This is a genomic window from Paenibacillus polysaccharolyticus (genome assembly GCF_023714295.1).
Taxonomy (GTDB): domain Bacteria; phylum Bacillota; class Bacilli; order Paenibacillales; family Paenibacillaceae; genus Paenibacillus; species Paenibacillus polysaccharolyticus_A.
This window is the reverse complement of the sequence record NZ_JAMAUN010000005.1, coordinates 230685-288355: the sequence shown is the minus strand read 5'-3', so window position 1 is coordinate 288355 and position 57671 is coordinate 230685. Positions and strand designations below refer to the sequence as shown.

General features: G+C 47.2%; 50 protein-coding genes and 1 tRNA gene (2 of these 51 cut by a window edge). 16 read left to right on the top strand and 35 right to left on the bottom strand.

Annotation, left to right across the window (positions count from 1 at the left end):
• From M3629_RS15470 to M3629_RS15460, 3 genes are all read left to right on the top strand, one after another.
• A protein-coding gene (locus tag M3629_RS15470; RefSeq protein ID WP_251508000.1) for a sugar phosphate isomerase/epimerase family protein crosses the window boundary here: on the top strand, positions 1 to 52 show its 3' end. The gene continues 836 nt to the left of window position 1, outside the view; 52 of the gene's 888 nt are visible here — the last part of the coding sequence; its start codon lies off the left edge, out of view; it ends in the stop codon at positions 50 to 52.
• 151 nt (positions 53 to 203) lie between these two features.
• The gene (locus M3629_RS15465) at positions 204 to 1271 is read left to right on the top strand and encodes a Gfo/Idh/MocA family protein (RefSeq protein ID WP_251507998.1); all 1068 of its coding nucleotides are present in this window, start codon (positions 204 to 206) and stop codon (positions 1269 to 1271) included.
• Between the two features lie 71 nt (positions 1272 to 1342).
• A complete protein-coding gene (locus M3629_RS15460; RefSeq protein ID WP_251507996.1) occupies positions 1343 to 1888 on the top strand; it encodes a GNAT family N-acetyltransferase in 546 nt (181 codons plus the stop codon).
• Between the two features lie 63 nt (positions 1889 to 1951).
• On the opposite strand, the gene M3629_RS15455 is transcribed toward M3629_RS15460, so the two are convergent.
• Positions 1952 to 3271, bottom strand: a complete 1320-nt coding sequence (locus M3629_RS15455) for a glycoside hydrolase family 125 protein (RefSeq protein ID WP_251507994.1) — start codon at positions 3269 to 3271, stop codon at positions 1952 to 1954.
• A gap of 278 nt (positions 3272 to 3549) precedes the next feature.
• Here M3629_RS15455 and M3629_RS15450 point away from each other — a divergent pair, with 278 nt between their 5' ends.
• Positions 3550 to 4611 (top strand): LacI family DNA-binding transcriptional regulator, encoded by a 1062-nt coding sequence (locus M3629_RS15450; RefSeq protein ID WP_251507991.1) that lies wholly within the window; start codon positions 3550 to 3552, stop codon positions 4609 to 4611.
• Between the two features lie 80 nt (positions 4612 to 4691).
• Here the strand turns inward: M3629_RS15450 and M3629_RS15445 are convergent, their stop codons facing one another.
• The 3 genes from M3629_RS15445 to M3629_RS15435 form a co-directional block, all read right to left on the bottom strand.
• Positions 4692 to 6329, bottom strand: a complete 1638-nt coding sequence (locus M3629_RS15445; RefSeq protein ID WP_251507990.1) for a hypothetical protein — start codon at positions 6327 to 6329, stop codon at positions 4692 to 4694.
• Positions 6310 to 6879 carry an RNA polymerase sigma factor gene (locus tag M3629_RS15440; RefSeq protein WP_251507988.1) on the bottom strand — a complete coding sequence of 190 codons (570 nt, stop codon included), beginning with the start codon at positions 6877 to 6879 and terminating at the stop codon, positions 6310 to 6312. The genes M3629_RS15445 and M3629_RS15440 overlap by 20 nt, the downstream gene beginning before the upstream one ends.
• 172 nt (positions 6880 to 7051) lie before the next feature.
• Complete coding sequence (locus M3629_RS15435) at positions 7052 to 7567, bottom strand: mismatch-specific DNA-glycosylase (RefSeq protein ID WP_251507986.1); 516 nt, start codon at positions 7565 to 7567, stop codon at positions 7052 to 7054.
• A gap of 120 nt (positions 7568 to 7687) precedes the next feature.
• On the opposite strand from M3629_RS15435, the gene M3629_RS15430 reads away from it, so the two are divergent.
• Positions 7688 to 8608, top strand: coding sequence for an AEC family transporter (locus tag M3629_RS15430; protein WP_090917808.1), 921 nt, complete (start codon positions 7688 to 7690; stop codon positions 8606 to 8608).
• Between the two features lie 168 nt (positions 8609 to 8776).
• Here M3629_RS15430 and M3629_RS15425 read toward each other — a convergent pair whose 3' ends face one another.
• The 8 genes from M3629_RS15425 to M3629_RS15390 all read right to left on the bottom strand — a co-directional run bounded on the left by M3629_RS15425 (position 8777) and on the right by M3629_RS15390 (position 17828).
• Positions 8777 to 9028 carry a hypothetical protein gene (locus tag M3629_RS15425; protein WP_090917806.1) on the bottom strand — a complete coding sequence of 84 codons (252 nt, stop codon included), beginning with the start codon at positions 9026 to 9028 and terminating at the stop codon, positions 8777 to 8779.
• Positions 9029 to 9203: 175 nt separating this feature from the next.
• Complete coding sequence (locus tag M3629_RS15420) at positions 9204 to 9959, bottom strand: pentapeptide repeat-containing protein (protein ID WP_251507957.1); 756 nt, start codon at positions 9957 to 9959, stop codon at positions 9204 to 9206.
• A gap of 230 nt (positions 9960 to 10189) precedes the next feature.
• Entirely contained in the window at positions 10190 to 10744 is a 555-nt protein-coding gene (locus M3629_RS15415) for a GNAT family N-acetyltransferase (protein WP_251507918.1), read from the bottom strand.
• 230 nt (positions 10745 to 10974) lie between these two features.
• The gene (locus M3629_RS15410; RefSeq protein ID WP_251508140.1) at positions 10975 to 13608 is read right to left on the bottom strand and encodes a polynucleotide kinase-phosphatase; all 2634 of its coding nucleotides are present in this window, start codon (positions 13606 to 13608) and stop codon (positions 10975 to 10977) included.
• 59 nt (positions 13609 to 13667) lie between these two features.
• Entirely contained in the window at positions 13668 to 15182 is a 1515-nt protein-coding gene (locus tag M3629_RS15405; protein WP_251507916.1) for a methyltransferase domain-containing protein, read from the bottom strand.
• A 74-nt stretch (positions 15183 to 15256) separates the two neighbouring features.
• Positions 15257 to 16051 carry a nucleotidyltransferase domain-containing protein gene (locus M3629_RS15400; protein WP_251507914.1) on the bottom strand — a complete coding sequence of 265 codons (795 nt, stop codon included), beginning with the start codon at positions 16049 to 16051 and terminating at the stop codon, positions 15257 to 15259.
• A 31-nt stretch (positions 16052 to 16082) separates the two neighbouring features.
• Positions 16083 to 17576 (bottom strand): TROVE domain-containing protein, encoded by a 1494-nt coding sequence (locus M3629_RS15395; RefSeq protein WP_251507912.1) that lies wholly within the window; start codon positions 17574 to 17576, stop codon positions 16083 to 16085.
• Between the two features lie 152 nt (positions 17577 to 17728).
• Positions 17729 to 17828, bottom strand: a tRNA-Asn gene (locus M3629_RS15390).
• Positions 17829 to 18054: 226 nt separating this feature from the next.
• On the opposite strand from M3629_RS15390, the gene M3629_RS15385 reads away from it, so the two are divergent.
• Together M3629_RS15385 and M3629_RS15380 are read left to right on the top strand one after the other, a co-directional pair.
• Entirely contained in the window at positions 18055 to 19410 is a 1356-nt protein-coding gene (locus M3629_RS15385) for a helix-turn-helix transcriptional regulator (protein ID WP_251507910.1), read from the top strand.
• Positions 19358 to 20200, top strand: coding sequence for a WYL domain-containing protein (locus M3629_RS15380; protein WP_251507908.1), 843 nt, complete (start codon positions 19358 to 19360; stop codon positions 20198 to 20200). Before M3629_RS15385 ends, M3629_RS15380 begins: the two co-directional genes overlap by 53 nt.
• Before the next feature lie 212 nt (positions 20201 to 20412).
• Here M3629_RS15380 and M3629_RS15375 read toward each other — a convergent pair whose 3' ends face one another.
• The 5 genes from M3629_RS15375 to M3629_RS15355 form a co-directional block, all read right to left on the bottom strand.
• Positions 20413 to 20910 carry a hypothetical protein gene (locus tag M3629_RS15375; RefSeq protein ID WP_251507907.1) on the bottom strand — a complete coding sequence of 166 codons (498 nt, stop codon included), beginning with the start codon at positions 20908 to 20910 and terminating at the stop codon, positions 20413 to 20415.
• A 207-nt stretch (positions 20911 to 21117) separates the two neighbouring features.
• Positions 21118 to 21858, bottom strand: coding sequence for a hypothetical protein (locus tag M3629_RS15370; protein WP_251507905.1), 741 nt, complete (start codon positions 21856 to 21858; stop codon positions 21118 to 21120).
• Entirely contained in the window at positions 21855 to 22553 is a 699-nt protein-coding gene (locus M3629_RS15365; RefSeq protein ID WP_154984545.1) for an ABC transporter ATP-binding protein, read from the bottom strand. Before M3629_RS15365 ends, M3629_RS15370 begins: the two co-directional genes overlap by 4 nt.
• Positions 22546 to 22941 carry a GntR family transcriptional regulator gene (locus M3629_RS15360; RefSeq protein WP_090917783.1) on the bottom strand — a complete coding sequence of 132 codons (396 nt, stop codon included), beginning with the start codon at positions 22939 to 22941 and terminating at the stop codon, positions 22546 to 22548. Before M3629_RS15360 ends, M3629_RS15365 begins: the two co-directional genes overlap by 8 nt.
• Before the next feature lie 139 nt (positions 22942 to 23080).
• On the bottom strand, positions 23081 to 23638 hold the full coding sequence (locus M3629_RS15355; protein WP_251507903.1) for an STM3941 family protein: 558 nt from the start codon (positions 23636 to 23638) through the stop codon (positions 23081 to 23083).
• A 233-nt stretch (positions 23639 to 23871) separates the two neighbouring features.
• Between M3629_RS15355 and M3629_RS15350 the strand changes: the two genes are divergently transcribed.
• On the top strand, positions 23872 to 25893 hold the full coding sequence (locus M3629_RS15350) for an alpha/beta hydrolase family protein (protein WP_251507901.1): 2022 nt from the start codon (positions 23872 to 23874) through the stop codon (positions 25891 to 25893).
• Positions 25894 to 26048: 155 nt separating this feature from the next.
• Here M3629_RS15350 and M3629_RS15345 read toward each other — a convergent pair whose 3' ends face one another.
• Entirely contained in the window at positions 26049 to 26738 is a 690-nt protein-coding gene (locus M3629_RS15345; RefSeq protein ID WP_251507899.1) for a stalk domain-containing protein, read from the bottom strand.
• 319 nt (positions 26739 to 27057) lie between these two features.
• Here M3629_RS15345 and M3629_RS15340 point away from each other — a divergent pair, with 319 nt between their 5' ends.
• Complete coding sequence (locus M3629_RS15340; RefSeq protein ID WP_251507897.1) at positions 27058 to 28236, top strand: MalY/PatB family protein; 1179 nt, start codon at positions 27058 to 27060, stop codon at positions 28234 to 28236.
• Between the two features lie 114 nt (positions 28237 to 28350).
• Here M3629_RS15340 and M3629_RS15335 read toward each other — a convergent pair whose 3' ends face one another.
• The 5 genes from M3629_RS15335 to M3629_RS15315 all read right to left on the bottom strand — a co-directional run bounded on the left by M3629_RS15335 (position 28351) and on the right by M3629_RS15315 (position 34039).
• Positions 28351 to 29340, bottom strand: a complete 990-nt coding sequence (locus M3629_RS15335) for an alpha/beta hydrolase (protein ID WP_251507896.1) — start codon at positions 29338 to 29340, stop codon at positions 28351 to 28353.
• Positions 29341 to 29471: 131 nt separating this feature from the next.
• Positions 29472 to 30434, bottom strand: coding sequence for a hypothetical protein (locus M3629_RS15330; protein WP_251507894.1), 963 nt, complete (start codon positions 30432 to 30434; stop codon positions 29472 to 29474).
• 306 nt (positions 30435 to 30740) lie between these two features.
• Complete coding sequence (locus M3629_RS15325; protein ID WP_251507892.1) at positions 30741 to 32801, bottom strand: hypothetical protein; 2061 nt, start codon at positions 32799 to 32801, stop codon at positions 30741 to 30743.
• The gene (locus tag M3629_RS15320) at positions 32755 to 33657 is read right to left on the bottom strand and encodes an ABC transporter ATP-binding protein (protein WP_090917766.1); all 903 of its coding nucleotides are present in this window, start codon (positions 33655 to 33657) and stop codon (positions 32755 to 32757) included. The genes M3629_RS15325 and M3629_RS15320 overlap by 47 nt, the downstream gene beginning before the upstream one ends.
• Positions 33650 to 34039, bottom strand: a complete 390-nt coding sequence (locus M3629_RS15315) for a GntR family transcriptional regulator (RefSeq protein ID WP_090917764.1) — start codon at positions 34037 to 34039, stop codon at positions 33650 to 33652. The genes M3629_RS15320 and M3629_RS15315 overlap by 8 nt, the downstream gene beginning before the upstream one ends.
• Before the next feature lie 1066 nt (positions 34040 to 35105).
• On the opposite strand from M3629_RS15315, the gene M3629_RS15310 reads away from it, so the two are divergent.
• Positions 35106 to 35939, top strand: a complete 834-nt coding sequence (locus tag M3629_RS15310; RefSeq protein ID WP_251507890.1) for a futalosine hydrolase — start codon at positions 35106 to 35108, stop codon at positions 35937 to 35939.
• Positions 35936 to 36778, top strand: a complete 843-nt coding sequence (locus M3629_RS15305) for a 1,4-dihydroxy-6-naphthoate synthase (protein ID WP_251507888.1) — start codon at positions 35936 to 35938, stop codon at positions 36776 to 36778. The genes M3629_RS15310 and M3629_RS15305 overlap by 4 nt, the downstream gene beginning before the upstream one ends.
• Before the next feature lie 832 nt (positions 36779 to 37610).
• On the opposite strand, the gene M3629_RS15300 is transcribed toward M3629_RS15305, so the two are convergent.
• Both M3629_RS15300 and M3629_RS15295 read right to left on the bottom strand, forming a co-directional pair.
• Entirely contained in the window at positions 37611 to 38243 is a 633-nt protein-coding gene (locus tag M3629_RS15300; RefSeq protein ID WP_251508138.1) for a pyroglutamyl-peptidase I, read from the bottom strand.
• Positions 38244 to 38577: 334 nt separating this feature from the next.
• Entirely contained in the window at positions 38578 to 39579 is a 1002-nt protein-coding gene (locus tag M3629_RS15295; RefSeq protein WP_251507885.1) for a Gfo/Idh/MocA family protein, read from the bottom strand.
• A gap of 230 nt (positions 39580 to 39809) precedes the next feature.
• Here M3629_RS15295 and M3629_RS15290 point away from each other — a divergent pair, with 230 nt between their 5' ends.
• From M3629_RS15290 to M3629_RS15275, 4 genes are all read left to right on the top strand, one after another.
• Positions 39810 to 41564 (top strand): AraC family transcriptional regulator, encoded by a 1755-nt coding sequence (locus M3629_RS15290; RefSeq protein ID WP_251507883.1) that lies wholly within the window; start codon positions 39810 to 39812, stop codon positions 41562 to 41564.
• 201 nt (positions 41565 to 41765) lie between these two features.
• Positions 41766 to 42737, top strand: coding sequence for a FecCD family ABC transporter permease (locus M3629_RS15285; RefSeq protein ID WP_221790753.1), 972 nt, complete (start codon positions 41766 to 41768; stop codon positions 42735 to 42737).
• A 14-nt stretch (positions 42738 to 42751) separates the two neighbouring features.
• Entirely contained in the window at positions 42752 to 43795 is a 1044-nt protein-coding gene (locus M3629_RS15280; RefSeq protein ID WP_251508136.1) for a FecCD family ABC transporter permease, read from the top strand.
• 63 nt (positions 43796 to 43858) lie between these two features.
• The gene (locus M3629_RS15275) at positions 43859 to 44815 is read left to right on the top strand and encodes an iron-hydroxamate ABC transporter substrate-binding protein (protein ID WP_251508134.1); all 957 of its coding nucleotides are present in this window, start codon (positions 43859 to 43861) and stop codon (positions 44813 to 44815) included.
• A 206-nt stretch (positions 44816 to 45021) separates the two neighbouring features.
• Here the strand turns inward: M3629_RS15275 and M3629_RS15270 are convergent, their stop codons facing one another.
• From M3629_RS15270 to M3629_RS15250, 5 genes are all read right to left on the bottom strand, one after another.
• Positions 45022 to 45444: a macro domain-containing protein gene (locus M3629_RS15270; RefSeq protein WP_251507881.1), complete on the bottom strand. Its 423-nt coding sequence runs from the start codon at positions 45442 to 45444 to the stop codon at positions 45022 to 45024.
• Positions 45445 to 45503: 59 nt separating this feature from the next.
• A complete protein-coding gene (locus tag M3629_RS15265) occupies positions 45504 to 46442 on the bottom strand; it encodes a TIGR02452 family protein (RefSeq protein ID WP_251507879.1) in 939 nt (312 codons plus the stop codon).
• Positions 46435 to 46920, bottom strand: coding sequence for an NADAR family protein (locus tag M3629_RS15260; RefSeq protein ID WP_251507877.1), 486 nt, complete (start codon positions 46918 to 46920; stop codon positions 46435 to 46437). Before M3629_RS15260 ends, M3629_RS15265 begins: the two co-directional genes overlap by 8 nt.
• A gap of 83 nt (positions 46921 to 47003) precedes the next feature.
• Positions 47004 to 47912 carry an NUDIX hydrolase gene (locus tag M3629_RS15255; RefSeq protein WP_251507875.1) on the bottom strand — a complete coding sequence of 303 codons (909 nt, stop codon included), beginning with the start codon at positions 47910 to 47912 and terminating at the stop codon, positions 47004 to 47006.
• Positions 47913 to 48129: 217 nt separating this feature from the next.
• The gene (locus M3629_RS15250; protein ID WP_435368233.1) at positions 48130 to 49137 is read right to left on the bottom strand and encodes a hypothetical protein; all 1008 of its coding nucleotides are present in this window, start codon (positions 49135 to 49137) and stop codon (positions 48130 to 48132) included.
• A 236-nt stretch (positions 49138 to 49373) separates the two neighbouring features.
• Between M3629_RS15250 and M3629_RS15245 the strand changes: the two genes are divergently transcribed.
• A complete protein-coding gene (locus tag M3629_RS15245) occupies positions 49374 to 50528 on the top strand; it encodes a DUF418 domain-containing protein (RefSeq protein WP_251507873.1) in 1155 nt (384 codons plus the stop codon).
• Positions 50529 to 50689: 161 nt separating this feature from the next.
• On the opposite strand, the gene M3629_RS15240 is transcribed toward M3629_RS15245, so the two are convergent.
• The 5 genes from M3629_RS15240 to M3629_RS15220 form a co-directional block, all read right to left on the bottom strand.
• Complete coding sequence (locus tag M3629_RS15240; RefSeq protein ID WP_251507871.1) at positions 50690 to 52267, bottom strand: ATP-binding protein; 1578 nt, start codon at positions 52265 to 52267, stop codon at positions 50690 to 50692.
• Between the two features lie 310 nt (positions 52268 to 52577).
• Entirely contained in the window at positions 52578 to 53597 is a 1020-nt protein-coding gene (gene mglC / locus M3629_RS15235; protein WP_154890711.1) for a galactose/methyl galactoside ABC transporter permease MglC, read from the bottom strand.
• Complete coding sequence (locus M3629_RS15230) at positions 53594 to 55117, bottom strand: sugar ABC transporter ATP-binding protein (protein ID WP_251507869.1); 1524 nt, start codon at positions 55115 to 55117, stop codon at positions 53594 to 53596. The genes mglC and M3629_RS15230 overlap by 4 nt, the downstream gene beginning before the upstream one ends.
• Before the next feature lie 75 nt (positions 55118 to 55192).
• On the bottom strand, positions 55193 to 56269 hold the full coding sequence (locus tag M3629_RS15225) for a galactose ABC transporter substrate-binding protein (RefSeq protein WP_251507867.1): 1077 nt from the start codon (positions 56267 to 56269) through the stop codon (positions 55193 to 55195).
• A gap of 391 nt (positions 56270 to 56660) precedes the next feature.
• Positions 56661 to 57671 carry the 3' portion of a substrate-binding domain-containing protein gene (locus tag M3629_RS15220; protein ID WP_251507865.1) on the bottom strand. Its footprint extends 231 nt past the window's final position, so only the last 1011 of its 1242 coding nucleotides appear in the window; its start codon lies beyond the right edge, outside the window; it ends in the stop codon at positions 56661 to 56663.

Below are 57671 nucleotides of genomic sequence, written 5' to 3'. Positions count from 1 at the left end.
GAATTATTTAAAACATTGCCGCGGGGGCAGCTTTGTGCCCAATCCGGTGTAAAGACATAACGGCATGAAGACTGAAAGACTCAGTTACTCATGTGCCCATAAAATACAAATGTTCGTCACAATCACATGCACTTCTCGCATGGAACAATAACTTATAACATGGATCAATAACATCTATGCATCTATATGAGGGAGTTGAGCACATGACATACCCTTATCGGGTTATCATCGCAGGTTGCGGGGCAATGGCAAACACTTGGGCGGACTATGCCAAAGAACGACCAGATACGGAAATCGTGGGACTCGTTGATCTCTACGAGGAAGCTTCATCATCTTTTGCCAAGCGACACAATTTATCCTGTCCAACCTTTACTAATATTGGTGATGCCCTTGAAGCTGTCGATGCCAACATCGTATTTGATGTGACCATCCCTTCCAGCCATTATCATATTGCGATGACCGCGCTACAGGCCGGTTGCCACGTCTTTGGCGAAAAACCGCTGGCAGAATCCTTCTCGGACTGTACGGACATTGTGCAAACTGCCCGCAGTACGGGACGTATTCAAGCGGTGATGCAGAACCGCAGGTTCGATCCTCGCATCCGTGCCTATCGGCAGCTCATTTCCAGCGGAACGATTGGGAAGCCGGGATATGCAGGAGCAGACTTCTTTATCGGAGCACACTTTGGCGGTTTCCGCGACCTCATGGACAGCCCGCTTTTGCTGGATATGGCGATACATACCTTTGATCAAGCGCGTTATATCCTCGGTGCAGATCCGGTGTCGGTGTACTGTCACGAATTCAATCCTCCAGGTTCCTGGTATAAGGGCAATGCGATGGCGATATGCATTTTCGAAATGTCCGACGGGTCTGTGTTCGATTATCGGGGGTCCTGGTGTACCGAGGGCGTGCCTACATCCTGGGAAGCAAACTGGCGCGTGACAGGTGAAAAGGGAACCGCCATCTGGGATGGTCATGACGACATCTATGCTGAAGCGGTCAACACACTCGCACTGGAGGCTGATGGCAAACCATCTTTCCTCCAGCGCACTGAACGAATCGAAACCGAACTGCCTGTAATGGACAAAACCGGACACCACGGCTGTCTTGAAGAGATGTTTGCTGCACTTGAAGAAAATCGACTGCCCGAAACGGACTGCAGTGACAACCAGTACAGCATGGCTATGGTTCTCGCGTCCCTCGAAAGCGCACGTACCGGACAAAAGGTGCTTATTGCAGATTTACTGAAAACAACAGGTCCGTCATCCTGAGCTTGAGCAAGATTAGGGTTAATGTTGTTTAAATAAATATTTTCAATCGCCATAAAAGGAAGTGAGTCTTATTGGATAGTGAAAGTAAAATTATGATTTCTCCATTAAATGCGGACTTAGTGGATGATATCCATACGACTAACGATGATTTTACGTTATTCGGTAAAATCATCCCCAGTTTACAATCTGGACAATGGTCCTATGAAGAAGTTCTTTTTGATGAGCCGAAGGAAACGCGTTTTCCAGATGACAAACTGGATTGGGACGAATATATCAACCAGGACGATAAAATGTTGTTTTTAGCGTATATGAATCAAGTTTGTATAGGACAGATTAGAATCATTAAGGATTGGAATCGCTTCTGTTATATTGAAAACATTGCTACGAAAAAAGAGTATAGAGGCAGCGGAGTCGGAAAGCTGCTCTTAAATAAAGCAGAAGAATGGGCAAAACAAAAAAATCTTATCGGAATGTCCCTCGAAGCACAAGATGACAATCTGGGTGCATGCCGATTTTATGTAAAACAGGGCTTTGTACTAGGTGGAGCCGACACACTCAAACAGTCCTATACCCCTAATATCGATACCACTTTATACTGGTATAAGTTATTCAAGTAACGAAGGCTCCAGCAGCATAAGGAAAACAGCCGTTCCAACATTGGAACGGCTGTTTTTATTCACCTACAAAATACGCTTCTTCATCGCTTTGTACACCAATTGCGCAAACAAACTGTTGGACCATGCGAACCATGGACGCGTATACGTATCCGGATCATCGACATGAAAACCTTCGTGCATATACCCCGTTCCCGCGTCGGTGTTCTCCAGCAAATCAATCATGGCGAGCATCTCCGCGTCATTGTCTGCCGTTAGTCCTTGCATGGATAATGCCATATGCCAGATATACCCTGGAGGCGTGTGCGGGCTACCGATGCCCTTGGCCGCTGTTCCTTCATAGTAATACGGATTTTCTTTACTCAAAATAAAACGCCGTGTATTCTGATACACCACATCACCCACGGAAACATATCCGATATACGGAATCGACATCAGTCCTGGTGTGCCCGCATCATCCATTAGACAGACGTTGCCATACCCGTCCGTTTCATAAGCGTAAATCTGACCATACACCGGATGACGGTAGGTACCATACAGGGCAATGCCGTGGCGAATTTCCTCCTCCAGGCGCGCCATACGGCTCACCAGCTGTTCGTCACGGAATACCCATTTTGCAATCTCCCCCATCTGGCTCAGCGTCACCGCGGCGAACATATTGGACGGAATATTGTAGTGAAAATCACAGGCATCGTCGCTTGGGCGAAAGCCCGACCAGATCATGCCCGTATAGTTTACTGGCATCCCCATTCCCTCGTTACGCAGTGTATCGTGCGCCGGGCAGTTACGGCGCATGAATCGATACGGGGATTGCTCTATATGCCGTTGCTCCGTTTCCCACAGGTGCATGATCTGCTCCATGACCTTTTTAAAACGTTCATCAAAGATGTCTGTAAGCTCCGTCTCACGCCAGTATGTATAGGCCAGCTTCATGGAGAAACACAACGAATCCAGCTCAAACTTCCGCTCCCATACCCAAGGTGACATTTCTGTCTCATCATTCGCGTCCCAGTGCCAGCCATTGTCCGTTTCGTTAAAAGCGTTGGCATAGATGTCTATATCCGCATAGAACGTATGCCGTTTAATCAGCCCTCCGATAATCCGTTGCAACTGCGCGTCATGCTTCGCCAGCGGAACGTAATGGGTCACTTGCTCCACCGAATCCCGGAGCCACATGGCGGGGATATCTCCCGTAATAACAAAGGTTGTACCGTCATCTAACAGCTTGGTGGTCGTTTCGAGCGTATTCGGAAAACAATTATGGAACTGAGCCAGCAGCTTCGGTCTGTGCTTCAAATGCTCATCCGCTTCAGCCAAAACATCACGAACAGCTTGGGGTAATTCCAACTCGGGCATCGGAATTTTAGGTAATCTGAACTGATCCATGGGAGTCCTCTCCTTTTTTATAAGTTAGCCCAACTAAAGAGTTTACATCTGCACTCCAATGACAGAATAACCTTTCAATAGGACTGTTGTTATTTTGTTGTTATTTTCGTTATTATAATTTATAATAACGTTATTATCCTGTAAGTTTACCTGTTCCATGTAAGCACGTCAATTCACAATTAATCAGTTTCCTATTCAATCGGCTACCCATATGACACAAGTCATTTACCTACTGATAAAATCAGGTTTATCCATCTGTACATCAAAGGAGTAATCATATGTCTCGAAAAGTATCGATCCAGACGCTGGCTGACCAGCTGGGGTTATCCAAATATGCCGTGTCCCGCGCGCTCAGCGGTAAAACCGGTGTAAGCGAATCTACGCGTGCACGGGTTCTGGAACTTGCCCGTGCACTCGGGTATCGCCAGAATATACCCGGCTCGGCGAGCCATACTGCCAATACCAATAAGGCTCATGCAATCGAACCTCCATTTGCCCTAATATGTATGAATCAGCTTAACCGGGGTGAGCCGCACTATTGGCAGCGTGTGCTGTCAGGCATCATCTCTGGCTGTAACGAGCAAGGCTGGCATCACGTCATTGTGTCACCTTCACTGGACTTGCCGGGCAAGGAGATTTCACCTGAAAAAGCCATCGCACCTCATCTCGATTGGACGCGCTGTGCCGGAATTATCGTTATGGGCGCTTTTCCGCATACCGTGCTGCAAACACTGGTACAGACAGGCCACCCCATGATTTTGGTCGATCATCAGGAGCCTTTGCTGAACTGTGATACGATCAGTCATGATAATCTGGAAGCTGGCATTACTGCGGCCAGATATCTCCTGTCGAAGCAATGCAGACGCATCGGTCTGATTACCGATGACGGACGTGCCGCAAGTTTTGCACAGCGTAAGATTGGAATCGAGCTGGCTTTGAATCATTTTCATACCGAGGTAAGGGAAGAAGTGGGCTTTCAAGCTTGGAATGTAGCCTATGAAAACGGGGAATGGGTGAACAAGCTCGCTGACACCATCGAGCGACTTCCTGCTGAAGAACGCCCCGATGCGTGGATTGGGGCGAATGACGATATCGCCTTACAGTGGATGCACAAACTTCAGCAAATGGGATTATCCACGCCTAAGGATTGCCTGGTCATCGGAATTGACAATGTGTACACCGCTGCCACCTCATCTCCCCCGCTGACTACGGTACATTTGTGCAAAGAGGAACTTGGGCAACGAGCCGTCGAGGCTTTGAAGCGTCGAATCGAACGCCCAGGTACACCGAAAGAGACGGTTATGTTATCCACCACATTGATTCCAAGAGATTCGGCTTAATGGTTTATCTACGTCAAAAAAGAGCCTCGCATTCTTAATGATGCTAGGCTCTTTTCTTTATAATTCATAATTGAAGAGGTTTATTGATCCCAAGGCATACTTGAATCACTCGCCAGGTTTACTTTCCAGTCCACATCCCCGAAATCACGATGCACCACGGTTCGTTTTAACGTCAATTTCGTCCCCTTATCCTTGTTAAAACCAATGACAATCAGCTTCACATCATCGATAACATACTGTTCATTCAGATTGGCCGGGTTTCTAATCCCCATGATCTCAACGGGATACTCTTTCCCTGCAGAATCTGTTGCAAGCCAATGATCACCATAAAACTCATTTTGGAACAAACCGCTTCCTTCCAGCACAAGAGAAGTTTCATTCCCCGATCCACCGATTGTTTGGTCATCCGCTGACAGTCCACGCTGATAATTAAACCGGTACAATTCGATTTGATCCCCAAGGTGATTAAATGAAGCAAACGTATGGAAGTTGACGTCTTTCTTGGCCTTATCCAGATCAACGTCCATCGTCTGTCCCTCTTTCACAGGTATCGTGTAACCGTCCAGGACAAAGCGAATATTGTCTGCATTCAGTGTCACCAAAGACGGGTCCCACGTCTCCGATATCTTAAGTGGGCCTCCTGAACTCACTTGACTTAAATCTCGATAACGGAATTTGGCCTGTCGCGCATTGGGTCTGCCCCCGTTGAAAATACGATACTCCCCCGTGTCCTTCACTTCAATATGATACAGAATATCCATGTCCCTTGCCCAATCTTCTCCTGCTTTAGCGCGAAGCTCGTCGTTCAGATTCACTTCCAGATCAAGCCGGGTTCCGTTTGGCGTCTGCACCAATTGTGTCATAGCCAGTTCCAGCCCTTCCGGTGTTGTATAGGACGCATTCATCGGGGTTTCTTTGGACATCACTTTGGCTTGGGTCATATCCAGTTTGAACTGAAAGCTCCAGTCTACGGAGACCTTTTTGTCCGTATAGGTTTTGGTATTCACATCATAGCCATAGCCATCTCCTACATCTAAATGCCCGAAATCTCCACGAACCGTGATTTCATCAGGGATGTCTCGATCTAACTGAAACACCAGCTTATTCAAAGAACCATTCCCTTGCCTTGTATCACGTGCAAGCTCAGCAACATGATTACCTTTTTCATCTGTAATGTGGATATCCTCCACTTTCGAGCCCAGCAGATACATTCCAGTGCCATCAGGTGCCGTTTGCTGCAACATAAGTATAAGTTGGGAACCGTCTACAAGCACATCTTCAATCTTGAGTTTGTACCCCTGATCATCGATATCAATGTTCGGGTTCACGACAAGCCCAAGCGGTTGAAGCCGTTTGTAGTCGTCTGACAAGTTGGCATATCTCAGAACTTCCGGGACAGGAATGTTGGGCAAAGGAGGAATATTTACGGCGTTTACAGGCGGCTGAGCTGGCTTTTCCTTTGTCTGATCCCAAGCAGCCCAAGCTCCTCCTGCAATCAGTACCGCAACCGCTGCAGCGATTCCCGTTCGATAAATCCATGTCCTCTTATGCGACTTTTTGGTTTCCCATGGTACCTGCACATGAGGCTCTTCCATAGACACATGATCCAGCTTCTGCATCACTTGTAATGTAAAATCTACATCCGGCCCCTCGCGGAACAGCTCCTCTTCCCACTTGCGATCCTGCTTCTTGTCCTGCTCACTTGAAATAGGCTTCATAGGTCGATAAACCTCCTTTACGTTCCATCTGCTTTCTCAGCATTTTCTTCCCTCGATAGAGTGCATTACGCACTTGTGCGTCATTCATATCTGTAATTGTGGCGATCTCTTCATAGGTCAACTCATTGGTGTATTTCAAGAGCAGTACAAGCTTATACGTTTCCGGCAACTGTTCAAGCTGAAGATGGATTTCCCGCTTCATCTCCTTGTGTAGCAAGCGTTTCTCAGGTGTGTCTTCACTGACGGATTCGATCTCCTGATCGGCGGTCATCATCGGTTTCTTTTTCCGCATATGATCCCTCATGATGTTCACCGCAATGGTATACACCCAAGCCGAGAAACTGCTGCCTTCTCTACGGGTCGGCATATATCGATAGATCCGAATAAATGTGTCCTGTGCGAGATCCTGCGCATCCGGGTGACTTGCGCCCATTCCGCGTATGATGCCGTAGACTTTATTTTTATATCGATCCACGAGCACGCTGAACAGCTGTTTATCCCCATCTATAATGCGCTGAATCAGTTCCTCCTCTGGTATCAGATGTGTCATGTAATCCCCCTTCTCTACAGCGTCCATGCATGGTTCTGTACTATATAGACGGAAGTTGCTCCCTAAATCTCTCACTTTATCGTCAAAAAAAAAGAATCCACCCTCTCCGGCCATCACCGGAACGGGGTGAACTCAAATCTACGAATGATATCGTGAAGTACGCCGATTTTTCCTATTCTGCACCGTTCTTCTCGGCCACAAAATCCGCAAGCTGGGCATAGATTGCCACAATTTCATCCATCGACATGCGTACAAGTCCACTGGATGAAGGCGCAACGAACTCCTGAATCTCTTTCACAACCGGGTCATCCTGGAGTCCCCATTCTACTTTGGAGCGTTTGCTGTACTGGGTATATACGCCTTTGCCGACAAAACAAGCGATATCCGGCCGGTATGTTTCCAGCTTTTTCCGCAAAATCTCGCGCCCTTCCGCATACTCTTCCTTCGTAATATCCTCAATGCCTTTCGTTGGACGGGCTACGATATTGGTGAAACCATATCCCAGCTTCAATAGTTCACCATCCTCTGTTGCATCATATAAACGCGGGGTTAACCCGGAACGCTCCAGAATGCGCCAGAAACGATTGCCTTTGTACGCATAATGATGACCAGTCTCTCCCGAGGTAATGCTGGGATTGAATCCAATAAACAAAATCGATAAGCCAGTATCCAGATGATCCGGGATCATAAGGAAACACCTCCTGAACTTTTTTGATCAAATGCCATTGCAGCTGTGTATAAAATGATATAATGATCGAAGTGTTTTCCGTAAAGAACTGAAATTTTCATGAAAAAGGAAGCTGAACCAATGATTGCAGACATCATGTTAGAAGTCGTCCTGCCCGTCTTTCTCCTGATCGCTGTCGGGTCCTGGATGCAAAAGGTGTTCAAGCTGGACTTGTACACCCTCGCCAAAATCAATTTCTATTGTATTACCCCCGCAGCCGTCTTTATGAGCATGTATCACTCGAATATGTCCGGTGAGCTGCTTGGCACGGTTACGCTTTTTTACGCGATCTATGTACTCATTCTCTATATTATAGGCTCTGTAGTATCCCGCTCGTTCCGTATGAACAAAGGCATGAAAGCCGCCTTCAACAATAGTATCATGCTGGATAACGCAGGCAACTATGGTCTACCGATTAACGCACTGGTATTCCGGGGTGACCCGCTCGCCTCTTCCATTCAGGCACTGGTCATGTCCTTGCAGTCTTTGCTCACCTTCACATACGGTGTTCTCTCCATCCAAGGTGCGAAACTCAAAGGAAACTACCGCGCAGTCATCATTGGATTTCTGAAAATGCCTGTACCTTATGCGCTCTTGCTAGGGATTTTGTTTCAGGCGTGGAAGCTGCCTTTGCCTACATTTCTGTCCATGCCACTCACCTATGCACAGCAAAGCATGGTTGCCGTTGCACTGCTGACACTCGGGGCACAAATCGTGAAATACCCGATTCGCTTATATCGTCTTGATGTGTATATTAGCACATTTCTACGTCTGCTGATTGGTCCGGCAATCGGGATCAGCATTGTGCTGCTGCTCGGACTGGAAGGCATAGCGGCTCAGGCACTCATTATCGCATCAGGCATGCCTACCGGAGTCAACTCTTCCATTCTTGCGGAGGAATATGACAACGAACCTGATTTTGCTGCCCAGACGGTGCTGATCTCCACTCTACTGAACATTATTACGATTACGGCACTGATTTCATATGCCAAAACGTTCTAATAATTAACTAAGCTCACATCCCTAATTAAACGTATATCTAATACAAAGAAGTCCAAGCGCAGCGATGAGTCGTTGCACTTGGACTTCTTCTATGATACGCCAATTCTGTTATCACCTGATACTATCCCAATGGTCTGTCGGCCTTCTTATGAGAAGACTTACGAAAGACTATGATTCAACCGTGGTTCGGTCTGGAAACTTGCCGCCTTCTCTGAACAAACATCGTACCAGCCACTGAGCTGCCTTATTGAAAAAAAAGCTGGGACTGATTCCATCCACTTGCACAGGCTCTAGTTCCTTCACACTTTCCTTGATCTTGTTCATCTCAATGAGGCCCATCTTCCGCTCATTCGGTCCGAATCGATAAATAACCTTTTCATCGTCCTCCGTCTGTTTCACCAGCAAAATCAATGACGCCATACAGGTTACCCCCTCGTTACGTAGTGAGATTCCAATGCTATTAACTTCTCTTATAATTATTACCTAGAATAGACAGATTAGATATAGGGCTTTGGTTTATTAGACTGATTCCATAATCCCATCTTTGCTACAAAAAAAGAGGCCCTTAGGCCTCCATTTTCATCATACCATGCAACTAATATGATTCCAGACTACTGAAAAATCGCTCAACAAAAACATCACCATATATCTTCTTCATATATGCGGTGTTAAAAATATATTGTTCCATACCGTCAAGCTTGCGCAGACTGCGTACCAGTATTTTCCGCTCATCGTCAGATAGATTAGGGTTATCGTCTAGCTTCGCCAAAGCATTTTTTACAACTACGGATACCTGTTCCATATACAGATGATTTTTGGACTTCGGCGGAATACATTGCGTCAGGTCACAGCCTACAAAACGAACACCGTCAAGGATGCCGTTTTCTAAATTGACGATTAGCTTCTGTTTACCATTTCCCTCAAACGTAATATCCACTAACTTGCCAGCAAAGGAACAATTGACGATATTCGCAGCTTGTAAAATCCGGTCATTGAATCTACATTTAACAAAGGTACAATTGATAAACGTAGCATTCTCCAAAGTCATGCCTCTCAGATCACAGGAGGTAAATTCACAATTGGTGAACACGGCTTCGTTCTTGCCAATACCAACAGAGCGCAAGTCGGACCGAATAAATGTACATTGATCCACTGTGCTACCTTCAAAAAATCTCGCATTCGTAAGATCACAGGTATCAAATACAAGCTGATGCAGAGTGCAATTCCAGAATATAGGCGAACCAACATTCGAGTTTGTTACGGTCGTTCCGCTTATCGTTTCGTTTTCATACCTTAAAATATCAGAAAAACATTCGTTGTCCACTGACATACCAGACTCAAGTCTTCTCATCCCGATCACCCTATCATTTCATCCAGAGTTTAACCCGTCACTTTTAGAAAAAAAACCGTCTTGACCAAAAAATTCCTGTTCTTAACTCGTTATTATACCATAAAGCAATTTATATATTGAGATAAGCACTGTTGTCTGGGAACGAAAAAAAGTCGCTGAAATAGCGACTTTAATGAAAATATACACTAAACACAACAAAAATAATGTCGAATTAATGTTGTTACATGAAGTTATTTGTATTTTTTTATCACATTATGTCTTGGATCAATGAGCCATGTAAACCGTTCCTTATTCATATATACTTCCCGAGCATTCACAATAGATGGGATCACATCCTCCCCCTTATAGAATACTCTTCCCCCGACTTTCTGAATCGGCACATGGTAAGAGATGCGCAAAGCTCTCATCAGCACCGGTTCAAGTAACATGGCGTAATAACTAATCTGGTGCCTCTCTGCATAATGAACGATCGCAGATAATAAATCAGTAACATATCGCCCCCGAAAGGTAGATAAAATAGCAAGTTTATCGATCTCTGCAATATGCCCCATCTCTGCCTGAATCAATGGATGCTCCAGAAAGGGACCGATTTCGTTCATGGAACTATCTTCGGCGTAAGGTTTGATTTCAATCGAACCTACATAATGGCCTTCCTCCGTAACCACCACATATCTTTCCAGAAACACCTCTGAGAACTCAAACTCAAATCCTTTCTCATTCCATACCGTTGTCCATATCCCATTGAACATGGCAAACTCCAATTCATTTTCTACCCGTTTAAACATGGTCTTCGCTTCCTTTCTGAGTCCTTTTATTGGAAAACTCACCATTACTATCGGTGCATGTAAAGGTGCTATTTATACAAAAACACCAACACTAGGCTTCACCAAACAAAGAAAGAAAGCGAAGTACAAACGGTATATACCGATAAAACTGTACAACGCAAAAAAGGAATGGAACTGGATGGAAAATCATCCAATTACATTCCTTTTCAAGTTCGTTCATGAACCACGACCTACAAACGAGGATCTACGCGTTCCGATTCCAGCGATAATGTGGCGAGCACACATTCATGAATTCGTTCTACGGACTCTCCTCGCACAAAACGTTCGATCCCTTCCATGCCCAAAGCACTTTCAAGTAGAGCATGTCGCTCCTTTTTGGACGTTTTACGTTTGCGAAGACGGGACACATGCTCAGGAGCCAAATAATCCATGCCGTAGATGAGATGCAAATAGGCACGTCCTCTAACTTTGAGCGCAGGCTGCATCATTTTGTTACCATTCCAGCTGCGGAATGTCTCCGGTTTGATGACGATCCCCTCATGTCCCTCAGCCGTCATTTCCTCCCACCAGCGAATGACCTCTTCCTCATCCGTTTCATCCCCAATAATCCGGTATTCCGTCTCCATCATCAACGACGACAACTGAGCCAGCTCACGGTTTTGTTGCATGTGCCACTCATGTGTACGCTCCCAGAAGGTTCCCGTACTGTGAGCCAGCGTATGAAACGGTGCAATGCGAATGTCAGCAATATCCTGCACATCCCAGCAATAATATTGGAACACATCCCGGAATGTCTGCGCATTCGCCAGTTTAACCTCTGTTTCCTGTAACCAGTCCGCAACGTGGCGGCCCGCGCTCATAGCCTCGCGAATTTTGTCCATCACAATGCTGCGATCCATCTGCGCTGCCTCAGCGACATGCGCATATTGAGATGCAATAAGCTCCCGCGCTTTCAGGTTCCAAGGTACAATCTCTGCATCCAGCAATACAAATTCGGTGGAATACCGTTCAAAATAACCACTTACGGTCAAGTCTGCATGTAATCTGGTGAGCACCTTCTGTTCTGTCTCGGGATCAAAAAAGGATCGGCCTGTACGTGTCACGATGCTCCCCAACATCGGTCTGCCTACTCGCTGCGATGCAGCCTGTTCGTCGCGGAACAGAAGCAGTATCGCTCGGCTACCCATATGTTTTTTCTCTGCTACCATACGGGTCACGCCCTGAGAACGGTAATAACGGAATGCATCTCGCGGATGCTCCATAAAACCTTCTACCGAACATTCACCCGGCGGCGGACTCATCGTTGGCGGGATATAGACGAGCTCCTCCAGTGGCACGGTAAAATGAGAAAAGGTATCCAGTGCCGTCTGCGCCACTTCTCCCTGCACAGCGACATTCAACCGCGAACCCGTCTGAACGGTAAAACCGTCCTTGAACTTGCGGATGTTGGGCGGTGCAAACCGTTGCTGATTCCAGCGTTTCAACGGACTGTCTGGATCTTGGGCATAGTCTTGCTTCGCCGGTACACTAACACTCTCCCGTTCCGGCATTCTCCACGCCGTGAGCATACCGCCAAACACAACCCCCTGATCGATATTCACCGTATCATTCACAATCGTAGGGTATGGCCTTGGATCATGTCCCCAGACAATGCATTCACCGGACGTATGATCCACGTACCAGTCTTTACGTACGGGCCGCCCCTTATCATCCGTTCCTTCCACATCGCCATATCGACAGTAATCCTGAATGCGTTTCGACTGTTTGCCGATAAAATGGTCCCGTATCCCGGCATGGGCGACAACCACTTGTCTTACTCCATTCCGTGTAAACACTAGATGAGAAGGTGCATTCAGCAGAAAATGCTTCAACGACTCCCTTACCCTAGTGGCCTCTTCACTGCCTTGTTCCTGTTCAAGCTGGAGCAATTCAGCTTCCACCCGTTCATCCCCATGACTTAAGGTGACATCACGGCCGTCCAGATAACGTGCAATTTTCCAGCCATGGTTACTGTCAACCATATAAGCAAGACCAGCGGCACAGTGCTGCTGCCAGAAAAGCAAACATTGTAACGATTCCGGCCCACGGCTGCTTACATCCCCGACAGAAACGAGTTTCCGCCCTTCGGGATGGCGCATCAAGCCATCTTCTTGTTCAGCGACGTATCCCATACGTTGAACAACTTCTATCATTTCATCATAACAACCGTGGATATCGCCAATGATATCAATCCCCGCTCCCATGTCTAACATCAACGGATTCGTTGTGCGTACAAAGGTCACAGGATATGGATGTTTCAGCACATAACTGGCATCGAATCCTTCATCACGGATCGCACGCAGCGTACGTTTGAATTGCTGTGCCTGTTGTTTTACGCGTTGACGGCCACGCGGATGTTTACGCTGATCATCACGTTCAAGTAATACATGCTCCGGTACATCCAGTACTACCGCGATAACAGGGACATGGGATTTGCGTGCCAGCTCGATTAACCGTCCGCGATCCTCGGGATACAGATGAGTCGCATCCACCCAGGTCAGCTTGTTCAGACGACAACGTGTGGCGAGTATGGCTTCCATCGCTTCAAATGCTTTGGCCGATACTTGCTGGTAATCTGCATACAACACATCCGCTTCACTACGAGGCCGATGCCTCCATTCCACATACTCGTCGTCGCCTACCAACATGCGGAACTGATCGGACGAGACGATCTCGGTAGCGCGGATGACATCCTTTTCCACAAGTTCTGCAAGCAGTGTACTCTTTCCGCTGTTCGATGGACCAATCAGCACTACGATGCCTGTATGCGGCAGTTGAATCTCTCGCTGTCTATCCTGCGTATGGCTTGCGATTTGTCGCTGCATTCCATCTGTTCCGTTGTGCGAACGCTTGTGATCACCCGCACCTGTTTGCCTTTCGTTTCTCATACATGCTCCTCCTTTCCCCGTGTGAACATCGCCAGTTGTGTCGGCTGTCCGTAGCCTTCCTTTTCCTCACCAATACCCCTGATCTCGTAAGCATAATTGCCTTTCTCTGCCCACTCCGCACATCGGCCATTGAATTCTTCCCGTGTCCATTCGAAGCGGTGATCGTGGTGACGGAACTGCTCTTGCTCCATCGCATACACTTCGTTATATTCCTTATTCGGAGTAGTAACCAGTAGCACTTGCGGCCGATACTCTTTCAGAATCGTTTCCATAATGCCATTCAGACGATATGCCTCAATATGCTCAATCACTTCACATAGGATCATGACATCCTGATGCTGTAACTGCTCGTCAAAATAAAACAGGGAACCAAGCATCGGTTCCGGCATAGCTTGAACCCCTGCCCGATCCTGCATCTTGGCGAAACGTTCCATCGCCCGTAGACGTGATTGCCCGGAAGGCTCAACAGCAAGGATTGATTCCACTCCCGGAATATAAGCGAGACGTGCAGACAGCTTCCCCTCACCTGCACCCATGTCCACAATACGGCGTTTTTCAGACAACGAAGCCACAATGTCTGTAATCGCTCGGTAACGTAAATCATTTAATCGTACAGGTATTTCGGACGAGTCATCAGCTCGATCTGCACTTGTGGCCTGAACTGTGTCTGCATTCGGATTCTTATCCTCATGCCTGGATATTGCCGACTCCGATTTTAATGTTTTTTTCAAATCACCTTCTGCTTCCGCAGCCTTGGCTGGCTGTTCTACCCGTGAATGCTGATCATCCAAAGCTCCATGCTGACGTTCATACGTCCGAATCAGTTCGGCAAAATGCAGCGTACGTCTAACGATAAGTCCCTTAAGCGGATGGACATCTAACCAGCCCTCACCATAACGGTTGATTTTATCAATCTCATCCTCACTGATGAAATAATGCTTGTAGTTATCCAGCACGGGAATCAGCAGAAATAGCTGACGTAAAGCCTGTTGTACCGTTTGTTTACCTCGCAGGGTGATGTGACGAACTGTACTTCGATTTTTCAGGTCAAACGAATACGCCGACTCTCCCCGTTCCACAGTAATGTCATATCCCAAACAGGAGAACAACTCCTCCACCACACGGTCAGGCAGATCAGAGGCAACCGGGCCAAACTTCAGCTCCAGTTCAAAGGCATGATCCACCCATCGCACATAGTCTTCCTTCGGTTTGCCATTCAGAGCTGTGCCCAGCGCATTCCGTATGTAAGAGCAGAATAAACTGCTGGTCACAAACTCACGGTCATTGATGTATTGTGTGATATCATATCCATCCGGTGTGCCTCTAACGAGATCGACCGGATCAGGCTCGGCATGAATCAACACCTCCGTCTCTTGCTCACTCGCTTTGGTGTAGACCATCCGAACACGCACACCTTTATCTGTCCGGTCATACACATTATTCGGATTTTTGGCGAGCAGATGGGATACAACCCCTGCGTTCACCCCACTTGCTTTTAGAATCAAATGCATATCTTCTCCTCCTTTCGTTGATCTTCAACCCATTTTGTGAGTTCTAATTCCATCCATTCATTTATTTATTTTATTTATTGCCAAACTTCCTGTACAGCTGATTGTAATATCCGATTTAAGACCTCAATCTCCACAGTCGCTTGTCCTTGAATCTCGGTAGCCAGTTGCTCTACATGTGCAATTTGAGCCGTAATGTAAGCTTGAATGGCCGGAAGCTGCGGCTCCATATCCAGTTCGTCTCCGGCTTTTTTCCGGCGTAACAGATCATGAATTTCCGTATACAGAGGTGTTCCCGCTGGAACCAAGGTCTCAACGAGTTCGTCAAAAGCCATCGGCGGCATGGTTTCATAACGTTCAATCCAGCCACAGGCCAGCAAAGGGCGCAACACATAAAAGTATTTTTTGATTTTTACCTGTTCGCCCTGCAAGTAATCACGGAAGTTTCCCTTAGCCATGTTCAGGTAATGGTACAAGCATGATTTCGGTGAAAACGTTAGCGGCGATAGACTCCGAATCTGCCCTGCTACGCTATATTGCTCATCGTATTGAATCGGGGACTGTAACCACTCCAGCAGCGGCGGGTTGGACTTGCGGAACAGCTTCAACGCTTTGCGTATATCCCATCCGTTAATATCCAACTGGTCACTGATCGGACGTTCAATCACATCCCGTTGCTCTTCAATCGACAGATACCACTCCAACGGTCTGACATAAATAAAACGCACATCGTAGTCACTGTCCTGCGAAGGAAATCCCCACGCCCGGCTGCCTGACTCACAGGCATAAATAATGCGAACTTGCTCCTCCTGCTCGATCTGCGCTAGCTGCTTCGCGATGATGTCTCTCATTGTTTGTTCCACCTCACTCATATCTGTCCCCCTCCTCCTTCTCTTCCTTCATTTAAAATTGACTTTTCCGTACACGCTCGGCAATCGTCTCATACCCTGTTGCTGTCTCTGCAATATATGTCAGTACGGCTTCGCTCCAGCCATAGATGTAAAAAGTCTGACCATCCCGCGGCGGAACCATAGCCTGCCGGTAAGGGGTAATATCTACAATGAATGCCTGCAGCCCCGGATTCATGGCGCGTCGGTATCGTTCTAACTCGGCATACATTGGACTCCCCTCATTCTGTTGCTCATCCGTAATCATAATGATGCGATCCACCGTCTCTTGAGACTCTCGTAGCTCTCGTACAGGTCTTCCTGTATCGGTTCCACCTTGTGCACGAATTCGATATGCCTGCGCCAGAATACCCTCGTCCAGCTTCGGGCGGGCATCTTCAACCTGTTGATCAAATAACCAGAACAAGGAGTTGCCCTGCGTTTGTTTGTATAGCGCCAGTGCGAGCACGGAACCGATACGTAAGTAGTCTCCCTGCATGGAGCCCGAGCGATCGAGGAAAATAGCTGTTCTTCCCGGCAACCGTGGCAGATTGTGAACGGATAGCTCAACGGCCTGCTGCAACGCTTCCCGCAGTTCTGCACGCTCAACCATCTCATACGCTTTGACGAAGCGAAAAGGTAATATCCGCGATTGACGCAATGCCTCGGCATCCGTCAGACGACGTGTGACGTAAGCGATATTTTTCTTTTTGGCAAAAACTCCGGCACGATCCATCGTATTTAAATGACGCAGGAGCGCAAACATCGGCATCTGGAGCATCAAAGCTTCCCAAATCGGACGCGTCGGCTGAAGGATCGAGGTCACGACCGAATAAGGCAGTTTCCCTTTTTCAATCTGATGAAGCTGACTGGCAGGGTTACGTGTCGTTTTCAGTTTCTCCAGTGCCTGTAGTTGCGGAAGGTCTACCAGACTGGTCTCATGCCCCCGCAAATAACGGAATAAAGCTTGTTGCTTCTCATCCTTTGGCTTAGGATGTGCAGTAGCGATCATATCCCCCAGACTGTATCCACGCCCGCGTCCATTGTATTTTATGGCCCAGTATTCGCTGATTTCGTTCAGAAACTGATTGACTTGACGCTTCACTGCGCGCCCTCCCTCTCCCCGCCCGCTTCCTCTGAGGATGGTCAGAAAATCGGCCAGATCCGCTGGCGTCTTCACGACATGAGCAAACACTTTTGCGAACTGCTCCGGATTAATCTTGGACAATACGGCGAGCCCATACAAAGGCTGAAGCCGCATGAAACCTTCATTTCGAGCATATACCAAAGCCTTCGCCATGAAGTTTGCATCCAGTTCTGCCATCTCCTGATGGCTGCTCCCCGCTTCTTGCATCAACTGTTGTTCATCCGCATAAAACGTATTGTTAAGCGTATTCGTCGTCAACATCTGTACATATTGTTCCTCGACCAATCGCTCATAAGCTGCATATCCATCATGATTATGTACTACAGATTGAGGTGTATTAAATAATGATTTGGCTCTACTCATCGCACATAACCTCCCTACGCGTAAAATGCTGTGCTTCATCTATGTGGAACATCTAACGTTGTTGGTCAACGTTTCTTCGTTTCTATAGAAGGTTTCCGAGGAAAAAGGGGGAAGGTTTTACCTGCTCTACCGCTGAGCTACACCGCCATAACCGGCGGCGATTGGATTCGAACCAACGACCTGGTCGATTAACAGTCGAAGTAACCCTCCCAGGCGCCTCGGAAATCAGATCAGCCGAGCTAATTCACTGCCCCGCTTCACATCCTTATTATGCATGGAGACCATCAACCACGAACATGGTGAAAGTATGGCGACTTGGCTTGATTTAAAGTGAGTTGCAGTAACTTGGAGTGAAGTGAATGGTAGTAAGTTGAATTGCAATGTCATGGATTTAAGCGAGATATAGCAACTTTGCCATGAAAACAGGCGTTTATCTTGATACAATGAAAAATACATAGTCCAATCGGGAGTGAGACACATGGCTAAAGAAAGCTTTGATAAAGAAATTCAGTTCCTGCGTATGCTGTCTCTGACCAGCGGCGCTTATAACCGTCAGCAGTATGCCAAAAGACTTGGCATTTCTGTACATACCTTTGATAAAACACAGCGCAAGCTGCGAGATATTCGTCAGAGCTTGACCAATCAACGCACAGACAGTGAAATGGGCTCAGAGATGACCGACCTTGTTCGTTTCCAGTACGGCGAGTCTGCCGAGCCTCTGCTACTATTTCTTTTCCGTGCCAAATCCATGAAAGAAACCGAAGTGGAGCGCTTATCCGTCATTTTACATACCCTTCAAGACTCCGCGCTGACCGCGATGGAATTACTGGATGCCTGCTGTGCCGATTTGCCGGAAGAACTGGCCCTGCCGGATGAGAAAACGATCCGTTCGGATCTCAAGTATCTGGAGGAAGTCGGTGTTATTCGTAAAGAGCCCGGCGGACGTCCTTATCGTTATTCGTTACAGCAGGATGTGCTGACACGGCTTACCCCGGAAGAACAGCTGGAGTTATACGACTTCGTTGATATGATGGCGAACACACAGGTTCCATCGGTGCAAGGCTATCTGCTCCGCGATAGTATGAAAAAAATAATTAAAGCCAGTTATCCGCAAGAAGAAGCGACGGAGCCATATATTTATAAATATCATTATTATTCACGTATTCTGGACGAAGCCCATCTGTACCCCCTGCTTGGAGCGATCCGTCAGCGAAAACGTGTGCAGTTTCAGTATTTTTCACCGAAGAAACCGTCCAGCTATAGCTCGCAAAATACGAATCCCAAGTTTGAACGCGAGGCTGGCGGAAGCTCCAATCGGATCATCCCGATTGAAGTCGTTTATGATCACCAGTATGGGCGCTGGTATGTCATCGGTTATCAGAGCCGACGGAGATTCGTGAAGTTTCGGATGGAGGGCATCACCCAGTTGGAGGAGCTTCAGCCTATTGAAGAAGAACATATGCTTGCATTGAAAAAAGAGTGGGCTGACATCAGCCGATACAGCTGGCTTGTCGATACAGGCCGCACCGTGACGGTGCAAGCACGCTTTTTCCACCCGGGAGATGGTCAGCGTAACTTTATTCTGGATCGCGTCCGGCTGCAAGGACAATGGGGAATCATTACACCCGAAACGGATCATAGCTTTTTGTATGAAATTCAGGTAAACGGTACAACAGAGATTAAACCTTGGCTACGCAGTTTTGGCTCAAGCTGTGAGATTCTGGCTCCGCGTAAGCTGCGTGAGGAAATGATCGAAGAATGGAAGGAGATTGCGGCGTATTATGAACCTGTTCGAGAAGATGTTCAACTACCAGATCATGACGAGACTGAATGAAACCGGACTGTTCACCTGGACTTCGCAGGAGCGAGCCTGGCTCCGTATGATGATGGAGCATCCGGCTGCACAAGAAGCCTTAACCCCCGTAACCTTGACCAAACTAAACAACATGCTGGACGGGGAAAAGCACTTGAATCTGCAAGATTACCTGACGGAAAAAGCCAAAAGTGAGGAGAGCAGCGTCTCTCATCCCCTGCTGAGGCCGTTACGGCAGATGATCCTGAACGGTGAAGGTTTTCAAATGACAGGTCGTATCCGTAGCGGACGCACAAGCCAGGAGCAGTTCGGGTTCCCGTATAAGCTGGAATATTCCATGGTCAAAAAGGAATGGTATGTGCTCTGGTATGCCCCGCACTTTGCCAGATTAATGTCTACCAAGCTGCATAGCATCACCAAGCTTGAGGCCAGATCCATTAAACCGGAGGCCGCATCACGATACAAAGCTAGCATCGCCCTGATCACGGAAAAACGTAAAACGTCGATCACCATCGAGGTATTGCCTGAGTTCAATGCGGAGTTGTCCCGAATAATGTATGCCTTCTCCTGCTTTGAGAGAGAGGTTACATATAACGAAGCGAGTCATATATACCGGATTCTGCTGACGGTTCCGCGAAACGAGGTCGATTACGTGTTGTCCAAAATGCGTTTTCTCGGTAAACGTGTTCGGATCATCGATCATTCGGCCCTGCAGGAGCGCATGTCCGAGACTGCTGCCAAGGTACTGGCACGATATGCGCATTCCGAGTCCATACAGCCGGGTGGTGAAACGGCTGCGCAAGGGGATTAGCACAAACCAGCGCTTTAAGAGCTATCACTTAGCAAACTCCTCGATCTCGTCTTCTCTGTTGGATGCACGATACACAGTAAAAAAGGACGAAATGATGCAGGCGTGCATCTGACCTGACCGCTACTCCACCGGCCTAGAACAGATCAATCGCCTCAACTTCGTCCTTGTAGATGAACGTAATTTTGAGAGCTAAATCCCTATACATTCCAGATCTACGAACTACTGCTACTGGCTGCGTTCCGTCTTTTGTTAATCGCGTGCACGCCCATGACCACAGCAACCAATTCATAAGTGTCCAAGTATTCGGATTGATTATCCAGCACAAACGCCCCTGAACTAAACCAACCGCTGGTACGACGGAAGCTTACTACAACGCGGCCCGATCCATCAGTCACATCATATTCCTGCGAAAATGCCGGAGCAGATACATCATAGATGCCACGTGAGCCCGCATCGTACTCATACTTTTTGCTAAAAAAGCTGAATCTCGCTCTTAGTACCCCCAGATGTGTGCCATCTGCTGCGGTCACGTCCCAGCGATTCGTCAACATGCGGAATTTGCCGCTACATACCAGACCATTTTCATCCGATACATCGAGTGATGATCCAAACATACTTTTCAAATCCAGGTGCCCTGCCTGTTCCTGATCGGCATTCAAAATTTCGGTATATCCGGCGTTGAAAAAGTTATCTCTGAAGTACAATTGCATATCCCTTTCCCCTTCCCGATGTTGTAATGTCTAATGATGCTCATCATGCGAATCCATCTTTAATTACCCTATTCGCGGTTATTATACATATATTTACGTATTCAAACTGGAATAGGGTGCATATATCCGTTCATTTCTGCCAAAAGAAAAAACGAGCAGCTCTGCCACCCGTTGTATCCATTCTGTATTCTTTTGCTAAAGCAGGGATCAGACTTCCACTTTTTTCGTGTTCATATAAATAATACCCCATACGAGAAGCGCGGCAAGTGCCATTTCAAACACCGTGGTCCCCCACCGTCCATCCGCCCATATAACACCGTTGGCTGAAAATGAGATACCCGTGCTTTCTTCGGTGAACTGAAACAGATCATTCGGACTGAACTTTCCTGAAAAAATAACATTTTCCAACCAGCTAAGCAGGTTAATCAGAACAATAAACGTGACAATCCCGATCCATGGGCCTGTTTTCCAGCGGAACGTTCCCGCTACACTAATGGAGAAAAAGATCATGATCGTCATAAACAGAACAATCCAACCTGCAAAAAACAAAGTACTCCATATCTCAGCTACACTTATGTTGACACCAATATAAGCAGACAGATCAAGCCCCAGTTTCATCGTAATGTAGAGGTAAGCGTGGAGGAAGCCTATCAGCAGCAAGCCCAGTCCGCAAATTGTACCAAAAATGATAGGTGATAACACATGAGACAGACCCGTGACCGGGATCAGACGACGATTGTAGGAGCGGATATTGGCAGCGTAGGTTTTTATCGTCTTCACATAGATGGCTACTCCTGCCCCGACGTATGCCATGATGCCAAGCAAATTTGCAGTGACACCGGACGACAAAAATATCATCAGACCCAGTTGAACAATAATGAGGATGACTAACCCTGCCAGCAAGGTGTTCCAGTTTCTTCTAAAATCATATTTCAACAATGTCATCATTCTGCATAAACCTCCTTGAACATCTCATCCACACTTTTCCCATGCTTCAGCCTGATTGTCTCGACTTCCTCATGCATAACTACCTTGCCTTCCCGAATAAAGACCACTTCATCGAAAATGCGTTCAATATCATTCACCAGATGTGTGGAAATGATTAGACTGCTGTCTTCATCGTAAAATTTAACGATCGCATCCAGAATTTTACCTCTGGCTACCGGGTCCACGCCGCCGATCGGCTCATCCAGCAAATAGAGCCGCGCCTTACGAGACAATGCCAGTGTTAACTGCAGTCGTTCATTCATACCTTTGGACAAATGACTAACACGCTCATCCGCTGAAAGATTCATAAACTCCAACATCTCCCGTGCCTTTTCTTCATCAAAATCGGCATAAAAATCACGGTAGTATGCGATCGCATCACGAACCTTCATCCACTTCTCGGTTAACGGACGATCCGGCATGAATGAAACGAGTGACTTCGTCTCCAGTCCAATCGCCTTACCTGTAACCTGAATGCTACCGCTAGCGGGATGTAGCAAACCTGCGACCAGTTTCATCAGTGTACTCTTTCCACTTCCGTTGCTACCTAGGAGACCTACAATTCGTCCTGGAGCAACATTCAGGGAGACATTGTGTAACGCCTGTTTACGCCCATATGTCTTGTTGACCTGATTAAGTTCAAGAATGTTACTCATGTGTCTTCTCCCCTTTCCCCTGACTACCTTCTGCCAAAGCATCCGTCACGATGGACACAATATCCTGTTCTTCGATTCCAAGCTCTTGCATTCCTGTCAGGAAACGATCCAGCAATTCGCCGGCCATTTCTTTCTTGATCATCATGATTTTCCTCTCCTCACTTGTCACATATCTGCCCAAACCCCGCTTCGTCTCAACCACTTCTTCACGCTCCAGCTCCTGGAACGTACGCTGTACTGTATTTGGATTAATCTGCAGTTCGGCAGCCAGTTCACGAACCGAAGGAATTTTATCTCCTGCCTTGAGGGCGCCGGTTACAATCTGTCGTTTGATATATTGCATGATCTGCAGATAGATCGGTAAATTGTTATCAAATTCGATAGGCACGATGTTCTCGCTCCTTTCTGTATTGGTGTGTTAGTTACATAGTACACTAGTGAATTGGTATTGTAAAGCCTATTTTCAGTTGTTATTTGAACACACAAAAAAACAGGCCTCAAAGACCTGCCGTTCTAAGCCATATGTATTATTTCCTCCCGTTCAAAACGTAAATCCTGCCGCCTTTACCATGCTTCCAATGATTCATCATCATAAGATACAGTTCGTCGATTGGCAAAGTGATACTGCTTTGCGCAATACTGATGGTTGCATCCACCATATGGCTATTCGCCACCATCAGCTTGCGCTTCATCCCGTTATGACGCTCCATAAATGCTTTCTCATTCTGCAGTTTAACCCCAATCATTTTTTGCCCCATCAGTTCATACATAAACATATGTTCAATTTCCCTCCAGGCCACTGCCCCGCCTGAGATATAAGAGGAAGAATCAACAAACCCCTGTTCATTAATGACAAAGGAAGGTTCTTTTCGGATCATCTTTACCAGGCTATAGAAGAAACATGTGCCAAAAAAGAGGACAGACAACAGACCAAGAACACTGGATATGATGGAAGTACCTGCACCTGAAGATCGGTCAAACATCAGAAAGAATCCGGCACTCACAAAAAGCGCTGCCCCTGCCGTAATCAAAGCCATTCGTTTCCTGCTCGGATATTCCACATGCTGTTCATAAGATGTATTCAAGCATAACTTCCTCCTTCTTGTGACTAAATCATGTGCAGTTCAAAACAGGAATTGCATTGTACATTAAACCATTCGGGCTAGGCCTAAACATTTCCTGTGCATCTATTCCTTCCTTGTAAAAAAACTTAATGTCATTCCATTCGGCAAGTTGTTGTCCTGTACTTGTCTTTCCGTTAATATAAATGGAAAGCTTAGGAAATTATCCAATCTGACTACTAGTGGGAGGACAAGCGATGAACGAGCAACGTGGCATGACATCGGAAGATTTGTACCAGCTTACATGGGTTAACGATCCGGTTCCGTCTCCTCAAGGCGGACATCTGGTGTATGTTAGCCGGCAAGTAAATGAAAAACACGATGGCTATCGCTCACACCTGAGACTACTTCATCTGGATAGTCGAAAGGACAGACCTTTCACTTCTGGAGAAAATGATCATTCCCCAGCTTGGTCGCCGGATGGGGCACAGCTTGCTTTTATACGCGAAGTGCAGGGAAAATCCCAGGTATGGCTCATCGCTTCGGATGGCGGAGAAGCACAGCAGATTAGTCACCTGCAGCATGGCGTCAGTTCCTTCTTATGGGCGCCAGATGGCAGGACACTGCTTGTAAAGTCTTCAGTCGAAACGATAGATAAAAAACCAGATTCAACGTCCGCGGAAGGTTACAACACAGATCATAAGGAAAACTCACTGCCTCAAGAAATCATCGTGGACCGAATTCGCATGAAATCCGACAGCGAAGGGCTATGGAATGGACGACGTTCCCATCTCTTTGTTATCGCGCCAATCAGCGCAGAGGCTATTCCTGTTACGACGGGTCACTATGATATCGGGGACTATGCTTGGTCTCCGGATGGAAAACGAATCGCCTGGATTACTGAAATGCCTGAAGAGGGCGCGGATCATAGCGACTTTACGTTGACCAATCATGTGTATACATCCAGACCTGATGGATCAGATCTACAGCAACTAACCCCGGAAGGATATACCTTCTATCGGCTTAGTTATGCACCTGACGCGCAATCTCTGGCCCTTCTCGCCAGTGACCGCTCTTATGGCAATGCTACCTTGGCGAAGTTGTATACACTCCCGATATCGGGTGGAACACCTGAATGTCTGAGTGCAGATTGGGATGTACAATTGAACCACAGCCTTGTTGGTGACATGCGCTCTCACCTCGTTACGACAGGTCCGGTCTATTCACAGGATGGCTCTTCCATTCTGTGCCTTGCTACGATACATGGTAGCGTGCGTATCGCTAGATTTGCGTTAGATGGAAGTCGTGCCGATTATCTTTTGCCAGATGAGTGCGAGATCTATCAGTTTGCGGAGCTGGCACAGGGCCAGATCGTCGCGGCTGTTGCGAGTACACAACATCCCGGAGACTTGTATCTGTATGAACAACCAGAAGACCCCGGAATCGAATCTGTCCGTCTTACGAGCAGTAACCCGCAGCTAGAACAGGACATTTGGCTTAGTAAACCGGAAACCTTCTGGTTTGAATCCTCGGACGGGCTGAAGCTGCAAGGGTGGATCATGAAACCTCACGGTGTCGTTGAGAGTGTCAAAGTTCCGACCATTCTTGAGATTCATGGCGGCCCACATATGATGTATGGTTTTACTTTTATGCATGAGTTCCAGCTCCTTGTTGCTCAGGGCTATGCTGTGATATATATCAATCCGCGTGGAGGGCTAGGATATGGGCAACAATTCGTGAATGCCTGTCGTGAAGATTACGGCGGAGGCGATTACCGGGACCTTATGGAGTCTGTGGACTATACTTTGTCCCACTATGCCTTCATTGACCCATCCAGACTGGGCGTAACCGGGGGCAGCTATGGCGGGTTCATGACGAACTGGATCGTGGGACACACGAACCGCTTCAAAGCCGCTGTTACCCAGCGTTCCATCTGCAGCTGGTTGTCATTCTATGGCGTCAGTGATATCGGATATTTCTTTACAGAAGATCAGATTGGCGGTAATGCATGGGAGGACACGGAAAAACTGTGGAAACATTCTCCGCTTGCTTATGTCGGCAATATGCAGACACCACTGCTTATTCTTCATGGCGAACAGGATCTCCGCTGTCCCATTGAGCAAGCCGAGCAATTATATGTTGCACTGAAACGCCGCAAGCAAACGACCCGTCTCGTTCGTTTCCCTGGAGCCAACCATGAACTATCTCGCTCGGGCAATCCACATCTAAGGGTGCGACGTTTAGAGCATATCGTCGGGTGGTTTAACGAATATCTGTAAACCTCTCATGGAAGATGAACGAAAAGATTGACCGAAAGACTGTTACATGGATACCCTGCACTTTAAACGCAAAAAGCCGATATGCCTGTAATCACGAATCATTACAGGCATATCGGCTTGCTTTATTTTAAGAATTAGACAACATACGAACTTGCTTATTCTTCTCCCCAGATGACCGTCACTTCGTTCAAATCTTTATTGCCCGAAGATGGGTTACCTGTAATCGTTACCGCATACTTACCTTCCTCACGACCTAAAATGCTGAATTCGTCAGCTTGAATATCCTCACTGTTTTGAGTCAGGTCTTTATTCTGATAATAGTTTTTGTAGGATGAAGCGAGGGTGCTCAGGCTCTCTTTGGATGTATAGATCAGCACTACTTTTTTGTTGCCATCTACAACATTCTCAATCAGGCTGGTCGCTTTTGCATCCTTAGGCAATGGGAAATCTGCTGGCAAGTACTTGGATTTTACGCCTGGAGCTTGTGTGTTCGTACCTGTCGATGGAGATGTGGATTGACCGCCGCCAGTGGATGTAGACCCGCCTGATGAGCTTGAAGCACCGATGCTTACCTTATTATTTTTGGCGTCATATTTCACTTCTGTATTTAAAGCTTCAGCAATGGAGCGTGCCGGAAGGTATGTACTGCCTTGATACGTAATGGGCGCAAGCTTCTTGCCCTGATCACCTGTCGGTGTAAACTTTTGTCCGTTTACTTCAATAGCAAGTCCGTGATTCAGATAGGCTTTGATTGTTTCCAGTTGCGTACCTGCGTAGACACCTGCTGATCCCGTTAATACCATGCCAAATACGCCTGCAGCAATCAACCACTTTTTGTTTTTCATGTTCCTTCGCCTCCAAAGTTCAGTATAATAATAATGATGAGTATTACATATTGAGTGGAATAATCGGGTTATAAAAGATATCTTGCCGATGAATTCAGTTCTTATAACAATGAGTTGTATAAATAAACCTTCAACTTCCAACTCATGTTAGCCATATCATAAGTACTTGATAGCAGGTTGTAAACGATATCTCGACAAATCAGGACTTGGGTCATATAAAAATGGTTTAGAAGTTGCGAAAATACAAGATGTATTAGATAATGATGTCTTGTTTGTAGGACTAACAACGAATGAATGAACCAGGGAGGACTTCTTTGTTATGATAAATCAACGTTTATTCGATACACCGATTGACCGATTATCTACCGCTTCCGAGAAATGGGACGGGCTAAAGCCGTTATTTGGTGTAGCAGATGCACTTCCTATGTGGGTAGCCGACATGGATTTTGCTGCTCCCCCTGCTGTTATTGAAGCTTTACAGGCCCGGATGGAGCACGGTATCTTTGGTTACACTCTGCGAACCGAAGCCTATCATGCAGCTGTTACAGACTGGATGCAACGCCGCCACAATTGGAAAATCAATGCGGACTGGATCGTATTCACGCCGGGGATCGTGCCTGCGCTCAGTATAGCAGTACAACAATTTACTTCACCAGGGGATGCTGTAGTCATCCAAACTCCGGTATACCCTCCGTTCTATGATGTCGTGAGAGATCAAGGCCGGAAACTCATTACCAATCCATTGATCGAAGAACATGGGAAATACACCATGGATCTAGATCATTTGGAGAGAAGTTTCCAGAATGGAAAGGTCAAAATGCTGATCCTGTGCAGTCCTCACAATCCGGTTGGACGAGTATGGCGTCGTGAGGAACTGGAGGCTCTTGCGTCACTGTGTCTGAAATATAACGTGCTCGTCGTATCCGATGAGATCCATGCTGATCTGGTGTATGAACGTGGAACACATACACCGCTAAGTCTGATCTCGGAAGCGATCTCAGCTCGCAGCATCATCTGCACAGCACCGAGCAAAACGTTTAATATCCCAGGATTAAGTTCTTCAAACATTATCATTCCTAATTCCGAATTGCGGGAACAGTTCGCCAAAGGCGTGCGTACCATGGGATTGTCCAGTATCAGCACACTAGGAGCCGTAGCAACCGAGGCCGCTTATAACGGTGGCGAAGACTGGCTTGATCAATGTCTTGCTTATATTCGGGGCAACATGGAATACGTGCAGCAATTTATTGCGGAGCATCTGCCAGGTATCCGTCTGTACCTTCCTGAAGCCACCTATTTGTTATGGGTTGATTTCCGGGAATTAGGGTTGACTCATGCGCAATTAAGCAAGAAACTTCTTCATGAAGCAGGACTCGCATTCAATAGTGGGCTTGTCTTCGGCCAAGAATATGCCGGATTCATGCGTATCAACGTAGCCTGTCCACGTGCAACAGTTGAATTAGCTATGCGCAGATTGTTAGTTCTGGCCAATAAATAAATAAATAAATAAATAAAGGGTGTCCCAGTCATCATGTCATGGTTTTCTTTCATGGTGAATCGCTGTGACACCCTTTTTTAAAATGCCGATGTAACTTGAATTTTTTTTGTATCTTCAGTTTTCTTTTTTATGAGCCTGAATAAATTGCACGGATGCCTGTAGCGCCTGCTGCGCTGCTTCACTTCCCAGCTCGAACTGGTAATCATGTCCCAGCTTCTCCGAAGATGATTGAAAAAATAACGTTTCTGTCGTGACACCCTGCCGCTCTAGTACTTCCGCAAGTTCAATCGATTGTACGGTCAAAGGATCATCATTACCGGAAGTAATAAATGATGGTGGAAACGCGGCTGTAGCCTGAAGGACCGTTGACATTTCGTCCAGATGTGGATCATTTTCGTATGCTTTTCTTCCCGTATACGACCAGAGAAACGTTCGCATAAACGGAAAGCCTGTACTCTCGGCAGTACGCAATTGATATGGCCCACAGAACAAAAGTGTTCCTCTTAGCTGTTCAGATTCCACTGATGGCGTTATATTCATTTGTTTTGCCAGATTGGGATTCGTAAGCAGCGCCGCAGTCTGACTTGCAATCTGGGCACCAGCCGAATTACCAGCAAGAAACAGGTTGCTCGGATCACCTTGATATTCACTCACATGATCTCTGATATATGTTAGAGCCTGATTGGTTTGCATTACGGGCACAGGGTATGTCGTATTCGGCGCAAGTGCATAATTCATGCTGACCACCACATGACCACGTTTGCTTAACTGCACCGCATAATCGGCTATGTCTTTTTTATCACCCATAACCCAACCGCCGCCATGAACCCACAATATGACTGGCAAGGGTTTAGTTGCTGCGGAAGGATAATAAATGTCCAGCGTACTGTTGTTACGACCTCCATCTGCATAGGCCACATCGGTAACACGGGTTATCCCTTCCGAAATAAACGATGCCTTGTCGCTTTCATTTGTAGTAAACAATCCAATCCCTGTCTTTAGCAAAAGTACTGTTATTCTGGGTGTGAATTGTGAGCCTACTCCTACAACACCGATAATCAGGAGCAATAAACTGATGGGAATCCAGTAACGCTTTCGTTTCAAACCCGTTCTGCTCTCTATCTGCACCAGCCTGCACCTCGCTCCATGTTCAATGAATGGTTCTATTATAGAGGTGTACGCACCAGAAAAAATCTAGTTTCTCCCATGCAATTTTCTTGCAGGATCAGGCTCATTCATTTGGATCTGTTGTGGATTTCTTGGCTTACTGTAACGTAGATCGTAGACACCTTTTGCTCTAACGTGTGAATATGTTGGCTCGCAACCGTCCATCTCTCAGCAGAAGAAACCAGGGAATTCAGGCTACTCAGCACACGTGAAGGCTCACCTTTTTTTAGGGTTTGTTTAAAGTTACGAAGCGCATCCGAATACCGTTCTCTGGACAAACTGACTTGTTTCTTGGCCGTTTGTATCTGCTTTTTTACAGCATTTGTGCCATTTAACATCGCTCGCAGCCGCTTCACCTCCTTATTTTTCCGCTTCCGTGCTTCAGCAAGGCTCAATTTCTTCGCACGAATATCCTCACGTGCCAATTGCACCAAGGGTTTTAGCGTGTCAGCCTGTGTACGAATGGCCGAACTCCACTCTTTGCTCTGGAGAGCCTTGGAAGCAGACCATTGTTTGTTCAGTGAGCTATAAAGTTTGAATAAAGGTTCATAACGTGCCTGCGTAAGTTCCACTGACTTCTGAAGAGCAGCCAGCTTCGCTGCATCGGTATTACTGATTGCCTTTCGAAGCTGCACCAACTCAGTAGCGTTCGTTGTATGTAATTGCTTGATCTTTTGTTCCCACATCTCTTTTTGGGAAATCCATTTCCCGGTACTTTCGTATGTCTGTAGTAAGGAACGTTCCGTTTGCGCATCTGCCTTATTCACTACTGTATTCCAGGCTTTCTGCGCAGTAACATTCAGCTCAATCCCTTCACCGTGAACTGTTGTTGCACTACATATCATCCCAATGCCGTACGTTGCAACAAACATCACACTCAATCTTCTTAAAACCGAATGTCCGACCAGTAGCTTTAACCAAAAATGAAAAAACTGCACCCACATTGACTGCCTCTTCCACGTTTCCATTGGTTGTCGAGGCAACGTAAATTGCTCTACCAATCGTTTCTTCTCCGGTCTTAAATACATCATCCTTCTGCACCCCTTTTTCTCAAAATTAGTATGGAAGTCCGCGACACTATTCACCCTGTATATACCAATAATTGTTCCGTACAGCGTCCAGAGTAAGACTCCCTTGCAGTTCAAGACTCAACATCAGCGATCCGTTCGGCGAACGACAAAAAAGCACCCGCAAGTCAGGCCTATGCCTGCTCTTACGGGTGCTTCCCTCTTGAGCCGTTCCATATTAGATTCAGTGATTCAACGAATCGCTTAGATCTTCACTTTTTCAAATATATTCCACTTCATTCGTTTGGTCAAGCTGAAGTAAAGAAAAATTTAAAGATCGATTAGAATGGCTCTCATATCCTCGGTAAGATCATCCTCTTCTAACATCATATAGACGTTCTGGCCTTTATTAAAATTAAGCTTGATCTGATAGAAGATACCCTGATCGGTGTAGTAACCTGATCTTTGCCGCTGGAGCAACTGACTGATAATTTCTTTGTTCTTGGTGGCTACCTTCTTGTTTCCTTTTAGATTTTCATCTATGAATTGCGGGTCAGGATAGACATATATAGCTTTACCCGTGCTGTTAATCTCTTGTTTAATAAACTGGGCAGAAGCAACTTCATCTACAGAGACCTGCAACTGATCATACAATTTGTTCTCTTTGAGCCATGCAATTAAACGGGTGTAGGTTGGTTTAATCTCGTATGTGGAGCTAAGATTAGGTTGATCCAAAATCTGCTTGGACGATAATCCATCCCGGTAATCTTGATAAACCTCAGCTGATGCATACGACTCCCAATGAGATTTTTGATCTTCATACGTTTGATCTAAAATTTCTGCTTTCAAGAGAGCCTTGAACTCACGAATGAGCTGCGGGTTACTGATGTATACAGCACGATCACTAGTCAATCTTGACCGGATCCCAACGCTGCGAACGTCATCGTCGAGTGCATAGGTTCCATAACTGACTGCTTTATAATCTTCGAAGTTTTTCATATGCTCAAACTCTTGTTGAAAACGGCTCTCTTGAACGCTATATTGCCGTGATATTGTCTTTCCATTCTTCAATTTGTAGTCAACCCTGACGCTCTCTTGGTCAGGTATAATCCGGTTTTGTCCCTTCTCACTCAACGTCTGACGGGAATCTACAATTTTCTGATGAAGTGCAAGGACAGCATCAATATATCCCATGTCATTAGAGTAGAATTGTTCATCATCCAGCTTTACAATCTGATTATCTACATAGATCGTATGGTCCCCGCCAATTCGAACCTTCTCGACGTTGTCTTTCGACGGCACATTTGTCGCATAACCATTCCAGTCTGCCACAGGCACGTAAAGAATAAGTGCAGTTGCAATTCCATATACAGCAAACTGTGGTAATAAGCTACTGTTCCAGATCAGCCAGGTTTTGCGAATGATCATCTCAGCTCCAATGTACCCCGCAACGCCTCCAATGATGTAACCTGCAACGCCCCATATCCGGGAATCGCCTGGGGAAATCATTGAGAAATAAGCGCCACTAAGCAATACAATCGTGAACATAAATCCAAAACGGAAGATTGGTTTGACAATGCGAAATGCAATGGCTTGGGTTGCCGATTCTACATGGCGCTTACGGTAAAAGAGATACGATAGAACGATCATAAGTACGGTCATCCCAGCGTAAATACTAAGTTCGCCCCATCCAGGAATCGCATAACTGAAACTGCTGACGCGGGAAATAGGAGAAATAGTCTCGATTTTGAAACGAAAAATGTTCTCCGGATAACCAAACAAAAAACGCTTCAGATGCAGTTCAAAGACTCCCCAAAAGATTACTGGAATTAGGCAGATACCGTATACGGTCAGACCCTGTAGAATAGATTGCCCGATACACATCCCTACCGCAACTGTCAGCGTAAACATGAACAGAGAGACAATGCTTATGGTTACTCCCCACATCCAGATTGCACTGTCGTTAAAAACATAAGCGGGTTCATTCAGAGCTACGGACATCCACTTGGTAACTCCAGCCGTAATCCAGATGGGGACCAGAATCATTACATATCCAGTCATCAGGTTCATCGTGAGCAAATGTCTACGCTTCAGCGGCAGGCTGTGATATACATCCGCAGGCCCCCCTGCTTGAATGTAACGGAACAGGAACAAAGCCATCACAACCGGCACCGTAATTGCAAGAAACCAATGAAACTCCCCGTTTACTTTAAATAGAGTACTAATCTCCTCCGTATAATCTCGATACTCTGTGCCGATAAATAGCGGAAGCGTTAATAATAACAAGAGATAAACAATACCAAGCCATCCGTGCTGCCTGAAATTTTGGTACAGGATACCGCGGTTAAAGTATAATTGGTTGAATGTCATACCCGGCACCCTCCATTTCATAGATAAAAATCTCCTCCAGTGTCAGCGGCAACACATCCAGCAGATACGGATCGTGCAAACGAAATTGCGCCGTAACATCTTCACGATGACCTTTAACAATATACAAAGAGACACTTCCTCTTTTTTCTTCATGCATAATATGAACCTGTTCTTTCAATAAATCAGCATGATCCGGGTGGCGGAAGGCAACCTGAATCTTGTGTGTATCAGACTTAAGGTCATCCAGATCCTTCTGCACGATAATTTGGCCTTTGTGCATGATGGCTACATGGTCACAGAGATCTTCGATCTCCCGCAAATTGTGGGATGAGATGATAATGGTCACCTGACGCTCCGCCGCTTCCTGAAACAAGAGGTTTTTGATCTGCTGGCGCATGACAGGGTCGAGTCCATCAATCGGTTCATCCATAAGCAACACCTCAGGCATACAGCTGAGTCCCAGCCATACCGCAGCCTGACGGCGCATGCCTTTGGACATGCGATGAAGCTTGCGTTTTACATCTAATTTGAAGACAGCCCCGAGTTGGTTGAAACGTTCCTCACTCCAGCTTGGATAGATTGAGCGGTAGAATGCAGCCATATGCGTAATCGAAGATTGCGGGAAAAAGTTTGGTGAATCTGCCATGAAAATAGTGCGGCCTTTCAGGTCTAAATTTTCGTATACCTCGGCTCCGTTAATGCGCACTGTTCCACGGTCTTGACGATAAATACCGGCAATGATTTTGAGCAACGATGTTTTGCCTGCCCCGTTGGAACCGAGTAAACCATAGATCGACCCCTTATTTATGTACATTGTTACGCCATCGACAGCCTTTTCCTGTTCAAAAGCTTTAACGACTTGATTCAGCTCAATCATGGGGCACCTCCTTCTCTATACGGGCCATCGCTTCTTCGAATAAAAGAGTCATCTCCGCCTTGGATAAACCGGAAAACGAAGCTTCGGCAATCAGTTTCACCAAGGATTCTCTGATCTCGTCTTTCATAGCCTCCTTCGGATGTTCCACAGATGGTGATACGAAACTTCCTTTACCCTGCACGGAATAAATATAACCTTCTCGCTCAAGCTCACGGTATGCCTTCTGAATTGTATTCGGGTTCACGGTGAGCTGTGTTGATAATGACCGAACGGAAGGAAGCTGCTCATCGGGTTTCAGAATACCGTATACGATCATTTCTTTGACTTTATCGACCAGTTGCTCATAGATCGCCTTCCGGCTACGTACATCCAATTCGAACATCCCGCACCTCCTTTCTTAACTTAGTATGTCGCCTTGCTTGTTTTGCTGTTAGTGTACTCTCGGTGTACTATCTGTACTACTATTAATAATACAGTTAATACAGTTTGTCAATCTTTAACTTTAACTCCATGCGTGAATTAGGGAACAGCAAAATGTTTATAAAACCAATCCATATGGTATAGTTGACATATAAAAAGAGCGCAAAAAAACGATCATGTTATTTTTTAAAAAATCAGAGGGATATTCCTTTGGGCTGGTGCGAACATGTTCTAAACTGGACTTGGTACGAATAAGCTCGAAAGATTGTTTTGCACCTGCTCCTTCGTTATGATGAGTTACAATGGCTTAGTATGAGTTAGGATGAATTAAAGATGAGGTATGAAAAGGTATGACGAGATATGAACAAGGTCAGTGAGGGTGAGATAGAGAGGTAGTTATGAGTTAGAGAAGTGATGAGTTAAAATGATAGAATGAGTTAGGATGAGTCAGGGTGGGTTAGGGTGAGGTGGGAAGAGCTAAGATGGGATGAGTTAGAGTTAGAGTCAGTGTGAGTGTGATGAGTAAGTGTGAGTAAAAGTATGGCGGAAAGATTTCATTTTGCTAATCGCTATTCGCTGTTCCGGCTTTTGGAAAGGACATGATCGTGTTTGTAACTTGTCCACTTGTCGTGTACATTTGGGGATTTTGTTTATCAAAAGGTGGACACTTTTCTTAAAAGAACACACTTCACCTACCAACCTACATATAGATCAAAAATAACAATTTTGATTTTCCCATCTATATATGGTGTTACAATCATTAGCGGAGGGACATGCTCTTTTGGAGAGTACTGTCCACTCTTTGAAAGACAAAAAGAATGAATTTGTTTCCATACAGTGGACATTTATATACGTATAAGTGTATGGTTACGAGTTTGAGTTCGGGTTATGTGTGTGTGTATGCACACGAATGATGAATTTTTGCAAAATACTAAAGTAGATAGCCTTCTAAACACTATCCGTATGCATGCTGGGCTTGGCAACGCCGATCTATCTACTATTACAATTAAAATCGAGGTAAACAACTCATGAACATAACAAAAGGTACGATTTCTGATAAGGCCGCTTCTACAGCCGCTCTCTCCGCTTCTTCACGCATACTGATTGTAACGGCTGTGGACGCGGAAAAAGACGCCATCCTTCGCGGCTTGGGTGATGATGCCGCAACACAGTTTGATGTTATTGCAGCGGGCGTTGGCCCTGCCTCGGCCGCTGCCGGAACTGCCGCTGCCCTAGCTTTCGCTTCAGCAGCGGCACGTGAACTGGCGCACGGCAAGGCCGCGCCAGAGGAACTTGATGCGGCGCAAGGCACAGCCGCATCTTCAGGGCCGGGGCCCGTTGCCGGGACAGGCGCCAGATCAACAGCCTATGGGCTGGTGATCAGTGCCGGCATCGGCGGCGGGTTCCCCGGCCGTGCAGACGTCGGCTCCCTCGTGGTAGCCGACGCCATGGTTGCAGCCGATCTGGGCTCGCAGACGCCAGACGGCTTCCTCTCTGTGGACGAGCTCGGATTCGGCTCGTCCCGTGTGGCTGCGGACGCGGTGCTTGCCGCGCGCCTGCGCCATGAGCTGCAGCGGGCAGGGCTCGCTGTCAGCGGGGGCACTGCGGTCACCGTGTCCACGGCGACCGGAACCGCGCAGACGGCCGCGGAGCTACTGCGCCGCGTGCCGGATGCTGCCGCCGAAGGCATGGAAGGCTTCGGCGTAGCAACAGCTGCGCATCAGTTCGGCCTGCCGGTGCTCGAACTGCGTGGCATATCTAACGCGGTCGGTCCACGCGACCGCGACGCTTGGCGCATCAAGGATGCCCTGGATGCGCTCCAGGCAGCAAGTTCTATTTTACGGGAGGTTATTACATCATGAATATTGCTTTTTCCCCTTGTCCTAACGATACTTTTATCTTTCACGCTTGGGTACACGGTCTGATTCCTGGTGCACCTGAGCTTGACGTTCGCTATGCGGATATCGATATAACGAACGGTCTTGCTGCAAGTCCAATTGGACCAGACATTCCGGAAGTGATGAAAATCTCTTATGCAGCGCTACCTTATGTATTGGAAAACTATGCTTTATTACCTGCTGGCGGTGCTCTGGGCAGAGGCTGCGGCCCTTTGGTTTTAACAGCTGATGGAACAACTGACCCGTCATACTTGTCTGGACGACGTGTTGCCGTACCAAGCGAGCGCTCGACAGCCTATCTGTTATTCCGTCTATGGGCCGCGCAAAATGTTCCTGGCGGTGTCGGTGAAATTGTCGTCATGCCTTTTGATAAAATTATGCCTGCCGTTCGTGATGGTCAAATCGATGCCGGGCTGGTTATCCATGAAGCACGTTTTACGTACCAAAACTATAACTTGCAGCTGATGACTGACCTCGGCAACTGGTGGGAAAATGACACAGGCCTGCCGATTCCGCTCGGTGCCATTATTGCCCGACGCGATCTGGATGCTCACGCATTGGCCGGCTGGGCACGTGCCTCTGTGGAGTACGCTTGGGCTCATCCTGAAGAATCGCAAACATATGTCATGGAGCATGCACAAGAGATGGACCCCAAAGTAGCCGCTCAACATATCGATCTGTACGTCAACGAATTCAGTGCTAATTTGGGTGAAGACGGTTATGCTGCGATTACGGCCCTGCTTGGTCGTGCCATGCAAGAAAAACTTGTTCCCGAGTTTGACTTGAACTTGTTAAAAATCTAAACTTCACGTTGCAATGCTCTCTATCGGCTGGTATTGGAATGTTTCCATGTTGTTTAACTCTGAACTTAGCCGGAGCTACTACTCCTTAAGGTTTTGACCTATCTTTTATGTACCGTCTATCTCTAACGATCCTGACAGACCTTATTTGACTCATTTTTGCAGTCTGCAAATTCTAACGATCACCAGAAACCTTATTTAGCCGAAAATGGTCCTTTTTCATCTCAATCTGGTCTATTTCGGTGAAATAGCGTTCCTACGGATCGTTAGAATTCTAAAACCGCCAAATTGGTGTAAATAGCGTCTGTGGGGATCGTTAGAAATTGCGCCAGATAGTCATGCAGTATCATTGGCCCTAACACGCCGTAAGATTGAGTCTACACAAGGTTTCCACCCTCATATTGGGTACTAGCTCGTAAAACTCCCCTATGATTGGGAGATATTATGTGTAAAAACCAAACTAATCAAATACGAGTAGGGCAAGTCTTCTCGCCACCTTTGTGACGTATTGGAGTTGCCCTTTTATTCGTTGAGTTGGTTTATCAGTTATGGCTTGCTTATAGCCTATGGTTTGTTTGTGGGTTACCTGGTTGTTGATTGTTTATTAGTTTATTGATTACCTAGGTTATTGATTTCCTCGTATTCGTTTCCTCGTTGTATCGTTGTATCGGTTTGGTTGTTAGTTTGGTTTGTTTGTTGTTTGTCGCCAGGTTATTGATATATTGTTTGCCTCGTTATTAGTTTATCATTGTTGGTTGCCTGATTAGTGTTGATTGTCCGGATCCGCTTTTTGTTGGTTACCTAGCTATTCGTTACTGCTTGATATATCGGCAGTTTAATTACTTGTTTCCTTCTCCGACATAACCGTGCGAATCATCGATCGCAGTGCATCCAGCATCACTGGAAGTGGCAGAGATGGGACAGAAGGTGCCTGCACAGCCATTTCTGTCGAAGCCGGAAAATGAACAAAGCCTGCTCGCACAGACAACTGTTGCAACCGAATATAATCGAGTATCCGGTACATCGTGTTATTACATATATACGTTCCTGCCGTATTGGATACCGTTGCCGGTATACCCGCAGCCGTCATATCATTGACCATCGCCCGGATGGGCAAGGTGGAAAATAAACCATCGGGACTTCCGGCTGCAATCGGCTCATCCACAGGGCGCTGCCCCTGATTGTCCGCATAAGATCCGGGCGGAATGTCCTTCACATTAATGGCGATGCGCTCTGGCGTAATTGCCGTTCTACCTTTTGCCAACCCGCAGGCAACAACAACATCCGGCTGAAAGGCCTGCATCTCTGCAATCAGCATGTCTGCACACTCATCAAAATTCACAGGTAGCAACACGGTTTTTAATACTGCTCCCTCGATCACCTCATGCGCTAATGCTTCCATTAACGCTCCCGTCGGATTGACAGCATCACCGCCAAAAGGCTCAAATCCCGAAATCAGAAACTTTATCAACTGCTGCACTCCCTCCCGATGGAAAAATTCAACTGCTACAGCCTACTTCGCCTAATTGAGTAGCTATTTATTACTCACTCTTCCGTTATACAACTGCAAGGCTTGTACAACTCCAGCGCCCCTTTTTAACCAACCCGCCAACCCTTTGTTTATCTCTGCGAATACAACAACAGATGCCATCACGATAAACTAACTGGACTACATCACTTAAAGAAAACACTCGCCATAAGCGTGGGACTTCTCACACGCCCGGCATTTCCAGCGTTCCATCCAGCTTGCGTGTATCTAAGTCACTATAAATAAGGCCTTTCCCATCACTAGCCAGCGACACTTACTCCAATCTGTAGCGCAATCCCCACTGCCGCCGAACCGTATCCATCAGCTTCATGATCTCTAGGGATTCGTCCAGTTTCATGGTATTACTCTCTGTTCGACCTTGCAGAATGCAACGTCCCGCCTCTTCTGCTTCAAATGCGTACCCGAGACAAGTCCGATCATCCACAAACTTCTCTGGCTCGTCCTGTCCGTTCACATGTAAATAAGCTTCTTTGCCTGCGAGGAAAAAAGGCAGACGAATTCGGCCCTCCGTACCATAGATTACCGCCTCATTGTTCAGATTCAAACGAATGGCACCGCTTAGTGACGCCGAACGCCCCTCGGAATAAGACAACAATATAGAGAATTGCTCGTCCACACCCGTTTCCCCAATGTGTGCTGTGCTCCATACATGTTGAGGTTGTTCACCGAAGATCATCGACGCGAAAGAGATCGGGTAAACTCCGGCATCCAGTAGCGCACCACCGCCCAGATCGGGATTAAGCAGCCGCCCCTCCGGCTCCCAGCCGATGCGGAATCCAAAGTCTGCCTGCACCATCCGTACTTCACCAATACGACCTTCCGCAATCCATGCCCTTGCCTGTACAATCGGCGGCAGGAAGCGTGTCCACATGCCCTCCATCAGGAAAAGTTTCCGTTCTCGCGCCGTTTCCACGAGCGGCTCCAATTGACGTGAGTTCATCGTAAACGGTTTCTCACAAAGTACCGCTTTGCCTGCTTCGAGGCAGGCCATCACATTTTCCTTATGTACCGGATGCGGCGTTGCCACATAGATGATATCCACCTCAGGGTCTCGCAGCAATTCATCATATGAAGCGTAAGCGCGTTCAAAACCATATTCGGTTGCAAATTTCTCCGCACTACCTGCGGTTCGTGAACCAATCGCTGCTTTCACCGCATTCCCCGCATGTGCCAAATCCTTGGCAAACTGGGATGCAATCCATCCCGTGCCCATAATGCCCCATCGTACCTTATCCTGTCCCGCTGTCTGTGTCATACGTACATCCTCCCTACTACCAATTTGCGTATTACAAGGTTCATGATTCAGACCAGCCAACATGGTATCTCTCTTATTTTACCAAAAAGAAACGTTTTCGTCAGAAAAGCTTGCTTCCCTTTATCACATTTCAATTCCGCAACAGATTTGCTAAGATAACTTGGAGACATACCATGAGCACATGTACCCTATTGAAGAACACAATGATCCCAATGAAAGGAAGGTACGCCATGATCTCTGAGCCTAATGAAGGCCATAACCGCATACCTTCAGATGACGAACTGACTGTACGCCCTAGCGGCAATTTAAATCATATAAATACACGTGCAACGGCTCGCAATGAACTGCACCAGTTCCTGGATCATGCTTTGGTTGAACTTAGACGGGCAGAGCATGTTAACACACAGCAGCCTTTCCAGTGGCAGACGGACGAACTCCCGCATCATACCTTCATCTATATGCATCGCTTCACGGGAACACAGATTGTGGATGCCGAGCCATCCCGTGTTGTTCGCAAAGCGGCCTGTTTGTACCCACCCGGAACCCGTCTTGAACTTGTGTCGGATGCAGATCATGATACGGAGTTGTACATTCTTGAATTTGACCTGTTTCGAGTGACGGAGAAAACAGAAGCGAAGCGCATCTATGAACGTGAACTTCATTCACCTGTTGCCGGATGGATTCGAGGGCCCTTTTACGGCATTCAACGTATCGCTACCCAACTGATCGAACTTACACATCCCGATAACGAAACAGCATCCCGTGAAATCAAAGCACAATTGTTATTAACCGAACTACTCTATTTACTCTGGCCTGAAGAAAATTTAAGCCCTGCCGAGGAACAGGGACAGGATGATCCCGAGTACTGGTTAAAATCAACATTACAATATATACAGCAGCATTATATGCACGAGATTAAGCTGGATACCCTGGCCGAACTGGCCGGCATGCATCCGTCCTATTACTCTCAACTGTTCAAAAGCCGGATGCACAAAAATCCTATCGAATATATTACTCATTTGCGTATGAACCGGGCGAAGGAAGTGTTACTGACCTCCGATCTGCGTATTCGTGATGTCGCCCGTGAGGTCGGTTACCGTGACGAGTTTTATTTCAGCAGACGGTTTCGTAATTATGCCGGCTACGCACCAACGGCTTATACCAAGCAAGTTCATCGTAACATTGTATCACTTTCTTATCCCTATACCGATCACCTGATGACACTTGGCATCACACCCTGTGCAGCACAGATTCAAGGCCATCTGCCACATCTGCCCCGTTCGCTTACCATGCCTTTTCATGCCTATGAACCGTGGGAACAAGGGCGGCAGGCATTTCTCGATGTGAATCCCGACCTGATTCTGACCAAAGATAACGCTACGGCTAAAGCGATGGAACATATTGGTGATGTTGCACCCATCATAACCATTCCATGGAACCAGACCGACATGTTCGGCCATTTGGAACAGATCGCTTCGATTGTAGACCGGACTCAGGCGGCCAAAGAATGGCTGGACAAGCATGAGCGCAAAGCAGAGCGTGCACGCAAGAAGATCAAAGAACAGGCTGGCGGCCTCACTGTAGCTGTAGGTACATTAACTGCCAAAGGGCCGCGGATGTACAGCCACCGGAACTTCGGTCATGTGTTTTACCGGACGCTACAACTCGGCGCACCTCAGCGTATTCAGGCGGAACTGAACGGCAAGGCTCCCGGGATCGGCTTCAACTGGATGCCTTTCACACCCGGAGAATGGGACGGTCTAGAAGCCGATGTGCTTGTGCTTGCGACAGACAACCTGCATCACCCGGCAACATTGTTGCAAAAATTAAAGAATGATCCGCTATGGAACAGCCATCCCGCCGTCCGTAGCGGCCGTGTGCATCTTGTAGATTGGAACGCTTGGGTTGTGTACGCTCCATATTCCATTAACATCCAGCTTGAGGAAGCGCTCTCGATGTTGACGAACAGGCCCGCACTTTTGTAATCTAAAAAATGTCCATTTCCCAAATCTTAATTTATGCCATGTACGGGCCTGGATTAAGATTTTATAATATTCACTAATTGATAATGATAATCAATAACAACGAAAGATGTTATTTGTTATAAAGGAGTGACCCGTATCCAACATCCGGGACTGCCTCATCGCCCGTCCAAGACTCAACGATCCGCAGTCACCGTTGGGCTAATGTTTCTGTCTGCCATCGCGATCCTGCTGATCAGCATGTTTGTTGCCATCTCATTAGGAGCCAAAGGCTTAACACTGGAAACCGTGTGGACAGCCATTTTCCAGTACAACCCGGTTCTGACACCGCATCAGATCATTCATGAATTGAGACTGCCACGCGTGCTTGCTGCCGCTGTGATTGGAGCAGCTTTTGCTGTAGCCGGAGCCTTGATGCAAGGCATTACCCGTAATCCACTGGCCGACACCGGCATCCTTGGCATTAACGCTGGAGCAACGTTTGTCGTCGCATTAAGCTTTGCGTTCTGGCCGGGATTATCTTACGGATGGATTATGCTTTTATCGTTTATAGGAGCCGTGCTCGGTACATTGCTCATCTTCCTGCTTGGCATGGCTGCTCCCGGAGGGCTTAGTTCAATCAGACTCACGGTTGCGGGTGCAGTCATTGCTGCCATGCTCGGTTCTCTGAGCACAGGAGTAGCCATTTATTTTGATCTGAGCCAGGATCTGGCCTTCTGGTATGCGGGAGGTTTTGGAGGAATAGAATGGCGCCATCTAAAACTGATTCTTCCGGTGTTGCTGCTCACACTACTATTCACCATGCCGCTCGCACGTCGTGTTTCGCTGATGTCTCTGGGGGAAGAGGTCGCCATTAATCTCGGGATGAACCTGCGCTGGACTCGCTTTCTTGCTCTTGCCGCTGTCGTTGTGCTCGCAGGGGTGTCCGTCTCCGCTGTAGGTTCGATTGGATTTGTAGGGCTGGTTATCCCTCATATCTCCCGTAAACTGGTTGGCGTAGACTATCGGTTGATCATTCCGATGTCTTCGCTGCTCGGGGCGATTCTACTTGTGCTCGCTGATCTCGGGGCACGTATCGTGAATCCGCCTCAGGAACTGGCGGTAGGTATTATGGTCGCTTTTGTCGGCGTACCGTTCTTCCTCTATCTGGCCCGTAAAGAAAGGAGGGCTTTGTAGTGAAGAAACAGGGAATGAAACTCCTCTTCAGATCCCCTTTAGAGAAGTTTAATCAAACCTCTCGGGGCAAAAGAGCCGTACTTATCAGCTCTGTTCTGCTGTGTCTCGCAACATTGGTGATTCTCATCAGCCTCAATACAGGCACAGTTCGCGTATCCCCATTGGCCGTGGTGCAGACCTTGCTGGGACAAGGGAGCGAACAGGATCAGATCATCCTGTTTGACTACCGATTGCCCCGCATTCTGGTCACTGTTCTGGCCGGAGCTGGATTGGGCATTGCAGGTGCTGCGCTGCAAGGCATTACACGTAATGCACTTGCCGATCCGGGGATTCTGGGCTTGCATGCCGGGGCGGCTTTTGGGCTAATGTTTTTTGTCAGCCTGTCGTTCAGCATGGATACCTCAGTAGCACTGTTGATTCCACTCTTTGCTTTTGCCGGCAGTGTAGCTGCAGCGCTGATTATTATGCTACTGTCCTATGACCGAAACAGCGGCGTATCACCAATTAAACTGATTCTGGTCGGCATTGCTGTTGCTGCTGGATTTCATGCGCTTACGCTCTATCTGTCACTACGTCTCGACGAGGACACGTATTCCTTCGCTTCACGCTGGCTTGCAGGCAGTGTGTGGGGGCGTGACTGGATTCATGTACAGGCTTTGCTACCTTGGACCGTGATCTGCATTGCCTATATCTGGAGCCGTTCCAAAACGTTGGACGCCTTCCATCTAGGCGATGCCGCCGCCACCAGCATCGGCACACCTGTGCGTTCGCGGCGTATTCTGCTTCTGCTCTGCGCCGTTGCCTTATCTGCGGTCAGCGTATCTGTGGCTGGAGGTATCGGCTTCATTGGGCTCGCTGCCCCGCATCTGGCCCGTAGACTGGTCGGGCCACTGCACCGGCACTTGATTCCCGCCGCCGGGCTGATCGGCATGGTGATTCTGGTAACGGCCGATACGGTCGGCCGGACATTATTTGCACCAAATGCCATACCGGCGGGTGTTGTTGTAGCCGCGATTGGCGCGCCCTATTTTTTATACCTGCTGGTACGAACGAAATAAAGCTTATCCAAAATATGAATTTCATCCATGAGATGTTTAAGGAGAACGCGAATTATGTTTATGTTGAAGAAAAATCTTATGCTTATGCTAACGATCAGTTTGGTGCTGGTACTTGCAGCCTGCGGAACGGCCAAGACGTCCACATCGGGCGCGAACGATTCAAACACCAATGCTAACACAAACACCTCCGCAGACGCTTCAAATAGCACTGCTGCTTCAGGTGCACCACGTATCGCTTCCATGTCCATCCACCTGACCAATGATTTGCTGTCCCTCGGGATCACGCCTGTCGGTTCTGTCATCGGCGGGGAAGCAAAAGGTTTCCTGTCCCATGTGGCTGATCGCCTGAAAGATACAACGCCGCTTGGCCCGGTCAAGGACCCTGATATGGAAGCACTGCTTGCACTTAAACCGGATGTCATCTATCTGGATGAGGAATTCTCCGGTGACGATGTGGCCAAATTCGAAAAAATTGCACCTGTACATGTGTTCAATCTGGACAACGGCACATGGCGGGATCACCTGAAAGAGATTGGCAAGCTGGTAAATCGCGAGAAAGAAGCGGAGCAGTATATTCAGGACTACGAAACGGAAACAAAGGAAGTTCAATCACTGATTCATGATCAGATCGGTGACGGCACTGTCATGGCTATTCGTGTCACAGCCAAGGAATTACGCGTATTCAGCACACGCCGTCCCATGGGCCCTATTTTGTACGATGATCTCGGACTGACTCCAGCCAAAGGCATCAAAGACATGGATACCTCCAAGCCATATCAGGTTGTATCCCGTGAAGTGTTGCCAGACTATGATGCCGATGCCATCTTTGTCGTGGTTAACTCGGATGACGAAGCACAAACGATGTTCAAAGAGCTGCAAAGCAATCCAATCTGGCAAGGGCTGAAAGCGGTCAAAGCAGGTCATGTGTATCCGATCGGGGCACAGCCTTGGCTTGATTATTCTTCCATTGGGAACAAGATGGCTATGGATGAAGCAAAAGAGATGTTTTCCAAAAAATAAACCCAGCTTCGCCTATTCATAAAAACAAAAAAACCTCGCTTCAGTAACGGAAGTGCGATTGCGAGAGCACAGGGCATATGATTCATGCTCCGAGCTTAATGAATACAGGGATCAGACTTCGTAATAGTCTTACTCCCTGTACCTCGCACGCTTCCTTACCCAGCTGAGGTTTTTTCTTTTAGATACAGCATACCGATTGTACTCGATCATACTGTGCATACAACGATTTCAATATCCATCTCCGCAAACGTATTCTGAATAATTACGCTGACCTTCTCCCACTTCAATCTGTCCAACCCGCAACCGATTCGAGGCATAGCCAGTCCAGTAATTCCCTGTTCTAAGCAGACATCCCGCATAGACTCAACCGCCTGGGTTAATGATGCATACGTAGGTTTATTCGAAAATTTGGCTTTGGTCACAAGATTCAGCGTCCTTCCAACCGGATAACATCTCCCAATCTCCAGCGGCTCGAGCTTCGCCTGCTCCTGAAGAGTCTGTAGGTCAAACCGCTCTCTGAATTGCACCGCGATTCCTTTACCCATTCTCGCATCGGCGGATATGCAGTGTGCCAGCGCATAGTGATCCTCTAGTTCAAACAAATCCTGCTGTCGTTCATGAAATTGCAAGTTAGTTCCCCTTTCTATGACATGACGTCCTTGCTTTCTCCTGCTTCACCTGCTCACACTCATGCTAGCAGACGCTTGAAGGTCTCCCACGTTCGCTGTCCTGCACTCCGGTCATATATGGCAAATACGATGTGATCAAAGTAGTCCCTGTATCCTTCTTCATCCAAAACCTCGGCAAAATACGATGCCACCTGTGCCGGTTCATTCCGGAACACACCACAGCCAAAGGCCCCAAGTACGATAGTTCTATGACCTTGTACAGCGGCAACCTCCAATATATATCGAATGCGTTGCTTCATGACCGACTTGATCTCTGCATCTGTTGCTTCCTTCCGCTCTTTGACTACACCTGCATTTACCGCTGGAGCGGTGATAAAGGCCGTTGTGTAATATTGATCCAGCAATCGGTCGTAGTCGTCACGGATCACGGGAACATCTGGAGAATAGATCATATGGTCTGAATAGAGGCACGTACGTTGCTTGCGATTGTACTCATACATCTCTGTCATCTGGGCAATACATGGATATAGCCCTGTTGCCCGTGCCAAGCTTTCCTCCTGAGCCTGACTTCCACCAAGGAAACCACCACCCGGATTTTTGGCCGATGCAAAATTCAGACAAACGACATCCGTTTTGCCTTCCTCCAGGGTTAGACGCGCTGCTGCTGCCAGCGTCGTTTCACCGGTTACTTCCATCCGGGCCGGGTTTCCTTCTTTGCGCAAGTTCTCCCCTAGTTGAGAAAGCTCCGCGGGCCTATAGAGAACTGAATTTTGAATGGCTTGCTCCATGTCTTTCTTGATATGAACAGCACGATCATATCCGTTTACATACACGCCTTCCTCCAGAATCTCCAGCGTCTGATGTGCTATACGTGAACGTCCGGAACGGGAGCTAACGCCAGTCTTATCTGTTGATGCGTTAGAATTACGAGACCCGGTGGTCGTATTATTTGAATTACTGATGTTGTTGTGTTTGTTTGGTTTATCGAAGTTACTCATGTCGATCCCTTCCTATCTCTTCTCTCAGACGAGTAAGAATCTCACCTAGCCAGTTCGTTCCTCGCCATGTTTTTCGGTTACGAATACGCGGATCTTCCTCCGCCAGCCCCACACCCCAGATCCGATCATCCGGGCTTGCCTCTACAAGTGTTGTGCCTTGGGTGGCGAGCAAAGCCGCCAGTAAATCCTCGTTCTGTGTAAATTTTGCCTGATTGCCTTCATAGACAATGCGCTGGCACTCGCTTTCCCATATGGTGTGGTCGAAACCTGTGACCTGGCGCCCCAGCTTTTTTTGCACCGAAGCCGAACGGGTCTTCATGATTTTATCCGCAATCTGTTGATCGCCAAAGAGCAGTGCTTTCTGATGCATCATATATTGCTCTGCACTTGTATACTGAACCCCGTCCACCGTAAAATCAGCCTTAAACCACTGGGAGAACGGCGATGCTGTCTGCCAGAAAAACGTAAACTTTTCCATACATATCACCTCTTAATCGTTCCATTCCAAACGATTGCTTACATCCTTCGGATTGAACTATTTCTACTCATGACCAACTCCAACTACAGTACTTCTCTCTCCGGATTTAATCGGTACAGCCGGGATGGCCGATGACCCGCACTGCTTGTATATTCCCCCGTTTCAATCACCCAGTCTGCCATTTTGCGCCGAAATGCAGCTGCAAGCAGTTTTCTGCCGCTAATAATCTCATACACTTTCTGCAACGCCGTTAACGTAAATTTCTCCGGCATCAGATTAAACGCAATATCCGTATATTCAATCTTGGAACGCAGCCGCTCTAACGCATAATGTATAATCTGGGCGTGGTCAAACGCGATCCCTTGAACATGCACTATACTCAATTTACTGTTCCGCACGCGCCCCTCTACCTGCTCTTTGGTTTCTACGACGGCGGACAACTGTTCTGTTTCATTGCTCAAAATAAGTTGCAATCTGCGCTCTGTCACCCGTCCGCGTTCATGAATATGACGTTTCTCTTCGATGAGCTTCTGCTCTACCCGGAACCAGCTTGCATCGCTGGCATCATCACCCGCCTGAAGCTCCAGCTCACTGCTGTCCACCAAAGCCATGTAAGAGCAACTAATGACCCTTGTACGCGGATCGCGCCCTACATCTCCCCATGTATACAGCTGCTCCAGATAGATATCGTCCAGTCCCGTCTCCGTCTGTAATTCCCGCCGGGCAGCATCCTCCAGTGATTCATCCATGGAGACGAATCCTCCTGGCAGCGCCCACTGCCCGAGGTATGGATGACCGCCCCTGCGAATCAGCAGCAAGCCAAGCTCCGGTTCCGCCAGCTTGCGGTAATTTTCCTGTTCTCCGCTTCGGATCGTAAATACAAGCATATCCACAGTAACCGAGGGACGTTCGTAATCTCCGGCATCATAGGTTTTTAAAAACTCTTCCTCGCTAATGTTAACTGGATCAAACGCTTTGTCTCCATGAGACATGGTTCATACACCTCATTCTGTTATTAACAATATGTTATTAACAAATCGTTAATAACAATGTAGCATACTCGTACGGAGCAGGTCAAATCTTCCATAAAGCCAAAAAGCCGCCACCTTTGCTCTACACTTTCATAGCAAAGGTGGCGGCTAACACACCCGTTTAATATTCCATAGAATTTATAACGCGGTGCAGTCTCAGAGGCCCACCTAATCTTTCTTAAAACACGCTATCCGGAACGTAATATATTTTCTGCCCATTGGATTTATTTCCTGGATCGGCCACAATCAGAAAGTAGACGTTCCCGTTCTTGTTTTGTACACCCTCGATTTCGTGTTTTCCGACATTCGTTATTTTTACAAGAGACTGATACACGCCTGAACTGGAAATTTTAGCAATCTGAGGTGTATCTCCTTCGGCCCCGCCGGATGTAAATATTTGAGTCTTACCGAGCAAGTCTACTCCTTGGAATGACCCATTTGGCCGAATTATTCCGCTGCCCGTCTGCGTGAAACTGGAAACAGCTGCCTTAATTGCCGCAGGGCTGTCCATGCGGACCTGTTTGTTCTGATCAAGCAATCTGTTTAATGCAGCCGTATCGTAGACAGACCAGACTACCTTATCCGTGTTTGATTTTCCATTTTCCCTCGTTTGAATTCGGAACACGGTGTAGTTGCTGTTGCCACCGCCATCAACTCGATATGTCGTTCCCTGTTTCGTACCCTTTTTATTCGCATAGTTCATATAAGTAAACCGATGAAGGTCGGTATAATCTACAGTTTTGCCAGCAGCATATTGAAGTCGAGCTACTTGAAGTGACCAGACGTTATCAGATGATGAATCCGCTTTGGAGCTAAAATAAAAATAGTTCGCTCCGTTGTACGTATACATATCCAGCGTCTGGCAGTGCCCGCTGTTCGTAATCGTCATATGATCCACGTATTCGGCATTATTGCCTTTGATTAGTAGTCTGGATAGTTGACATGTCGTATTCACCCGCTGCGTTACGTATACGTATTTGTCTGCTATATAAGCCTTCTGTACCACCCTATTAAATTTGAGTCCTTTGAGGTTATAAGCCAATTTGGCTGATGCATTTACGGTTTTTCCTGGAGAAGCTGCAAGAGCCGGAACCACGGACATCATAAATAGCATTACTGCCAGAAAAGCGGCTACGATCGTTTTCCACTTCATCGTTGTAAGGTTGAGAGATTGTTTTTTAAACACACAGGTGCCTCCTTTTTGACTTAAATCTGAAATACACACGATAAACTAGCTTGCCTCTGAGATTACACTGCATTCAATAGATAATACCATATTTTCCAAATTACGAATCATTAAAATGCGAATCACAAATGACCACTTCCCCATGGCCCTGATATCCCTTAAAATTTAATAGTTCTTTTTAATACATTTGTGTTATATTGTTTTTAATTCATATGTACCAAAAAAAGGAGGACTTCATGAAACGAATTGCCCTACTCGACATTCTTCGGGGGTTTGCGATTATTGGAACCTTGGGAACCAACATCTGGATTTTTGCTTACCTTGGTGATCTGAACCTGGTATTCGGCAACGTGCTTGAACCGTGGTGGAGTTCAGGAGATCGTCTGGTGCAGACGATCATGCTCATCTTGGTGAATGGAAAATTTCTAGGCATGCTCACTTTGCTATTTGGAGCCGGCATGGAATTGAAACGCCGAAAAGCAGCTCGTGAAGGCTACGCATGGCCCGGTGTCTATATCTGGTCATGTGCACTTCTGCTGCTGGACGGACTATTGCATTATATTTTAGTAATGGAATATGACGTATTGATGAGTTATGCCATTACTGGCATGATTGTTTCGCTGATTATTCACCGCTCCAGACGCTTTATGCTAACGATGATGGTGATCGCAGGAGGCATACATGTGATCGGTGTTACGGGAATTACAGCCTTGCTGGCATTTGAATCCGGTTCATCCTTTAACGGGATGGATACTCTTACACACCTGTACGCTTCTGGAACGTGGTGGGAACAAGTGATGTTCCGGCTCAATAATTTTGTTTTTTTCCGTGCAGAATCGATAGCTATTATCCCACTGAATGTTTTCCTCTTTCTATTAGGGGCACTGCTCATGCGAACAGGTGTATTTTCTAACGACGAATCAGGACGCCGTAAGCGCCGTAAACTGATGATGATCGGGCTTGCGGCAGGTATTCCTATGAATCTGCTGTTGCTCGTTCCCGGTGGAATTATGGATGTTTGGGTACGCTATATCAGCGCGCCAGTACTGACCCTCGGTTATCTCGGAATCATTGCTTATGGATTGGAAAAAGGTCTTTTCCCCAAGCTGTTCCAGCGTTTCGGTGAAATTGGCAAGATGGCGCTGAGTTGTTATATCGTACAGAATATCATTGCCTCTGTGCTCTTTTATGGATGGGGACTCGGTCTGGGCGGACGCCCATCTTCTCTGTTTATTTTGCTGATATGGCTTGGCATTTGTCTGTTATTAATGCTATTCTCACACCTCTGGCTACGCAAATATCCACTAGGTCCAATTGAATGGTTGTGGCGCAGGTTGTCGATCTCCCCTTCTCCCAAACCCGGGCGTACGTCTCAAGATACCTCTGTATAAATCCTTTTTACGCAAATAAGGGCATCCCGGAACTCCATCGATGATTGATCGTAATCAATGACCGATGGAGTTCGTAGGATAGCCCTTGTTTATTCCATACTGCTAAAGAACCCAGCACGCTTTATCCCCCCTTTTTGCGCTGGTCTGGCATATAAAAGTGACTATTCGCCCGACTCCACAGGCAAACACAAGGTGAAAGTAGAACCTTCCCCCATTTCACTGGAAACGGTAATACTACCGTTATGATCCTGAGCAATTTTTTGACAAAGCGCAAGCCCCAATCCCGTTCCCTCCTCCTTTGTCGTAAAAAACGGGTTGAAAATCGCGGTTAACGAACGCTCAGGAATCCCGCTCCCCGTATCCGCTATGGAGATCAGCACGTTATCCCCTTCCTGTATCATGTCAATATGTACCTCTCCGGGGTCTGACATCGCTTCAAATGCGTTACGAATCAGATTAATTAGAACTTGTACAATCTTATCCCGATCCATGTTCACACAAACCGACTCATCCCGCACCTGAAGGGTAATCCGATGTCCTCTGGAAGCCGCGTCCGATTCGGTCAAAGACATAACACGCTCCAGACAAAGTGATAGCTTCTCCGGTTTCATATGATGGACTTGAGGTTTGGAAAATTGTAAAAATTCTCCCGTTAAATCGGTGACTCTGGTGACCTCGCTCATAATCACTTCATACCACGGTGCGATATTGAAAGATTGCCCACGTGATAGTTGTAAAAAACCTCGGATTGCGGTGAGTGGATTACGGATTTCATGTGCCATTCCTGCAGCAAGCTCACCTACAGCTCGCAGTCTTTCGGAACGAAACACTTCCTCTTCATTTTTAATCCACTGACTGCGCTGCTGCTCGATCAGTTGATCTTCCGCAATGGTCATGAATTGCTGCAAGGTCTGTGATAACCTTGGATAACTCGATATGCTATAACTTACTTGTAATCCCTGCAGCTGGTTAGACAGCAAGGAAGACATCCTTTCTTCGATATAGGGTATTTGTGGCAACACAATGGCAAACCTGTCACCCGCATACCTCGATATACCATAAGATTCGGGGAACTGATTCGTGATTTTTTTTCCGATACCCTTAATGACTGCACACCAGGGATCATCTGATCCTTTTTTGTAACCGCTGAAATTGTTGACATTCAAAAGAATCAAGAGAAAAGTTCGTTCCTCCTCCAACGTCTTATGAAGCACCTTCATGTATCCTTCATAATTTAACAATCCCGTCAGCGGATCATGAAGGGTGAGGAAGCGATTTTTTTCCCGAAGCTTCCTTTTTTCGGACTCACTGTTCATTAGAGTATGATAGAGCAAAATAACCACTACCGCGGTCAGTAAATCAAATAATGACACTAGCAAACTGTATGGTTCTATCTGGACATAAGACAACCTGATGGTCGTATACTGGAGCATAAGCAGCATTGAAATCGGTAAGGTCTGTACCATTCTCTGCTTGTTCTGAATCATAGATATGATGAGCATGTAATAGAGCAAATTACACCAGTTTAATTGACTGAAATAATGAAATCCACCAAGGATTAACCATTGAACCCATGTTAAAAATGGATAACGCCGTTCCGCCCATATGCTGATCATTAGCAAAATCCCTGTGACGATCATCAAGGCTGGATGCGATGCTTGTCCCAGTACAGTAGAGGATACAATGACAAGCAGACAACCTATTGGGAAAATTACCATCTTCATTGTGTAACTTAGCAAATAGCCTCGCCCCCTTAGACAAAAGTCACACTTTCCAACATATACACAAATATTATATCGATTATGATTAGCTGATGTTGTCGATTATTGGAAGCTGTTAAAATTCGCAAGAATGTATAATTTTCAAAAACAATAGGACATATGAATGCATTGAAATGTTTAAATGTGCACATTAATATGGCTATACTTGTTTCACAACGCCAAATTCATCATAAACTATTCAAAGCCAGCTCTCGATGGATGAGGGCTGGCTTCTTTGATGTTTTTCCATATTAGGTAACTTGTTCTGGAAGAATAAGAGGAGGTCCTGTTATTTCTTAGCCATGTATTTGCGGATATCAAACGCCACAGCCGCAACAATAATCAATCCTTTAATAATCAGTTGCCAGTAAGGACTTACCCCGATAAAGGTGAGACCATAGTTAATGACGCCAAAGATCAGCACGCCTGCCATCACACCGGGTACAGTTCCGATTCCACCAGCCGTAGACACCCCGCCAACAACACATGCAGCGATGGCATCCAGTTCGTACATGTTACCGTAGTTATTCGTTGCTCCGCCGGTACGAGCCGCTTCGAGCACGCCACCCAGTCCATAGAGAGCCCCGGCAATGGCATACAGCGCAATCAGGTTTCGTGCGACATGAATACCGGATACGTGAGCGGCCTGAATGTTTCCGCCGATGGCATACATATTTTTACCCAGACGGGTTTTGTTGAAAACAACCCAGCAGATCAGTGCAACTCCAATGGCTATGAGCACGATGTAGGGGATCGAATAACCTCCACCCAGATCAATATAACCTGATCCTATTGTCGTGAAATCCGGTCTAAGTCCTCCGATGGGTTGCGACTGGTTGGGTTCTGTATCGAAGTAGATCGAGTTCAGACCATAGACAGCGACCATCGTACCAAGTGTGGCAATAAAAGGGGGTACATGTAACTTGGCAACGATAAGACCATTTACTAAACCGACGAGCAACCCTGCTATGATGCCGATTACGATCGGCAAGCCCACCCATAATTGCGGCAGATCCGGGAAAAAGCGATTGGCATACGTATCAATCTGTAACATCGATGCCGATACCACTGCTGTCAGACCAACTACGCGTCCAGCCGACAGATCGACGCCTCCCGTCACCAGGATGAACGCCGCACCCAGTGCGATAATCGCGCGAGTGGAGGATTGTTGTAAAATATCTCGCAGGGTGGAAAATGCGAGAAAGTTCGGATCGGCAATGGCGATACCGATAACAAGTAGGATCAGCACAATAAAAATCGCACGCTGAGCCACATATTGCTTCACTTGATGAACAAGGGTTGTATTCATTTGTGTTCCTCCTGACCAGCCATCCGCTGCTGCGCGGCCAGCCTCATAATATGCTGTTCTGTCGCCTCGGCTCCGTCCACAATGCCGGTGAGGCGTCCTTCGCTCATGACCATAATGCGATCCGACATCCCTAACAGTTCAGGCATCTCGGAGCTGATCATGATAATGCTTTTGCCTTGCCGGGCCAGTTCCGTAATGATCGTATAGATTTCGAACTTGGCCCCAACATCAATTCCGCGTGTGGGTTCATCCAGCAATAGAATCTCCGGTTCAGTCAGGAGCCAGCGAGCCAGCAGTACTTTTTGCTGGTTACCTCCGGATAGGTTTCGAATCAGTGTGTTAACTGAAGGCGTTTTGGTTCTGAACTTTTGCGTCTGTTCCCGCGCCTCTTCGCGTCCCTTCTTCTCGTCCAGCAAGCCCAAACGATTCTGATAACGACCCAGGCTTGCAATAATCGTATTCTCATAGACGGATAACACGGGGAATATTCCGGTCACTCGTCGCTCTTCGGTTAATAGTGCTATGTTATGACGCTTGGCGGCAGCAGGCGAGTTAATCCTCACCTTTCGACCGTGAATGGTAATCGTACCCGAAGCAAGTCCCCGCAGTCCGAACAAGGATTCCATCAGTTCCGTCCGCTGCGCACCAACCAGCCCGCCAATGCCAAGCACCTCGCCTTTGCGCAGATGAAACGAAACATCCCGGAACGAGTTCGGCTGATTCGACGTCAGACCCTCCGCCTGAAGAATGACTTCACCAGGGACATTAAGCCTCTCTGGGAATCGTTCACTTAAATCACGTCCAACCATACGTGTAATAATCAGGTCGGTCGTCAGATCCGCAGCGTCCCAAGTGCCTACAACAACTCCATCTCGCATAATAGTCACTTCATCCGAGATCGTTAAAATTTCCTCCATCTTGTGTGAGATGTAGATGATGGACACGCCGCGGCTTCGCAACTTACTGATGATCGTAAACAATTGCTCCACTTCTCTACCTGTAAGGGATGAGGTCGGTTCATCCATCACAATCACTTTGGAGTGAAACGATACCGCTTTGGCAATCTCCATCGATTGAATTTTGGACACAGACAACGTTCCAGCAAGTGCCTTCGGATCAATATCCAAGTTCAAATCCTGAAACAGTGCCAGCGTATCGGCATACATCCGCTTTTCATCCACCAGAAGCCCCTTCATCGGGAATCGTCCCAGCCATATGTTTTCCATCACCGGACGGTGCGGAACCGGATTCAACTCCTGATGAATCATGGATATACCCTGCTGTAATGCAGCCTTCGAATTCGGAATCTCTACATCCATGCCTTCGATGCGCACTGTGCCTGCATCAGGACGGTACATCCCGAACAAACATTTCATCAAAGTTGACTTTCCCGCCCCGTTCTCGCCCATCAACGCATGAACGGTTCCCGGCTTCACCTTCAGTGTGACTTCACTGAGCGCCTGCACGCCGGGGAATGCTTTGGAAATCCCGTTCATCTCCAGCAGATAAGGTGACTGCATCTTCTATCCTCCCCTTTCATCTAACCGGCAAAAAAAGGACGCTGCCAAGATGACATACGTCCCTCCCTGCTGCTATTATTGGGCGTCGGCAATGTTGTCTTTCGTAATTTTTTTGTATGCGATCCAGACATATTTCCCGTCTGTAATATCAAATTTGGTATTATCTTTGGTTGGTGTCTCGCCTTTGGCAAGAACAGCCGCCAGTGCAACCGTTGCGGCTCCCTGATTTTTGGCATCATTCAGCACGGTGCCTAACATGGTACCATCCTGCAACGCCTGAATCGCTGGAGCTGTAGCATCTACACCTACGACAGGCATTGTTTTGCCATCCTTAAAATAACCCGCTGCTTTCAATGCTTCAATCGCACCAAGTGCCATGTCATCATTGTTTGCCAGTACCGCTTCGATTTTGTCGCCATGCGAAGCCAGGAATGCCTGCATTTTCTCTTGGCCTTTGACTCGATCCCACATCGCCGTATCTTCAGCCAATGCTTCAACTTCAATCCCTGCATCCTGTATGGCTTGAACCGAATATTTGGTGCGTAGCTCGGCATCCTGATGACCCGGTTCACCTTTCAGCATGACATATTGCAGCTTGCCATCGCCGTTTTTGTCAGCTTCCGGATGTGCTTTCCAGTAATCCACGATCAACTGGCCGGAGATTGTACCGGACTCTTCCGCTTTTGCCCCGACATAGTACACTTTATCCCACTTGTTCATATCCTCCGCTACAGGCTCCCTGTTAAGGAATACTACCGGAATATTAGCCGCTTTCGCCTTGTCGATAATAACACCTGCTGCGGTCCGATCTACCGGATTCACCGCCATCGCGTTGTATTTCTTGGATACAAACAGGTCGACCTTCTCATTCTGTGTCGGCTGCGCATTCTGACTGTCTACAATATCAAGGGTAGCTACGCCCTCCGCTGCCGCAGTCATGGCGTTTCTTACCCCTGTCATAAACGTATCGTCAAACTTATAGATGGCAACACCGATTTTCGGGTTTTCCGTTTGCGTTCCGGCTTCCGCCTTCGTGCCACTGTCTGTTCCCGCGCTTCCGTTCCCACCAGCGCCGTCTCCCCCGTTGCCGCATCCTGCCGCCACCGCCATGCACACCGTAAGCAACAATGTCATCCACGTTTTCTTTTTCATTCTTCATGACCTCCCCCAAGTTCATTCGGCTTTACCGATGTCTTTATTATGAAAGGGTTTACATTATTTTCGAATACAATATCTTCATCTGTTCTATCGAAATCTTCATCAGTTCATCTATACTAAATAAGTTGAACTAAAAGTTTTTACACGATACACTCCGATGACAGAATAACCTTCCAATCGCTGTTATCCCCGGATTTTTTCGATTTCCTTTTCTAAAAGGGAAAATCCGGGGATAAGCATATGCTTCCGATGTAGCTTTCTTTCAGAAAGCTTTTAGGCGAGCGCTTCGCTTCTCCAGGTTTTTTCTGTCCTCTCCGTTAATGTGTAAAATAAACAGTTCAACTTATATAAATCCCTTTTAAAATAGGGTTCAATGATCTAATCTTCATTGAACAAACGGAAATAAGAGCTTTTGATTATCCATCCAGAACATATTGTCTGTGCTGACGACCTTGGTCTCCAGGATGACCCTTGTCTGAACATGCTCCCGCTTCAGTTTGGCTAGTGCCTGATTAAGCCCCAGGTAACCGGCACTGTAACCGTTCTGCACAATCAGTCGTTGGAACACACCTTCCTGCAGTTGCTCTAGCTGCTGTTGTTCGCTACCGAACCCAACAATACTGATCTGCCTTTCATCCTTGCGTCGATGCAGTTCATCTGCCGCGCCGAGCGATGCCGGCTCTTGCAGGGCGATCATACCGGTCAGCTCATGCTGATCCAATAGCTGCTTGACTGCTTGCCAGCACGCATCCCTATTGTTGCATACGGATTTGGGGATGATGTTGATGCCTGGATAGTTTTGCAACGCTTCCTTGATCCCTTGTTCCCGCAGAACCAGCCCTGCGCTTAGCGGGTCAGGGCCTACTAAAGCAACATGACCATGGCCTTTCAGTAATTCGGCTATGGCCTGCCCGGCCTGACGTCCTGCCTCAAGATTATCCATGGAGATAACACTGGTGATGCCTTTGACAGGGAACTCATCGTTGAGCACAATAACAGGTACAATACCTCCATCCGTTCTCACCGTCTCTGCCTCCCGAATAATATCAGCAAGGGCATTTTCACTTAACGGATCAACCAGCAGTGCGGTTGCCCCTTGTTTCAAGGCGAGTGCGGCTGCCCGAACCTGGGCTTGTTCACGCTCACTGCGGGTATAATCCCGATTTGCTGCAGCGGGTGTGCCCACAGATGGCGGACTTACCGCATAGTCCGCATTAGATGAGGTGTGTGAAGCGGAGTCCACGGGATACGCTTCAACGCTAATGAGCTGTGCGCCGCGCTCTTTGGCGGCTGCCTCAGCTCCCAGGCGGATCGCTTCGGCGAGCTCCCCCGTGCCCGCAGGCGTAATCAGCGCTATGCGCTGTGGCGACGCCGGTTGATCCGCCCCTGCCATGCC

Bases quoted from the DNA above. Each gene is read 5' to 3' on its own strand.
- M3629_RS15465 (WP_251507998.1), top strand. From the start codon at position 204: ATGACATACCCTTATCGGGTTATCATCGCAGGTTGCGGGGCAATGGCA.
- M3629_RS15455 (WP_251507994.1), bottom strand. From the start codon at position 3,271: ATGGATCAGTTCAGATTACCTAAAATTCCGATGCCCGAGTTGGAATTA.
- M3629_RS15450 (WP_251507991.1), top strand. From the start codon at position 3,550: ATGTCTCGAAAAGTATCGATCCAGACGCTGGCTGACCAGCTGGGGTTA.
- M3629_RS15445 (WP_251507990.1), bottom strand. From the start codon at position 6,329: ATGAAGCCTATTTCAAGTGAGCAGGACAAGAAGCAGGATCGCAAGTGG.
- M3629_RS15440 (WP_251507988.1), bottom strand. From the start codon at position 6,879: ATGACACATCTGATACCAGAGGAGGAACTGATTCAGCGCATTATAGAT.
- M3629_RS15435 (WP_251507986.1), bottom strand. From the start codon at position 7,567: ATGATCCCGGATCATCTGGATACTGGCTTATCGATTTTGTTTATTGGA.
- M3629_RS15430 (WP_090917808.1), top strand. From the start codon at position 7,688: ATGATTGCAGACATCATGTTAGAAGTCGTCCTGCCCGTCTTTCTCCTG.
- M3629_RS15425 (WP_090917806.1), bottom strand. From the start codon at position 9,028: ATGGCGTCATTGATTTTGCTGGTGAAACAGACGGAGGACGATGAAAAG.
- M3629_RS15420 (WP_251507957.1), bottom strand. From the start codon at position 9,959: ATGAGAAGACTTGAGTCTGGTATGTCAGTGGACAACGAATGTTTTTCT.
- M3629_RS15415 (WP_251507918.1), bottom strand. From the start codon at position 10,744: ATGTTTAAACGGGTAGAAAATGAATTGGAGTTTGCCATGTTCAATGGG.
- M3629_RS15410 (WP_251508140.1), bottom strand. From the start codon at position 13,608: ATGCAGCGACAAATCGCAAGCCATACGCAGGATAGACAGCGAGAGATT.
- M3629_RS15405 (WP_251507916.1), bottom strand. From the start codon at position 15,182: ATGCATTTGATTCTAAAAGCAAGTGGGGTGAACGCAGGGGTTGTATCC.
- M3629_RS15400 (WP_251507914.1), bottom strand. From the start codon at position 16,051: ATGAGTGAGGTGGAACAAACAATGAGAGACATCATCGCGAAGCAGCTA.
- M3629_RS15395 (WP_251507912.1), bottom strand. From the start codon at position 17,576: ATGAGTAGAGCCAAATCATTATTTAATACACCTCAATCTGTAGTACAT.
- M3629_RS15385 (WP_251507910.1), top strand. From the start codon at position 18,055: ATGGCTAAAGAAAGCTTTGATAAAGAAATTCAGTTCCTGCGTATGCTG.
- M3629_RS15380 (WP_251507908.1), top strand. From the start codon at position 19,358: ATGAACCTGTTCGAGAAGATGTTCAACTACCAGATCATGACGAGACTG.
- M3629_RS15375 (WP_251507907.1), bottom strand. From the start codon at position 20,910: ATGCAATTGTACTTCAGAGATAACTTTTTCAACGCCGGATATACCGAA.
- M3629_RS15370 (WP_251507905.1), bottom strand. From the start codon at position 21,858: ATGATGACATTGTTGAAATATGATTTTAGAAGAAACTGGAACACCTTG.
- M3629_RS15365 (WP_154984545.1), bottom strand. From the start codon at position 22,553: ATGAGTAACATTCTTGAACTTAATCAGGTCAACAAGACATATGGGCGT.
- M3629_RS15350 (WP_251507901.1), top strand. From the start codon at position 23,872: ATGAACGAGCAACGTGGCATGACATCGGAAGATTTGTACCAGCTTACA.
- M3629_RS15345 (WP_251507899.1), bottom strand. From the start codon at position 26,738: ATGAAAAACAAAAAGTGGTTGATTGCTGCAGGCGTATTTGGCATGGTA.
- M3629_RS15340 (WP_251507897.1), top strand. From the start codon at position 27,058: ATGATAAATCAACGTTTATTCGATACACCGATTGACCGATTATCTACC.
- M3629_RS15330 (WP_251507894.1), bottom strand. From the start codon at position 30,434: ATGATGTATTTAAGACCGGAGAAGAAACGATTGGTAGAGCAATTTACG.
- M3629_RS15325 (WP_251507892.1), bottom strand. From the start codon at position 32,801: ATGAAATGGAGGGTGCCGGGTATGACATTCAACCAATTATACTTTAAC.
- M3629_RS15320 (WP_090917766.1), bottom strand. From the start codon at position 33,657: ATGATTGAGCTGAATCAAGTCGTTAAAGCTTTTGAACAGGAAAAGGCT.
- M3629_RS15315 (WP_090917764.1), bottom strand. From the start codon at position 34,039: ATGTTCGAATTGGATGTACGTAGCCGGAAGGCGATCTATGAGCAACTG.
- M3629_RS15310 (WP_251507890.1), top strand. From the start codon at position 35,106: ATGAACATAACAAAAGGTACGATTTCTGATAAGGCCGCTTCTACAGCC.
- M3629_RS15305 (WP_251507888.1), top strand. From the start codon at position 35,936: ATGAATATTGCTTTTTCCCCTTGTCCTAACGATACTTTTATCTTTCAC.
- M3629_RS15295 (WP_251507885.1), bottom strand. From the start codon at position 39,579: ATGACACAGACAGCGGGACAGGATAAGGTACGATGGGGCATTATGGGC.
- M3629_RS15290 (WP_251507883.1), top strand. From the start codon at position 39,810: ATGATCTCTGAGCCTAATGAAGGCCATAACCGCATACCTTCAGATGAC.
- M3629_RS15285 (WP_221790753.1), top strand. From the start codon at position 41,766: ATGTTTCTGTCTGCCATCGCGATCCTGCTGATCAGCATGTTTGTTGCC.
- M3629_RS15280 (WP_251508136.1), top strand. From the start codon at position 42,752: ATGAAACTCCTCTTCAGATCCCCTTTAGAGAAGTTTAATCAAACCTCT.
- M3629_RS15265 (WP_251507879.1), bottom strand. From the start codon at position 46,442: ATGAGTAACTTCGATAAACCAAACAAACACAACAACATCAGTAATTCA.
- M3629_RS15260 (WP_251507877.1), bottom strand. From the start codon at position 46,920: ATGGAAAAGTTTACGTTTTTCTGGCAGACAGCATCGCCGTTCTCCCAG.
- M3629_RS15255 (WP_251507875.1), bottom strand. From the start codon at position 47,912: ATGTCTCATGGAGACAAAGCGTTTGATCCAGTTAACATTAGCGAGGAA.
- M3629_RS15245 (WP_251507873.1), top strand. From the start codon at position 49,374: ATGAAACGAATTGCCCTACTCGACATTCTTCGGGGGTTTGCGATTATT.
- mglC (WP_154890711.1), bottom strand. From the start codon at position 53,597: ATGAATACAACCCTTGTTCATCAAGTGAAGCAATATGTGGCTCAGCGT.
- M3629_RS15230 (WP_251507869.1), bottom strand. From the start codon at position 55,117: ATGCAGTCACCTTATCTGCTGGAGATGAACGGGATTTCCAAAGCATTC.
- M3629_RS15225 (WP_251507867.1), bottom strand. From the start codon at position 56,269: ATGAAAAAGAAAACGTGGATGACATTGTTGCTTACGGTGTGCATGGCG.